The following is a 55,774-nucleotide window of genomic DNA, read 5'->3' on the forward strand; positions in this document are numbered from 1 at the left end:
GGCGTGAAGTGAAACCAGAGGATGACGGTGTGAAAGTAGCTTCGAAGCATACACCTGTTTTCCCGCAAATGGATCGCCAGCCACTTAGAGCAAAGCAAGGTGCAAATGTTACGCAAATGCACTATGCACGTAATGGCATTATTACGTCTGAGATGGAATATGTTGCGATTCGTGAAGGGGTAGAGCCGGAGTTTGTTCGTAAGGAAATCGCAGAAGGCCGCGCTATTTTACCAGCGAATATTAATCATCCAGAAGCTGAACCGATGATCATCGGGCGTAATTTTCATGTGAAGGTAAACGCGAATATCGGAAACTCAGCTGTATCTTCTTCGATTGCAGAAGAAGTAGAGAAGATGACATGGGCAACGCGCTGGGGTGCGGATACGATTATGGATTTATCTACAGGTAAAAATATTCATACGACGCGTGAGTGGATTATTCGTAACGCGCCTGTACCAGTTGGAACTGTACCGATCTATCAAGCGCTGGAAAAAGTAAACGGAATTGCAGAAGATTTAACGTGGGAAGTATATCGTGATACGTTAATTGAGCAGGCGGAGCAAGGCGTTGATTACTTTACGATTCACGCTGGTGTATTGCTTCGTTACATTCCAATCACGGCAAAGCGTACGACAGGTATCGTTTCGCGCGGTGGTTCGATTATGGCACAGTGGTGTTTATTCCATCATAAAGAAAACTTCCTATATACTCACTTTGAAGAGATTTGTGAAATTATGAAGCAGTATGATGTTTCGTTCTCTCTTGGAGATGGATTACGTCCAGGGTCTATTGCAGATGCAAATGACGAAGCACAGTTTTCTGAGCTTGAAACACTTGGTGAATTAACAAAAATTGCTTGGAAACATGATGTGCAAGTTATGATTGAAGGACCTGGACACGTACCGATGCACTTAATTAAAGAGAATATGGAGAAAGAGCTTGATATTTGTCAGGGCGCGCCGTTTTACACACTTGGGCCACTAACGACAGATATTGCACCAGGTTATGACCATATTACATCTGCAATTGGAGCTGCGATGATTGGCTGGTTTGGAACAGCGATGCTTTGTTATGTAACGCCGAAAGAACATTTAGGTTTGCCAAACAAAGATGATGTACGCACGGGTGTTATTACGTACAAAATTGCAGCGCATGCGGCTGATCTTGCGAAAGGACATAAAACGGCTCATCAGCGTGATGATGCACTTTCAAAAGCACGCTTCGAATTCCGTTGGCGCGATCAATTTAATTTATCTTTAGATCCTGAACGTGCGATGGAATATCATGATGAAACGTTGCCTGCAGAAGGGGCAAAGACAGCTCACTTCTGTTCAATGTGTGGACCGAAGTTTTGTAGTATGAGAATTTCACATGATATTCGTGAATATGCAAAAGAAAATGATTTAGAAACGACAGAAGCAATTGAAAAAGGAATGAAAGAGAAAGCAGAAGAATTTAAAGAAGCTGGTAGTCATTTATATCAATAACATGTTACACCTCTTTACTTGATTGATCACACTGTAGTACCTAACTTTATTATAGAAGAAGCCCCATTTGCTAAGACGGTAGCAAATGGGGCTTCTGTTGTTTATAAGGCGAAGAAGAGATGTACCCAGTAGAATAAGAGGAATAGTGTGACGACTGTTGTGAGCGGGATAACGATAAGGGATACACTTAAATAGTCTTTCCATTTTACTTTAATTTTGTTTTGTTTCAGAATATACATCCAAATGAGTGAAGCTAGCGTACCAATTGGTAGTAATAGTGAACCGATGTCACTACCAATGATGTTTGCAAGATAGATAGTTTTTAATGTGACTGGATCTAGTCCCATTTCTGTTAATGTGATTGTACCAATCATAAGGGCAGGATGGTTATTGAAGACGTTAGAGAGGATGGATACAAGTCCGCCCATTGCAAAGCTAGCATAGAGTAGATGCTGATTCACAACTGGCTCGAGCCATTGTACAAGTGCAGCTGTTAATCCTGCGTTGTGTAGTCCGTAAATAATGACGTACATAGAGAAGGCGAAAATTAAAATGTGCCACGGTGTCTTTTTCAAAATGTCGACAGGATTTGTTCGTAAGTAGTACCATCTCCAAATGAGAAGAACGAGTGAACCAAGTACTGCAACGATTTCAATTGGGATGGATAAGAAGGATGCAACGAATAGAAGACAGCGCATCAGGAAGACGAAACCTAATACTTTTAACATGAATCTTGTCCGTTTTTGTTTCGTATCGACAGAATTATTTCCTTTTAGTGGATGGAAGTTTTTCGTGAAGAAAATTTCTTCAATATCATATGAAGAAACAGGTAATTTTTTCGGAAGTTTTTTCTTCAAAACTGTATACATGAGCCATGACATAAATAATAAGCCTAATGTTGCAGGTACAAACATCATAGCGGTATGCATATAAAGAGTCATATGGACGATGTTTAATGCGATTAAATTTACGATATTACTTACACCAATTGGTGCACTAGATGCCGTAGCGATTAAAGCACCACTTAATAAATAAGGAATTTGTTGATGTGGTTTTAATTGAAGGTTTTTTAGAAGAAGAATTAAAATGGGAGTTGTAATTAAAATACTACCGTCGTTATTAAATAAAAGAGTCATAAGAAAACATAATAATTGAATATACCAGTATAGACGGCGTCCAGAACCTTTCGCTAGATTTGCCAGTTTCGCTGCGGACCAATGGAAGAAGCCGAAGCTTTCTAATATAACTGCCATAACAATAGTTGCTAATATTGTTATGGAAGCACCGCCAATTTTACTTATAATATCCATGATGTCTGGTTTTGATACAAGTCCAGTAATTATGATGATACCAGCTCCGATTGCTGCTGGCCATGCCTCATTTAAGCCGCGAGGTCGCCAAAAGATAACGATCATCGTTAAGAAAAATACAATAATAGTAATCCATATTTCAATGCTCATATTTTGCCTACCTTTCTATTTTCCCTTGAACAGATGTAGCTTGTCTCAAGTTTATATTGGTAGTATATTCAGCAAAAAATAAGAAGAACTAGACGTATAACGAGATGAACCGAATATGTGTTTTTCATGCTAAAGGACAAGTGTCACGAATAGTGAAATAACTATTATGAGAGGAGTCTATAAATTATTGGGCAGTAAGATAGTAAATGAAATTTATATGGGCGATTATTGAGATATATTGGCGCAAGTTAAAATATATCAGCGATTATTGAGATATATCGGCGCAAGTTAAAATATATCAGCGATTATTGAAATATATCGGCGCAACTCAAAATATATCAGCGATTTTTAAAATATATCGACTTATCGACAAAACACGACAAAAGGAGCCCATCCCAAAATGCCTTTTGGAACAGACTCCAATGCTATATTATTTTTCCTTCAAAAAAGTACGATCCTTCAAGAATAAGTTCCAGAAGAAAATAAATCCTGGTAATAAAATTGCAATCCCAATTGCGTATAGAATGAGCAGTGCATAGAACGTTTCTTTCGTTGTAAAGCTTGTAAATACAGTTACGTCAGGATAAATAATATACGGTAAATGCGCGACCCCGTAAGCATAGCTTGCAAATGCATATTGAGCGACGACAGCTAAAACGGCAATGCGAGGGTATCCTAGTGTATTGTACTTTTTGTTTGTCCACCAAAGGGACGAGTATCCGATAACGAATAAAACAATAGAAACTGTAAACCACGGGAATTGCTTTATTAATCCTTGCATAACCCAATGTGTTTCTGGATCCATTACAACGAGGGCAATAATTGCCGTAACGAGCGTTGCAGGACCAAGGATGATAGCATTTCTTCTATAAATTCTATACGTATCTTCTGAACTTTGTTCTCTCGAAAAATCAGCAAGAAAGAGAGAGGAGAGAAATAGTTCAGAAGTTAGTCCGAAGAGCATATAACAGTAGATAACTGGGCTAGAAAGAAGTTTTCCATATAGGAGTACTTCCTTTCCTTCAGACATTGTAATATAGGCTCCCTCTGTAACGGGTAAAACGGTAATTAATAGTGCTGGAATTAATAGACCAGTAATACCTGAAATAACCCGAAGAAGGTATTGGTATTTTGGCAAGGAGTAAGCAAATACCATAAATGTACTACGTACTGCAATGAGCACTAAAATTAACATAACTGGTACGAACATTACTGTCGCAAGAGTAAAGGCCGCTTTCGGAAAGAAGCCGAGAAATGCGACAACGACGAAAACGAGAAACGTATTTGTTACTTCCCAAGTTGGTGATAAGTACCGATTCGCAAGTTTAGCAGCGAGCGTCGGATGTTTTGCGTATACCATGCCCCAAAAACCAGCGCCAAAATCAATGGACCCTAGTATACTGTATACGAAAATAAGGGCCCATAAGATGATGATTGCAATACTTTCCTCATACATGAGAATCGCCTCCTTGGTGTTGTAAATCATTCTTTAATGGATGTCTTCTAAAGAATGTCCGTAGAACAATGACTGTTAAAATAGCGAGTCCAATATACAAAATGATGAACAAAACAAATAAAGGACCGACGAAATCAGCGCGTGTAGATGCATCGACGGTACGTTGCATACCATAAATTGTCCATGGTTGACGACCGCTACAACTGAAAATCCATCCGAATTCAATACCGAGCATCATAATTGGTCCGCATGCGGCAGCCCCCCAAAGTAGCCACTTCGGTAGTTCTGTTCCCTTTTTTCGGTACACGAAATACCAATATAAGAGTGCAATTGTTGCAACAGCAAAGGTAAACGCAGCAGTTCCTACCATTAAGTTGAATAGTGTATGTGTATAAAATGGTGGCCATGTTTCTTGTGGGAATTCGTTTAGTCCTTTTACGACAGTGCTAGGGTCTAGTCCTACTAATAAGCTAAGCATGTTTGGAATTTCAAGTGCATAGTTTAGTTCAAGTGTATTAGGATCCACAACTCCGCCAATGGATAGCGGTGCGTGTGATGTCGTTTCAAATAAAGCTTCAGCAGATGCAAGTTTTTCAGGTGAGTGTTTATGTAAGGCAATCGCTGATTCATGTCCTGAAAGCCACATCGTAGCGCCTGTAATAAATGTAACGACAAGCCCTAATAGCAGCCCTTTTTTATGATAAGCAATTTCACGTGTACTTAAATTTTTCTTCAATAATTTAAATCCAGCAATAGAAGCAATGACAGCCGCACCAGTTGCATAAGCCGTAATAACGACATGAAATGCACTTGTGCCAAAACTTGGATTAAAGAAAGCTTTCCACGGATTAACGTTAAAAACAGATCCATCTGGATTCATTGAAAAGCCTGCTGGTGTATTCATCCATGTATTTGCTGATGTAATAAGCACGGCGGATGCCGTGGCACCAAGCATGACGAAAAATAGCGAGATTAATCTCATAAATGGAGGAAGTTTATCGGCTGCATATACGTAAATTGACATGAATAAAGCCTCCAAAAAGAAGGCGAAAATCTCAATTTGGAAGGGAACAGAAATAACTTGCCCAACAATTTTGGCGAAACCAGGCCAAAGAAGTGAGATTTGCACACCAACAATTGTTCCAGTTGGAATTGCTACACCGAGAAGAATAGCAAACGCCTTTGTCCATCTTTTCGCCATAATGGCATAGTCGGAGTCTTTCTTCCAGTGATAGAGTATTTCGCTTATAAAAATCATCAATGAAAGTCCGACGCCAAGTGTTGCAAAAATAATGTGGAATGCTAATGAAGAACCAAAAAATGCTCTTGCTAATGTTACCGTATCCATATGTAAACTCCTCTTCTTTTTTGCCATTATTTTCTGATTGAATTGGAAGATTTATTCAAAAAAACTACCAAAAATATATATGTATTTAAAAAGTGAATATGATAATATAATGTTGTAATATTTTGAATAGAAAGAAATAAATAGTTTCTCATGTTTTGTTTGTTTTTTTTACAGGAATCTTTTATAATCTTTTATGCGAACATAAGTTCTGTTTTTCAAAAAGAAGAAGTTTATGTGAAATGGAGAGGGTGTTTTATGTATCCTGAAGTCATTAAAAAGATGGCATTTTCAAAAGAGCATAGAGATTTATTATTGAAGCTATATAATAAAGAGATTACACGTCGTGAATATGATCGGCTTGTACAATCGCTATATAAACCTTCTAAAGAGGTTTACGAGGGATAGAAATGGGGGAGACAATCTAGTGGATTGTCTTTTTTAAATTTATGTATGTTCTGATAAAATTAAGGTTAGCCTTACTAGGGAGGTGAAAAGATTGCGGAAACGTTTATATATAGGGATTGGAGTTATCTTCTTAATCGCTTTAGGTGGAATTGTATTTTGGTCAGCTTTACAAGGAAACCGTACAGAAAATTTTATTTTAAGACATATGGTGAATGACAATGGAACGCTTGCCACGTACCGTTTAGTAGATACTAAGGCAGGTACGGGTGAAGCAAAGGGACGTGAAGCTTTATCAGAATCAGCGGGATTATGGTTACAATATACACTTGATAAAGATGATCAGGCGTTATTTGATGAGCAAGTAAAGGTTATTCAAGATAATTTCGTATATAAGAATCATATCGTTTTATGGAAACTCTCTGAAAAGGGAGAGAGGCAGTCAGCTACAAATGCACTTATAGATGATCTTCGTATTATAGAACAATTATATCGTGCTTATGAAATGTATAAGGAAGAGCGTTATAAAAACCTTGCCGATCAATTAAGTGATGCTGTACTTCGTTATAATAAAAAAGATAATTATTATGTTGATTATTATGATGCAGATGCAGGGAAACAAAATAATTTTGTAACAACATCATACATAAATCCACGTGCATTCTCCTATATGAAGAAGTACGACAAAGTTTCTGCTCAGCAATATCAGGAAGTCGTTCAATTTTTAGCGGATTATCCAAGGCATGGCTGGGCATTCCCGAAAGAGTATAAAGAAGATGGTACATTTACGTACGATAAAGAAGTGAATCTTATTGACCAATCATACGTTGCATATCATCGAAGTTTAGGTGGTCTTTCATCAGCTGCTTATTTGGAATTTATAAAGAAGAAATTCCAGGAGGATGGAAAGCTATACGGTCGTTACAATTTAGAAACGGGAAAACAAACTGTGAATTATGAATCGCCAGCCGCATATGGATTAACGATTTTGTACGTACTACAAACAGGTGATAAAAAGTTTGCGAAAGAATTGTATGATCATATGGCCACATTCCGAAATGATAACGTATTTAGTAGATATTACGGTGGATATGTAACAGGTGAAAATAATAATACGCATATTTTTGATAATGTACTACCACTTTTAGCTGAAATGGAATTAAAAAAGAGTGAACAATAAAAGTTGCCACCATATGAGGGTGGCAACTTTTATTTGTTGATATAATTTTACGTCCTAATGTTGGAGAAGTAATCAATCACGAATTCACGGAATTGCTGAGCTGTTTTTGATAAGTAGCGTTTTTTTGACCAACTTAATCCGATGGTTCGCTGACAATTGGGTTCAATAATACGCAACTTGCTTGATGCTAAAGTAGAGTTTTTTAATAAAGTTAAACTTGGAACAAAAGCGATGCCGAGACCTTGCTTAATGAGGTCGCTAATCACGGTCGGTTCATCTACTTCAAAAGCAATATGCGGAGTGAAACCAGCTTCTTTGCAAAATTCATCCGTTAAGTGTCGAAATCCATAGCCAGTGTTCATACTAATAAACGATTCGTTTTTTACTTCATGCAGGTGGATATTTTCTCGACCTGATAAACGATGGCCTGAAGGGACGACTAAGAAAATTTCTTCTGTAATAAGTGGTTCCCAAACAATTTCTTCCCCTTCAATTGGCACAGAGGAGATACAAAAGTCAATTTCTATATTATCTAGTTGTCGTTTCATAGAAGGAGTGGATGCAAGAAATTGTTGGAACCGAACGTTAGGATGTTCTAGTAAAAAAGAGCCAAGTAGTTCTGGTAATATTCTTGGAATAGAAACGGCCAGTGTAATAGAGCTTTGTTGTAATTCGGCTAAATCTTTAATTTCTCGTTGCCCTTCGCTTAATTCATGAAAAATACGTTCTACTCGTTTTAAAAATACTTTTCCGAAAGAATTTAAAGTAATCTGTCGGCCTTGGCGATCAAATAAAGGGACTCCTAAATCCTTTTCGAGTCTAGCGATTGTTTTGCTGAGTGAAGGTTGCGCGATATGCAATTCTTCAGCTGCCTTTGTCATGTGTTCTAGTCGTGCAACTGTCTGAAAGTATTTTAACTGGAGCAGTTCCATTTCGAGTCTCCTTTCTATAGACCAAAAGGAATGAATTAATAATTAAAGATGTATTATACAGTATCTAAAGTGACGTGTATAGTAAATCTGTTAAACCATTCGAAGGGTGTTAAATTAGAAGAGGAGTATGTTTCATGAAGGGAATTAAACTTATATTTAAAGATTGGAAAGCGATGTGGCACCATAAACATGGACGTATCGCTTTAATTTTTTTATTAATCGTTCCGTTAATTTATTCAGGATTCTTTTTAGCTGGATATTGGGATCCGTACGGAAAATTAGATAAATTACCTGTTGCGATTGTGAATTTAGATAAGGGCGCTGCGATGGATGAAAAAACAATTCATGCAGGAGACGATTTTGTTAAAAATTTAAAAGAGAATAAGGAATTGGCTTTTCATTTCGTATCAGAAAAAAATGCGGATGAAGGGTTAAAAGAAGATAAATATTATATGGTTGTTACGATTCCGGAAGATTTCTCTAAAAAGGTAAGTACACTTATGAATGAGAAACCAGAGCCAGCAAAGTTGCAGTACAAAGTAAATCCAGGTAAAAACTTTGTAGCGGCTCAAATTGGAACGACAGCTGTTGAAAATATGAAAACAAAAATCTCAAACAGTATTACGAAATCATATACAGAAGGTGTTTTTTCAAAGTTTCAAGATTTGGCACAAGGGTTGAGTGATGCAAGTAATGGTGCTGAGAAGTTACATGAAGGAACGACCGATGCAAAAAATGGAGCGAATCAGCTTGCGAATGGTATTGATCGTTTAAGTTACGGGACATCGAAATTGAAAGAAGGAAGTGACAAGCTTGCGTCTAGCCAATCTGCCTTAACGGGGGGAGCAAATGAGCTGAGTCAAGGAGCGACATCACTTCATAGTGGTATGGAGTTATTAGCACAAGGTGAAAAAACGTTACAATCAGGAATTAGTGAATTAAGTGCTGGTACAAATGAATGGGTGAATGGAAATGAAAAACTTGCTGAAGGGCAAGCGAAAGCGGACAATGCGGCAAATAGTGTGAAACAACAATTAGAAGAGTACGTGAAAAATCATCCAGAAGTGCAGCAAGATCCCGCTTTTCAAAAAATTGTTGCTACGTCTAATGGACTAGCTAAAGCAACAAGTACTTTAAATAATAGCCAACAACAATTGACACAAGGTGCGAAGAAGCTAACTGATGGTCAACATAAGATTGAAGAAGGCATGAATACATTCGGATTTAAGTTAAATGAAGCTACTGCTGGAACGAAAAAGATAGCAGATGGTGCATCGAATTTGGCTGATGGATTTATGAAGTGGGGAAATGGATTTACATCCCTGCAAGAAGGTGTAAATCAGCTTGCGAGTGGTGGAACGGAGCTGAATAACGGTGCTAGTAAATTAACAAATGGACTTGTTAAACTTGATGATGGTGCGAAAGAACTTTCTACGAAATTAGGAGAGGGCGCAGAGAAGATAGCGGATGTTCGTAATGATGATGCACGCAATACGATGTTCTCAGAGCCAGTTCAGTTAGTGAAGTCAACAGTTTCTGACGTTCCTAACTACGGTTCAGGCATTGCACCATATTTCTTATCACTTGCATTTTATGTTGGCGGAATTATGGCATCGAATATTTTACCTCTTGGCCGCAGACAAAACATGAAGGTAAGCGGAACGGTACATTTTATTAATAAACTAGGATTGGTATATTTAATTGGACTCATTCAAGCGCTACTCGTAGATGTAGTTGTGCTAGGAGTTATGAAATTAGAAGTTGCAAGTGTGCCACTTTTTGTTTTATCAAGTATTGTTATTTCCTTTACGTTCATGACATTTATTCTTATGTTAGTAACAGTATTTGGTCTTGTTGGAAAGTTCTTAGCGGTAACGCTTCTTGTCCTGCAATTAGCGACGAGCGGAGGTACTTTCCCAGGAGAATTAAACATAGCTGTTCTTAGCAAAATTGGACAGTTTCTCCCAATGTCTCATTCTCTTAGAGGATTACAAGATGTTATTTCTTTAGGAGATTGGTCGCAATTACAAATGCAAATTTTAATATTGTTATGTTATCTCGTTGTTGCCGGTGGAATTGCTTGGATCACGAGTCATATACAGCATAGAGAAACGAATGTAGAACAAGTTTCTTAAAATGAAATAAGCTATCCGATTTTTTCGGATAGCTTATTTTTTATTTGCGTTCCATTACTGCAAAGTAATTATTTTCATTATCAGCAAAGTTGAATGCTCTACCAGTAGGTAAATCTACAACCTGTCCAACTGTGACATTTTTCTCAGAAAGATCTTTATATAGACGGTCTAAGTCATTTGAGAAGAACATAAGTGAAGGTGTATTTAGGTTTAGTTCAGGTTGCATCTTCGCGATTAACGCTTTATCGTGAAGGACGATGCTTGTTCCTGCTTCTTTCGCCGGTGCAATTTCAATCCAGCGGAATCCGTTTCCGTTATTTTCTTCCGCAATGATTTGGAACCCTACTTTTTCTGTCCAAAATTGTACTGTTTCGTCTTGGTTATTTACATATAGCATAATTTGTCCAACTTGATTAATCATAGGTGTCTCTCGCTTTCTTTTTATATGCGTATTATTATATCAAATATATGGCTTGAATAGTTTTTTATGATTTTTTCGTAATACAACCTTCGTCCATTTCATCTTTGTTGTAGGAGAAGGACCTGTAATCCAAGTATGAAATGGTATTGTGCTACAAATGACCATTGTTGAAATAGAGATAATAGCCGTTAACACAAATAGTAATAGGCTATATAATATAGTATTTTCTTGCAGCGTGAATAAGGAAAGAAGTTTTGTGCATAGTTGCAAGAAGAATAAATGAGCTAAATAAGCACCATACGTGTAATTTCCAATGAAACGTAACGTTTTATATAAGAAACCACGACGCTGTACTATCATAATAGATAACACATACAGTATGATAATTTCGCATACGATATATAAAAACATAGATGGTTTTAAATAGGTAGAAACAGTTAAATGAATAGAGTTTGCTCCGTAAAAACTAAACAACTCATAATTGATGAATAAAAATAAGATGAAAAATAATATTGTTATAAGCGGGATATGCTTCATGACGAATAGACGCCACGTTTTTAGTGCTACAGCGGCAATGCCGCCCATAACGAAATAGAATGAGTAGAATAGAAATGATCGATCTGTATAATTTAAAATTGTTGAACTTGTTAATTTTTCTCCATTAAAAATATAGTGAGAAGAGAACCACATTAATAGAAAATATAGGTAAGCAAAAAAGGTCATATATTTATATATGTCTTTTTTATTTTCTGTTCGTTTTTGAAACCAATAAAAAAGTGTGCATAGTAAAGGGAACAATAAGTGAATTTGGAACATCATAATAACGTACCAAAGATGGGGAGCGGCTGTTCCGAGTAATAAACTTTTTATTCCACTTTGTAACGTAATAAGATCATTTGTTGTTAATAAGTAAAGAATAGACCAAAAGAAATAAGGAATGAGTAAGTGTATCGCTTTTTCGGAAATATATTCTTTATATACTAATTGCTTTGTATAGTGACGAATTAAGTGAAATCCAACGATAAATATGAATGCTGGTGCTGAGAATTTTGCAAGATTAAATAGCATGCCCATAATGAGGGATTGCTCAAGTAAGACATTTCCTTGATTCATTGTATATAATAAAGAACTTTGCAAAACGACAGCGAGAAATGCAATGCTTTGCAAAACTTTAAATTCTGGTGCGCTTTGAGTCATTAGATCCATCTCCTTTTCCATACATGATTATAGTACGGAGAATGGATAAGAGGTGTGGAATATTTGTGAAGGTTTTAACAAATTTGTGGCGGAATGGATTAACAACAAAGAAAGAGGATGCTCAAAACGAGCATCCTCTTTCTATTTATTAAGCAAATTTGTTTTTGATCCAGTTCTTACCTTCTACAAGGCGAGCTGTCATTACGGCACAAGCGTTATCTGCTGTTACGTTTAACATCGTTGCAGGAGGATCAATGATTGTACTGATTGCTGCGATAATTGGCAGTGCTTCTGGCGGGAAACCGTATAGAGATACGATTAACATTTCACCGATCATACCGCCGCCTGGAATAGCGCCCATTACTGTTCCTACTAATAGAGAAACAACAAGTGCGATTGCTAATGTTTTCGGTCCTTCGAATTCCATGTTGAAAATACCGAATAAGAAAGCAATTTTTAATACGCCACCTAAAACAGAGCCGTCTTTATGAAGAGTAGAACCAAGAAGGACAACTGTTTCACGAACGTCTGAAGAAATACCCATTTTCTTCGTTGCTTCTAAGTTTGCTGGAATACTTGCGGCACTACTACAAGTTGCAAGTGATGTAACTGTAGGAGAGACCATGTTCTTCCAAAATACTTGTACACCTTGTTTGCGACCTGCAAGGTATGCATAGAACGTGAAGAATACAAAGAAATAAATTAGAGAAGCAGGATAGTATACCATTGCTGCTCGGAAGTAAGTTCCAAGAAGTTGTGGTCCGAATTCGCCAACTAATGCTGCGAAGTAAGCAGCAAGTCCGATTGGGGCGTAGTACATAATGAAAGATACAACCTTCATTGAAATCTCTGCACCAGCTTGTAGGAATGTAGCGAATGGCTTTCCTTTTTCGCCAACTGCTGAAGTTGCAATCCCCATTAAGATAGAGAAGAAAATAAGAGCTAACATATTTTCACGAGATAGTAACTTCGAGAAGTCAGATACTGTTAAAATACCGACGATTTGATCTGCAACACTAACAGCTTTGCCGGCTTTGTCAGGTTGTGTTAGTTCTAGTACAACACCTTGTGCTGGCGGGAATACTTTCACGACAATAATCATAAAAATAGCAGCTAAAATACTTGTAAATAAGAAAGTTCCAGCCATACTAGACATAATTTTACCGAAACGTTTTAATCCATCCATATTAGCAATAGACGATGCGATGCTAAAGAACACTAGAGGTACAACAATCGTAAACATTAAGTTTAAGAAAATGTCACCAAGCGGCTTTAAAGCAACTGCATCGGCACCCATGAAATAACCAATGAAACCACCAATTAGGATAGAAGATAATAAAATAAGTGGAAAGCGATATGCCTTCATAAATATATCCTCCTAGCAATTAAAAAAATCATACTGAATTATTATAGCGAGTTAGCGTCCTCTTTACTAGGAGAATACGGATAAATGGAATAGCGTGAAAACGAAGAAATTTTTGTTTTTAAGCTCGGCATACAGCAGGAAATCTAGACATATATATTTGTAACCTAGTGGTGGCAAGGGATGCACCATAACTTAGGTAGAGAAAAAGGGGAGGGAAGCGGGATGAATATTTTACTTTGCTGTGCAGCGGGAATGTCTTCCAGTTTGATTGTTACAAAAATGGAGAAAGCAGCAGAGGCAAGAGGGATAGAAGTAAAAATCTGGGCAGTATCAGGTTCTGAAGTGAATAGTCATATTGATAAAGCGGATGTTCTTTTACTTGGACCACAAGTACGTTATTTATTACCGAAAATGAAAGAATTATGTAAGGAGAAAGGGATACCTGTTGATGTCATTCAATCCGTCCATTACGGACTTTGTAATGGAGAAGCTATCTTGCAAGCAGCTTTGTCAATGAAATCATGAGGAGAGTGGGATAGATGATACGGTTTTTAGAGAAGTACGTGATGCCGGTAGCAGGGAAGGTTGCAGAGCAGAGGCATTTACAAGCGATTCGAGATGGAATTATTTTAACGATGCCGTTCTTAATTATTGGATCATTTTTCCTTATTATTAGTGCGCTACCGATACCGGGATATAACGAGTTTATGGCAGGTTTGTTTGGGCAGAATTGGCAGAGAGCTTTAGGGTATCCAGTTAGTGCAACTTTTAATATAATGGCTTTAATAGCTGTTTTTGGAATCGCTTACAGGCTTGGAGAGTATTATAAAGTGGATGCTTTAGCATCCGGGGCATTGTCGCTTGTGACGTTTTTACTTGTGACTCCATTTCAAGTTGCATATATTATACCAAGTACAAAAGAGAGTGTACTTGTAGAAGGCGCTATCCCAGCTGCATTAATGGGAAGCCAAGGGTTATTTGTAGCAATGATTATTGCACTTATATCTACTGAACTTTATCGGTTTATTGTACAAAAAAAGATAATTATAAAGATGCCAGAGACAGTTCCACCAGCTGTCACGCGTTCATTTGCAGCACTTGTTCCAGGATTTATTGTTGTCACAGTTATTTGGATTTTGCGCTTAATTATAGAAAATACTTCTTTTGGCAGTATCCATAATATTGTAGGACAAATTTTACAGGAACCGCTTAGTGTACTTGGTGCTAGTCTTTGGGGCGCAATAATAGCAGTTATTCTCGTTCATGTTCTTTGGTCGTGTGGAATTCATGGTGCTACTATTGTTGGTGGTGTAATGAGCCCCGTTTGGTTGTCGTTAATGGATCAAAACCGAGTTGCTTTTCAAGCTGGGCAAGATGTACCAAATACGATTACGGCACAGTTTTTTGACTTATGGATTTATATGGGCGGTTCTGGTGCAACGCTTGCTCTAGTTGTCGGAATGTTACTATTTGCACGAAGTCAACAATTAAAAAGTTTAGGGAGATTGTCAATTGCACCTGGTATATTTAATATTAATGAGATGGTAACTTTTGGTATGCCGATTGTGATGAACCCACTTTTACTAATTCCATTTATATTAGTTCCAGTCGTGCTAACGATTGTTTCTTACTTTGCAATGGAATGGGGATGGGTCGCACGTCCGAGTGGGGCCGCTGTACCTTGGACGACACCTATTCTTTTTAGTGGATATTTAGGATCGGGCGGGAAAATTTCAGGTGTTATTTTGCAACTTGTTAACTTTGCGTTAGCATTCTTCATTTATTTACCGTTCTTAAAAATATGGGATAAACAAAAACTGGCAGAAGAAAAGGGGGAGTAAAGAACTACAATGGATACGATAGAGACGAAAGCTTTTCATTTAATCTTGCATGGGGGAAACGCGAGAAGTTGTTCAATGGAAGCAATTGATTGTGCGAAGCGTGGGGAGTTTACAGAAGCTGAAGCTAAATTACAAGAAGCACTAGAGGAATTAAAGGAGGCGCACCGCGTACAAACGGAGCTTATCCAGAAAGAGGCTGGTGGCGAAAAGACCGAAGTTACTCTTTTAATGGTACACGCGCAAGACCATTTAATGAATGCAATTACGGTGAAAGAATTAGCGAGTGAGTTTGTAGAGTTATATAGGAAGATGTCGGTGGATGAATGAACCTTGCTTATGCAAGGTTTTTTTATTTCACTAAATAGTGGGTTAAAATAATGAATTATTTTTCATTGAAAAAGTTTTTTAGTGTTTTTTCATATTGAATACAACTAGACAACTAAACACTAATCTATTTTCATACAGTTATGTGTTAAAAGCGTGTTGTTTTATAACACACTGTGTGTTTTTTGGACGACACACTAATTGGAAGCGTTAACACACAAAGAAAATGCTCGAAAAAGCACTGATTTTAGTGGTTTTAAAAAGTTGGCACGCTAATTGCATTAATAAATAGCGTAAAGAAAAATAAATAAACATAAATTTTTTATACTACACAAGGGGGATTTTCAAATGAATATTTTATTATGTTGTTCAGCAGGGATGTCTACAAGTTTACTAGTTACAAAAATGGAAGCGGCTGCAAAAGCTCGCGGTCTAGAAGGCAAGATTTGGGCTGTATCTGGGGATGCAGTAAAAACGAATATCGATCAAGCAGATGTGTTATTACTAGGACCACAAGTTCGTTACATGCTCTCTTCAATGAAAACGCTTGCTGATGAGAAAAACGTTGGAATCGACGTTATCAATCCAATGCACTACGGCATGATGAATGGAGAAGCAGTTTTAGATCACGCATTAACACTTAAAAAATAATTAGGGGGGAAGCGAAATGCAAAAGTTTATTGCATTTATGGAGAAATATTTAGTTCCAGTCGCAGGTAGAATTGGATCGCAGCGCCACTTAGTTGCAATCCGTGACGGATTTATCGCAGTTATGCCTCTTATTTTAGTTGGATCATTTGCAGTACTTATAAATAACTTACCAATTGATGCTTTCCAAAACTTTATGAAGGGCACATTTGGTGACGCTTGGAAAGATGTCGGTGGCGGTATGTGGACTGGTTCCTTTGCTATACTCGCCCTCATAGTCGCAGTTGGGATAAGTTACAATTTAGCGAAATCTTACGGCGTCGATGCGTTGTCAGCAGCAATCATTACATTCGGTGCATTAATTATTATTTCTCCGACAACGCCAAAAGAAGGCGGTATTGATTTAGCGTGGACAGGGGCACAAGGTCTATTCGTTTCCATTATAGTGGCTCTTCTTGTAACAGAAGTGTTTAGATTCTTTGTTCAAAGGGATATTACAATTAAAATGCCAGATGGTGTTCCACCGGCAGTAATGAAATCATTCGCAGCGTTAGTTCCAGCATTCGTTATTTTGATTGTAACAGCAGGTATTCAATTAGCTGTGAAACTTGCGGGAACAAGCATTCATAAAATGGTATTTGAAACAATTCAATTACCATTACAAGGTTTAGCGGGTACATTACCAAGTGCAATTATTATTGCTCTACTTATTCACGTATTATGGTTCTTCGGATTACATGGTCCAAATATTATTGGGGGGATTATTGACCCAATCTATTTACCAGCATTAGAGAAAAATATGAAATTATTTAATGATGGTATGTCTGCATATGACGTACCGCATATCTTCACAAAACCATTCTTTGATGTATACGTATATATCGGGGGATCGGGTGCAACGTTAGCGTTCTTAGTGGCAGTAATGCTTGTAGCGAAAAGTGCGCAGCTTCGCGGTGTAGGCCGTGTATCTATCGGTCCTGGTTTCTTTAATATTAACGAACCAGTTATTTTCGGTACGCCAATTGTATTAAACCCAACGTTAATTATCCCGTTCGTACTTACACCAGTTGTATTAGTTATTACTTCTTATACAGCAATCACTTTAGGATGGGTACCAAAAACAGTTGCGTTAGTTCCATGGACAATGCCACCAATCTTTAGTGGTTATCTTGTATCGGGCGGAAGCATCGCTGGTGCAGCACTACAAGTGGTGAACTTTGCTATTGCGGTAGTAATTTACTATCCATTCGTATTAATGTGTGACCGTACTTATGTACAGGCTGCAAAAGCTGAAACAAAAGGAAGCGACAATTCAGTATCACTTTAAAAAATATTATTCTGGCGAGTTCCTATAGCTCGTCAGAATAATTACCTTTATATCATGTTCAAAAAGATGAAAAACATCTATATGAACACTAAACTATCATTAATAAATTCATACTTTAATAGACATGTTCAAACTGAATGGGTATTTAAATCGGTTGAACCTTATAGAGAGGGCGGTAATTATGATGACTACAGCAGAACAAATTCCATTCCAATTGATTTTAAATAGTGGTAACGCACGAAGCTTTGCGATGGAGGCACTTCAATTTGCCAAACAGGGGAAAATGGCAGAAGCAGATGAAGCGATGGTAAAGGCGAAAGAAGCGATTAATGAAGCGCATCATTTTCAAACAGAGCTCATACAATCAGAAGCAAGAGGAGAAAAAACAGAGGTTAGTGTTCTTTTAATTCACGCACAAGATCATTTAATGAATGCGATTACAGTGAAAGAATTAGCAGCAGAGTTTATCGATCTTTATAAAAAGCTTGAAGCGAAAGGGGAATAAAGCATGACTGGAATTAAAATTGCTACAATCGGCGGTGGATCTAGTTATACACCAGAGTTAATTGAAGGATTTATTAAGCGTTATGACGAGCTTCCTGTTCGTGAAATTTGGTTAGTAGATATTGAGGCAGGAAAAGAAAAGTTGGAAATAGTTGGTAACTTAGCGAAACGTATGGTGAAAAAATCAGGTTTACCAATCGAGGTACATTTAACACTTGATCGCCGTGAGGCATTAAAAGATGCAGACTTCGTAACAACACAACTTCGCGTTGGTTTATTAGAAGCACGTGCAAAAGATGAAGCAATCCCATTAAAATATGATGTAATCGGTCAGGAAACAAATGGTCCTGGTGGTCTATTTAAAGCGTTGAGAACGATTCCTGTTATTTTAGATATTTGTAAAGATATGGAGGAGCTCTGTCCAAATGCATGGTTAATTAACTTTGCAAATCCAGCTGGTATGGTAACAGAAGCTGTCCTTCGTTATACAAATATTCAAAGAGTAGTTGGTCTATGTAACGTTCCAATCGGAATCCGCATGGGTCTTGCAAGATTACTTGAAGTAGATGCGAGTCGTGTCCACGTTGATTTCGCAGGTTTAAATCATATGGTATACGGACTAGATGTATACTTAGATGGCGTAAGTGTAATGGATCGTGTGTTAGAGCTTGTGACAGATCCAGAAAAGCAAATTACGATGGAAAATATCGCAGCGCTTAACTGGGAACCAGACTTTATTCGCGGACTTCGTGCAATTCCATGTCCATACCATCGTTACTACTACAAAACACGTGAAATGTTAGAAGAAGAGAAAGAGGCTTCTGTTGAAAAAGGTACACGTGCAGAAGTAGTAAAACAATTAGAAAATGATTTATTTGAGTTATATAAAGACCCGAACTTAGATATTAAACCACCACAATTAGAAAAACGTGGCGGAGCTTATTATAGTGATGCAGCATGTAGCTTAATTACGTCTATTTACAATAATAAAGGTGATATCCAGCCTGTTAATACACGAAACAACGGAACAATTGCAAGCTTACCACATGATTCAGCTGTTGAGGTGAACTGTATTATTACGAAAGAAGGCCCAAAACCAATTGCAGTTGGAGATCTTCCAGTACCAGTTCGCGGTTTAGTACAACAAATTAAATCATTCGAGCGCACAACAATTGAAGCTGCTGTTACAGGGGATTATCATAAGGCGCTGCTTGCTATGACAATCAATCCACTTGTACCATCAGATAAAGTTGCAAAACAAATTTTAGATGAAATGTTGGAAGCACATAAAGAGTATCTTCCACAGTTCTTTAAAAAGGTAGAGAAGTAAAAGCGGCGCTATTTAGCCCGCTTTTTTTATTCTATTAGGAGGTATTATGATGATTAAGTTAATTGTAAATGCAGATGATTTCGGTCTTACAGAAGGTACAAATTACGGCATTATTGATGGTCATATAAATGGACTTGTAAATTCAACGACGATGATGATGAATATGCCAGGAACAGAGCATGCGGTACGCTTAGCGAAAGAGTATAACCTACTCGGAGTAGGCGTACATCTCGTATTAACAGCAGGGGAACCACTTCTTGGAGACGTACCATCACTTGTAGGTAGCGACGGATCGTTTCATAAACAAAGTGTTGTAAGGGAAGGGAATATAAATCCAGAAGAAGTTGAGAGAGAGTGGACTGCTCAAATTGAGAAATTCCTATCTTACGGATTAACACCAACTCATTTAGATAGTCATCATCATGTACACGGATTACCGATCTTACACGATGTTCTTGAGAGATTAGCAGCTAAATATAATGTTCCAATTCGTCGTTGTGGGGAAGATAGAGCGATGCATCCATTTTCTGATGTATTTTACAGTGACTTTTATGCGGATGGTGTGACGGAAGATTACTTTGTGAAGTTAAAAGAAAGAGTACAAGGTGAACAAACGGTAGAAATTATGGTTCATCCAGCTTATATTGATCCAGAGCTTGTGAAGCGTTCTTCTTACGTAATGGATCGTGTGAAGGAATTGCGTATTTTAACAGAGAGTGAGTTGCCTGAAGGGATAGAACTTGTGAAGTTTTAATAGAAAAACGACGGCTACATCATGCCGTCGTTTTTTATTTACAAAATGGATAGAATATATCCGCCAAAAGCTCCAAGTATAACGATAACCCAAGGCGGTGCTTTCCAAAAAGCTAGTAAGCAAAAAAGAAGCGAAGCGAAAACGAAATCTGAAGCATTTATAATTGTACTCGTCCAAATGGGATCGTAAAAAGCGGCAATTAAAATACCAACAACTGCGGCGTTAACACCAAGTAGTGCGCCTTGTATGAATGATATTTTTCTCACACTGTTCCAAAATGGTAAAACACCAATAACGAGTAAGAAAGCAGGGAGGAAAATCGCAATTGTTGCGATTGTTGCCCCAAGCGTCCCGTTTAACACTGCTCCTATATAAGAGGCGAATGTAAATAGTGGTCCTGGTACTGCTTGTGTTAATCCGTATCCAGCTAGGAACTGTTCTTTCGTCATCATTCCGTTTTGTACGAACTCACCTTCAAGAAGGGGCAGCACGACGTGTCCTCCTCCAAATACAAGTGCGCCAGAGCGATAGAAACTGTCAAATAAAGCGATGTAATAAGAGAACGGTCTTAATATTGGTAGCAGTAGTAATAGTCCAAAGAATAAGACGAGACAAGAAACTGCTATCTTTTTTGAAATAGGTACTTTTATATTTTGAGATTGGCTAATTGGTTGGTTGCGATATAAAAACCAACCGATAAAGCCACATATTATAATAAGGATGACTTGTGTCCAACTACTTGGCCATAATAAGGCGATTGCGGCAGTTACAATCGCAATTGTTGCACGGTTTCGATCTGGAGTTAACTTTCGCGCCATTCCCCATATGGCATGAGCGACAATAGCGACTGCTACAAGTTTTAGTCCATGAATCCAGCCAGCACTTCCAAGATCGAACTGATTAAGGAATGAGGCGAAGAAAATCAAAACAAGCACAGACGGTAAAGTGAATCCAATCCATGAAATAATAGCTCCTAATAGCCCGCCCCGTAATAATCCAACCCCCATACCGACTTGACTGCTGGCAGGACCGGGAAGGAATTGACATAGTGCTACTAAATCTCCATAGCTTCGTTCATCCATCCATTTTCTTTTTTGCACGTATTCGTGGTGGAAATAGCCGAGATGAGCGACAGGACCGCCGAATGAAGTAAGTCCTAATTTAAATGAGACGAGAAAAATCTCTAATAATGTATGAAAAGTGTATTTGTTAGTTTTCAATGGAACCTCCTATAATGTTTTTCTATGTGCATTATACAAGAGACTTTCAATCTACAGGAACAATTACAATGTAAAGATTTTGTGAATCTTTTCTTTGTAATTAAAATTGAAAAAGTCATAAATGATTATGTCTAAACCATAAAGTAGTAGAAGTAGTGATGGGAAATTTATATAAGGAGAATGCCTTATGACAACACATTTCTTTGCCAGGTTAACAGGTAAGAGGGAAGTGCCTCCTGTAAATACAGAAGCTTTTGGGGTAGCAGAGTTTATTTTTAATGATGATTTAACGAAATTGCATTACAGAGTAATACTAAAAAATATAGAAAAGGTTACATCGTGTCAAATTCATTTAGGGAAGTCTACTCAAATTGGTCCTGTTGTTTTATATTTGTATGGTCCACTGGAGCAAGGGATTAGCTTGAACGAGGGAAGTATTACTGGTGTAGTGAATGTAGAGGATTTTGAGGGACCTTTACAAGGGAAATCATTTGTACATTTACTTCAAGAAATTATTCAAGCAAATGTATATGTTAATGTCCATACGAAATCACAAAAAAGAGGAGAAATAAGAGGGCGAGTTAGAAAAGTAAAGAAATAGAGGAAAAGGCTGTCCATATGTTGGAACAGCCTTTTCTCATTATATAAGGTGCTAGTTTTAGCGATTATTGTCGGTAAATCGATATATTTTGAAAATCGCTGATATAATCTGGGTTGCGCCGATATATTTTGAAAATCGCTGATATAATCTGAGTTGCGCCGATATATTTCAATAATCGCTGATATAACTCACGTTACGGTCGATATTTTAAAAAATTGCCTCAATTAATTTTTAACAGGCTGATTTTTAATAAAGAAGTCCATAACATAAAATACTTCGTCATCAGGTATTTGTATTTCAAATGTGTTTTCAATTGGTTGCAACGCTTTTTTTACTTTCATATACATCCAGTACTCATCTTGTCTTCTTTTCTCTTTATCAGGGTGAGGAAGAAGGCTTTCTCCTTTTTGAAGACGGTCAACCATACAGCTCATATGCAGAATAACACCCATTAAGCTATCAGGAGTTAGCTGTAAGGAAATTAATTCCTGAATTGTATTTAATGCGTAACGAATTGTTTTGATTAGTAATGCTCCATCGTTACGCTGCATTTGTTGTTCAAGAATATCCGCCATTTTTGCATATGTTTCTTCATACGTAATTAATTCTTGAATGGGCTGAATCGCTGTGTAGTTTACGATGTCTTGGAAATGATATGTTAAGCATGGTACTTGCACATCGAAATTCGTGACGATACAAATGATGTTACGCTCTTTTTTTATGTTCTCAATCATTTTCGTTAAATCTTTTTCATGGACGATACTAATCGGAATAATTTCAATTAAGTCTTTATCAAATCGTAAATAGTTCTCTAACATTTTTTGAATAGCTAAAGCACTTCCTTCACCAGTTAAGCAAGCTGTTAAAATAACAGATTTCATTGGAGAGAGAGGTTTTTTCTTTTCTTCTTGTACGTTTAAGTAAAATGGTGTTAAATTTTTTACTGTTTCATACAGCGCATCTAATGAATAACCGAGCTGAGCTTTTCGAGCTGCTTCTAGTGCGTGTGGTGTGCTCGTCATCGAGAGAACACGTACAGGGATTTTGAACTCCGTTTCTAATATGTCACCGATATAAGCAAGTGACCCCATATCGACAAGTAAGAGAAGCCCATTTACATTTTGTAGTGTTTTCATATACACTTTCACACGTTCCAAGAAATCTTTCGGTGATTCGTGTAACGGCATATCAATACCGGTTACTTCCTCAATGCCGAGAAGTTCGTTTGCGACGTTTGCCATTTCAGTTGCGATGCCATTACCGTGTGCTAATATTAATACTTTTACTTCTGTTTGTGAGGCAGGAATTGGATCAACAACGAAGAACATTGTTAAAAAGCCAGCTTCATCAATAGGCATTGTTATTTGTAATTCTTCCTCCAGTAGTTGAATGCATTGCATAGCTACGGAAAAAGCTTCTTTATATTTCGTACGAATTTGATTTAATTGTGGGTGATGTATTTGTTTTCCGCTTTGTAAACGTTGTAGAGTTGTCTGTACATGTAAACTTAAAGCGAGAAATACTTTTTCATCAAACGTCTTAGATAAATGTTTTTCAGCAAGTTCCGCTATTTTTTCACATACGGAAACGATATTACGATCCACAATTTTAAAAACATTTTCATGGCTTGTTTTTTTTGATATTTGGTTAAAATATTGTACGAAAAAGCTTTGAACATCATTTTCTATTAGTAATTCTAATTCTTCCTCTTCAATACCACGTGCTTGAAGTTCTTCGTATTTATAATCAATATAATCGTAAATAGAAGAGCGTTTTTCATCTTCTGTTTTATGATTACTCCAACCTTCCTCACCTGTAAATACAAATGTTTCATTTGGTATTTGGTATAAGTGACGGCTCTTCCTTTCAATGAACAATCCTTCTTTCATATACCAAGGTAAATCTGTACTTGAAACATAGACAGAATCACGTTTCTTTGTGACCAAATCAGAATAGGCTTTCGCACAGGCAATTTGAACATCTGTTTTTAATTGACCAATGTTATTGGGACAATTGTAAAAGACGAAAGCACGCATTGCATTTGGGCTAACGTGAATGTCTTTTCGCAGACGAATTGCTTCATTTGTGAAAAATAGCTGTAGTAAAGCAAAGCGCTCTTTATGTGTACGCTCACGAAGTGGTGGCAGCGTAACAGTCATTGGTATACGTCTTGTAAATGTTTTTAATAAAAATGAATTTGGTTCTTCTGTTGTTGCAGTAATGATTAATACTTGTGCTTTACGTTCGTTCTCTGTTTCTCCAAGGCGGCGGTATACTCCGCGGTCAATAAAGGTGAAAAGCATTTCTTGTCCCTCTGGAGGCAGGCGATGTACTTCATCTAAGAAAAGAATTCCTTCATGTGCTTTTTCAATTAACCCTTTTTGATCACTTGCTCCTGTATAAGCTCCTTTTTTAATCCCAAATAATTGCCCGAGTAGTAGCTGTGGATTATTTGCGTAATCAGCACAGTTAAAGACGATAAATGGTGCATCTTTGGGAAGCTGTTCAACTTCAATTGCATATTCGTGCATTAAAGAAGCAAACATAGACTTTCCGACCCCTGTTTCTCCCAGTAGTAAAGTATGCATACCGTTTGGAGGATAGAGAATAGAAGCTTTCGCTTTTTCAATTGCAATTTTAAGGCTCGTATTTTCAATTGCAAATGTATCTAATGAAGTTATGTCTTTTGAATGCGTTTCCAACGAAGTGTTCGTTTCTATGTAAAAACGAACAGGTCGCGTATTTGTTTTTAATAAACGTTTATCTTTTACAAGTTTGTTTAAATCGCTACTTACATTGGCGCGATCTAGTTGCAGAAATGTAGCGAGTTCTGATGCGGTTACACCTTCTGTATAATTGCCTTTTTGTATTGCGTTAAAAATGAGATCTATTCGTTTCATTTCTATTCACCTCGAAACTTCATCACTATTTAAAATTTTACACAAAAATGGGAAGGGTGGGAAGAGAAAAATAAAACAGCTTTAGCACATAGGCACTAAAGCTGTTACAATCTTGTGTCTTTCCAAAAATTCACCTTGAGATGAGAAGAAGGATTATAGGGAAGAAGTTTGTATCCTTGTGACTGTAAATAATCAATTACTTTTGGCAGTATTTGTACGGTTACACTCGAATCATGCATTAAAATGACTTCGACTTGTTCATCACTTTGATTACGTACTCTTTCGAGTATGGCAGAAGGATTGTCATAGCTTTTCCAGTCGTATGTATCGATCGTCCAATCCCACATTTTATACTGGGCCGATACAAGTGCGTCACGGTAATTCTTTTTTAAGTAAGGCATACTACCATATGGAACGCGAACGAGATGTGTATTTAATTTCGTAACTTGCTGGACAATGCTTTGTGTTTGCTCCATTTCTGCAATTAAAGTGGAAGGGTCACCAGTGTAAAGGCGTTTTACATCATGTGACATGCTGTGGAGCCCGATATAATGTCCTTCTTTAATTAATCGTTGCATCGTTTTTGTGTAATGTGGCACTTTTCCGCCAATAACAAAGAAAGTTGCTTTTCCGTTCTTTTCTTTTAAGATGTTTAAAATTTGTGTAGTATATTTGTTTGGCCCGTCATCAAATGTTAAGTACGCAATTTTTTGTGTAGGAGAAGTTGTTTCAGTATTTGGATGATATTCAGCAGGAATAACAGTTGTTGCTTCAGTATTAGATGATACGTACATAGTAATCGTTAAAAATAAAATAATACATTGAAATACTCGCTTGATCATAACATTCACCCTCAGTTTGACAATCAAGATGTAAAAAAGAAAACTTGATACTTTTCTTATTATGTATATCTTTCTCCAATAGAGGAACTCTCAAACAATCTATATTTTGGAAATATAAAATGAGAATAAAAAATAGCATCCTCTTATAAGAAAGAGGATGCTATTTGAATATTTCATAATTGAAAAGGCTATACTACAATTAGTCTTCGCGTTTTTTCACTTTTTTATAAAAGGAAATGATTGGTTTGTAGCGTTCATGTACAAGCCCGATTATTTCAGCGATGATTTCTGTGAAGAAAATCAAAGCGAAAAGAAGAATAATGGATAACCATAACGTTGCACTAGTGAAAATAATGGCATTTACACTAAAGAAAATACCGAATGCGTATATAATTAGTACCGTTTTGCGATGAGAGAATCCCATTGCAAGTAAGCGGTGATGTAAATGCGATTTATCTGGTGCTGAAATAGGTTTTTTATTTACGATACGACGGATGATTGCAAATATCGTATCAAATATAGGTACACCTAAAATGATAATTGGAACGATAAAACTGAATAACGTTACACTTTTGTATAATCCAAGTAACGATATAACAGAAATACAGTATCCTAAAAATAGTGCTCCTGTATCTCCCATGAAAATTTTTGCTGGATGGAAGTTGTAGAATAAAAATCCAATTGTACTTGCTAATATAATTAATGCAAGTGGCAAGATAATAGCTGTTCCAGTACCCCATGGGCTAGTGAAGGCCATATATGCTAGCGTTGCAAGTACGATAGATGAAATCCCAGCAGATAATCCATCTAAGCCGTCAATTAAGTTGATTGCATTCGTAATACCTACAAGCCAAAATACTGTAATTGGATAAGCAAGCCATCCAAGTTCAGTATCCCCAAGGAATGGGATATATAATACTTGCACTAATAATCCACTTTTTACAATCATAATGGCAACTAACAGTTGTCCACCGAATTTTACTCTCGCAGATAACTCGTACATATCATCTAAAATTCCGATGATTACAATGATAATCGCACCTAGCGTTATCGATAACATTCTTTGCTCATATAAGCCGCCGACAACAAATCCTACTGCTACACCAATAAATATTGCCAACCCGCCAAGACGTGGCATAATCTTTTGGTGCACTTTACGTGCGTTTGGCTTATCTGTCGCTCCTATTTTAAAAGCTAATTTAATAACTAAAGGAGTAACGACGAGTACAGTGATGAAAGATGCCAAAATGGCATAAATCACTTGTGAGTCCATTAATACCCCACCCTTTATAGTCTAACGTAATTTTTTTTTGAAAATATATTTATCTGAAAATTATGATGTTTATTTACAGGCTCATAACATATGGTATCACAAAAAGATTAGAATTCAATCTTTTTTTCTTTTTACGGTTAATGGAAGCGGATAGAATATATGACAATTGTATATAGAATGTTGAATCATATAAGAAGGTTAATCGTACTGGGCTTTGGAATGTAACATTTCCTCTTTTTCTTCAATAGTGAATACTTTTATTTCAGTATTATAAGTGTTGCACGTAGAAATGAGTAAGTTTCGTGTTAAAATGTGGGAATTTATCACGCGTGAACTGGCAGCCGGATTCTCACTGATTAAGTTTTACTTTATAGTGCATTTAATTTTACAAAAACTTTTAAAAAAATAAGGGAAGTAATTCATATAATGAAGAAGGAAAAGGGTTTTCTCATTTTTAATATGAGAGGGGGAAGCACAGGAAGAGTTCTATATTTCATATCTTTTCTATTGTAAATTCCTGTGCGAAAAGGAAATGAAAATTACGATAGTAGGTACTGGATATGTTGGATTGATTACAGGAGTAGGATTGGCAAAATTAGGGCATTCAGTTACATGTTTTGATATAGATGATGAAAAAATTGAACGGATAAAACAAGGAGATTTACCTATTTATGAGGCCAGATTACATGAATTAATAAATTATGCATATGAGAATAATGCTTTAACTTTTACATCAAATAAAGAAGAGGCATTTGATGATGTAGAGTTTATATTTATTGCAGTTGGAACACCACCGTTATTAGATGGGACGGTAGATTTAACGTATATTCAGAGTGCTTGTAACGATATTGGATTATATGCGACGAACGATATTATTGTTGTTACGAAAAGTACAGTTCCAGCAGGCACAAATGATGTAATGAAGGGATGGATTGAGGAGAAGTTAAAAGGGAGGCATACAGTACATATCGTATCGAATCCGGAGTTTTTGCGTGAGGGTTCAGGTATTTATGATTTCTTTCATGGAGATCGTATTGTAATTGGAGCGGATAGTAAGGAAGTAGCAAGAAGAGTTGAGAGTTTGTATAGTCAATTATGCTTAGAAACGTATGTTACAGATATTAAAAGTGCGGAGATGATTAAATACGCGTCGAACGCCTTTTTAGCTACAAAGATTAGTTTCATTAATGAAATTTCAAATATATGTGAGAAGGTAGGCGCGAATGTATTGGATGTTGCCAAAGGGATGGGAATGGATAAGAGAATCGGTGCATCTTTTTTAAATGCGGGCATTGGCTACGGAGGGTCGTGTTTTCCGAAAGATACGAAAGCACTGGTACAAATTGCGGGAAATGTTGCTCATGATTTTCGTTTGTTAAAAGCAGTTATTGAAGTAAATAATAAGCAACAGCTGCTATTGATTGAAAAAGCGAAAAAAGTTATGAACATGAATAAAAAGCGGATTGCAGTTCTTGGCGCATCCTTTAAACCGAATACGGATGATATTAGAGAGGCATCATCTCTTATTATAATAGAAGCATTAATTAATATAGGTGCAGATATTGTTCTTTATGACCCAAAAGCAATTCAATATGTAAAGAATATATTTGGAGATGCTATACAATATAGTAGATGTATAGATGTATAGATGAATCGATTAGAGATGCGAGTGCGGTTTTTATCGTAACAGAATGGGGAGATATTCAAACTTATCCGTTAGAAAAGTACGTACAACTTATGAGGGAGCCTATTTTATTTGATGGGAGAAATTGTTATACTGATGAAGATGTTAAGAAACAAAAGATAGATTATTACTCGGTGGGAAGAAAAAGTATTTGTAATAGAAAAGTTTCTGTTATGCGTTAAAAAGGGATGTACTCATGCATATTTTTATATGTCATAATAGAAGCTGTAATTAGTGAAAGAAAAGAGGCAATCACATGACTGAACGTTTAAAAGTAATGACAATTTTTGGGACACGTCCAGAAGCAATTAAAATGGCACCTCTTGTATTAGAGTTGCAAAAACACCCAGAAAAAATTGAATCGATTGTGACTGTAACAGCACAACATCGCCAAATGTTAGATCAAGTATTAAGTATCTTTGGAATTACGCCAGATTTCGATTTAAATATTATGAAAGACCGCCAAACTTTAATTGATGTTACAACGCGTGGTTTAGAAGGTTTGGATAAAGTAATGAAAGAAGCGAAGCCGGATATTGTACTTGTACATGGTGATACAACAACAACATTTATTGCAAGTTTAGCTGCTTTTTATAATCAAATTCCAGTAGGTCATGTTGAGGCGGGCCTTCGTACGTGGGATAAGTATTCTCCATACCCAGAAGAGATGAATCGTCAATTAACAGGTGTAATGGCGGATCTTCATTTCTCACCGACAGCAAAATCAGCAACGAACTTACAGAAGGAAAATAAAGATGAGTCACGTATTTTCATCACAGGAAATACAGCGATTGACGCGCTACAAACGACTGTAAAAGAAACATATAGTCATCCTGTACTAGAGAAACTTGGAAATGATCGTCTTGTACTTATGACAGCTCACCGCCGTGAAAACTTAGGTGAACCGATGCGTAATATGTTCCGTGCAATTAAGCGTCTTGTTGACAAACATGAAGATGTACAAGTTGTGTACCCTGTTCATATGAACCCTGTTGTTCGTGAAATAGCAAATGAAATTTTAGGTGAACATAACCGTATTCATTTAATTGAGCCGCTAGATGTAATTGATTTCCACAATGTTGCAGCTCGTTCATACTTAATGTTAACGGATTCTGGTGGTGTACAAGAAGAAGCTCCATCACTTGGTGTACCAGTTCTTGTTCTTCGTGATACAACAGAGCGCCCCGAAGGTATTGAAGCAGGTACGCTGAAATTAGCAGGAACAGACGAAGAGACAATCTTTGGTCTTGCTGATGAGCTGTTATCAGATAAAGAAGCTCATGATAAGATGGCGAAAGCATCTAACCCTTACGGTGATGGTCGTGCATCAGAGCGTATTGTAGAAGCAATTTTACAGCACTTTAATAAGTAAATAAAAAAGGCCCAATCGCATAGATTGGGCCTTTTTGTTACGGCTGATTGCGCATAATCCACTCTGCATGAGCATTTGTAGAAGGTGGCGGATCAGTTGGTGTTTTATTTTGGTTTGTTGCTTTTTTTGTTTGTTCGTTAGAATTAGAATTTGAATCAGGACTTGAGTTGTTTTTTGTAGTTGTTTTTTTTGCTTTTTCTCCTAATTCTTTTTCAATTTCGTTACGCACCGTTTCTACACTGATTGGATCTGGAAGGAAGTAATAAATACCGCCTATCTTTTTGTCTTCGCCTTCAAGCTTTAACGTTTGCATTGTAGAAGGATCAAATCCAGAAAGTTTATTGTAAAGAGCAAGTCCGTCTGAAATAGGAATGTCGGTTTTTATATATTTTCCAACGACAGCTGTTAAATCTTTAATTTTAAATACAGTAGAGGTGGAGTTTAGCTTTTGGGCAACAGCGGCCAGTAATTGTCTTTGTCTAGCAGCTCGACCATAATCGCCATTTGGATCTTGCTTTCGCATACGGACATAAGCAAGTGCTTCTTCACCGTTTAAGTTTTGCTGTCCTTGCTTAAATTGAATTTTTTTGTAGTAATCCACGTCAGAGCGCTCCCAGAAATCGAAGGGTACGTCAACGGTAACACCGCCAACAGCATCAACGATACCTTTAAAGCCTTGGAAATCAATTTTAATATAATGGTCTACAGGAACTTTTAGAAAACCTTCTACAGTTTTGATTGCCATTTCCTCTCCACCGTAAGCATGGGCGGCATTAATTTTGTCTTCTTTTCCCTTTCCAACAATCGGAACGCGGCTATCACGAGGAATGCTCATAAGCGAAATCTTTTTAGTTTTCGGATTGACTGTTGCAAACATTAATGAGTCTGTACGACCATTTTGACCATCTGTCGCATAATCTTCTATACCCATAATGAGAATTGTAAAAGGTTCCTTTGTAATTTCTACATCTTCGTTTCTTAAATCCGATTTTTCACGAGTAAAACCACTATACATCCCCATAAGAGAAGAGTAAGAATTTAACACATAAACTCCTATACTGCCAAATAAAAATGCGAAAATAAGGAAGAAGAAAAGTTTCCTTCTTCGCTTCTTTTTTATTCTGCTATTTTGGAGATGATAATAACGTTCTTCCATATATAATCTCCTTAGTTCGTTAGTTCATTTGTAGGGAAGTAATTCACTACATTAATCTTTGAAGGTGATAAATGGGTTATGCTTAGATAACATCTTGTTCTAAGTACAACATATCTCCTTCTGTAATTGTACATTTCCCGTTTGTTAATTCAATCATCCAATCTGTAAATGCTTGTTTGCCGTCTTCTTCTACATACGTATCAAATGTGACATTTTCTAGATAATGTATATCTTTAATGGCATATTTTGAATTGCGTAATTCATTTTCCGCTTTGCCAAGTAATGTGTAATCAATCTCGGTTTGCATCACACGCATTAGTTTTCGCTGGACAACACCGACATGATTAATGCCTTCGCTTGTACACTTTCCATATGCACGAATTAATCCACCTGCGCCAAGTTTAATGCCACCAAAATAGCGTGTTACGACAACAACGGTATCTTTTAGTCCGCGTTTTTTTAGTACCTCTAACATTGGTACGCCAGCTGTACCGCTAGGCTCGCCGTCATCATTTGCTTTTTGAATATGATCTTGTTCGCCAATTAAATAAGCGGAACAATTATGTGTTGCATTCCAATGTTGTTTTTTTATTTTTTGTATAAATTCTTGAGCCTCTTCCTCAGTCGTTGCTCGGCTAATATAACAAATAAATCTTGATTTTTGAATGACGATTTCGTGTTCGCCGTAGTCTTTGATTGTAAAATATTGTAATAGCAATTGTGTACGCCCCTATCTATCAAAATGACTAGTACTTTCCATTTTAAAAGCGAGCCTTTTTATATTCAAACATTTTTTCTAAATATGCTGAAGTTTTTGGTGAGTATTTTATCTTTTTGTTGTAATTTGTCGAGATGGTAGGTATAATTTCAACCGGCATTTTCATGTATGGATGCACCATTTGTAGTTTTCGTGTAAAATTAGGAAATAAAACTTTTTATAAGGCAGGTACGAAAATGAAAATAGCTATTGTTACTGATAGTACGGCATATATACCGAAGCAAATTCGTGATGAACTCAATATATATATGATTCCATTAAACGTTGTGTTTGGAACAGAATCTTATCAAGAAGAAGCTGAAATTTCAGCAGATGATTTTTATGTGAAAGTACGTGAACAAGAGGAACTTCCAAAAACTTCTCAACCAGCAATCGGAAAGTTTGTTGAGCTATATGAAGAACTAGCTAAAGATTATGATGCAGTTATTAGTATTCACCTATCAAGTGGAATTAGTGGTACATATCAAACATCAACAACAGCTGGACAGATGGTAGAAGGTATTGATGTATACACGTATGACTCTGAAATTAGTTGTGAAGTACAAGGATTTTATGTGCGTGAAGGTGCAAAGTTAGCAAGTGAAGGAAAGAATCCAAAAGAGATTATCGCTCGTTTTGATGAAATGAAGAAAACGATGGACGCCTATTTTGTAGTTGATGATTTACATCATTTACAACGTGGTGGTCGATTAAATAGCGCGCAAGCTTTCATCGGTAGCCTGTTACAAGTGAAGCCAGTTTTATATTTTAGAGATAAAATCATTATTCCGTTTGAAAAGATTCGTACACGTAAAAAAGCATTAAAACGTATCATTGAAATTTTTGATGAGCAAGCAAGTAAAGGTGTACCTATGGAAGCAGTTATCATTCATGCGCAACGTGAAGAGGAAGCGAATGAATGGAAGAAAGAATTAGAAGCAAAATATCCTCACGTCACAATTCGTACAGGTTATTTTGGAGCTGTAATTGGTACGCACTTAGGTGAAGGTGCATTAGGTCTTGGATGGTATACGAAGTAATAAAGATATAAAAAGCTCTCTTTTTAAGAGGGTTTTTTTACGGGTATGTTACGTTTAGTTGACAAGTTAATATTTGGAAATGGTAAAATGTACGTAAAATAAAATAATGAGGAAAGTTTTATAACTTACTTTTTACAAGAAACTATATTATAATGGAAGAGAGGTGAAACATATGGAGCATAATTCTTGTTTATGTCCAAAGTTTGAGTCAGCTTTTACTCTGCTTAGTAAGAAGTGGACTGGCTTAATTATTAAATCTTTGCTTGAAGAGTCGAAACGTTTTAGAGAAATCGCAGATATTATCCCAAATATGAGCGATCGTATGTTGTCAGAGCGTTTAAAGGAATTGGAAAGCGAGGGCATTGTAGTTCGTAATGTCTATCCAGAAGTACCAGTTCGAATCGAGTATGGCTTAACTGACAAGGGAAAAGCGTTAGAAAGTGTTATGGATGAGGTCCAAAATTGGGCTGAGAAATGGATGAAGTAGTATTTCATTTGTATTCGTATATTTAATAAAACGTAAGGGATTCCTTACGTTTTTTCTTTGTTTATAGAAGTGAGAAAAGTATATAAATTTCTACACATACATACAAAAATATACGCATTTTGCGCTAGAGCTACATATAATATTACATTTGTTTTACAAAAACGTAACATTAGCAAAAAAAATCCCGAATTATGGTATAAATTTTATAGGTTATATACGGAAAAAGAAAAAAGAAAGCGGTGTAAAAAATAAAATGAAAAAGCTAAAAATGGCATCTTGTGCATTAGTTGCAGGATTAATGTTTTCTGGGCTAACACCAAATGTATTTGCAGAAGATAAAATTTCTGACGTGAAATCACAAATTAACACACAAAATGACACTTTACATAAACAACAACAAGAACGTGATGAATTACAAAAGCAAATGAATGACTTAAACAAAACAATTCAAGGTTTAGATAAATCTGTTCAAGAGAATGCTGCAAAGCTTGATGAAACAATGAAAAAAGTTGCTGATACTGAGCAATTAATTGAAAAGAAAAATAAAGATATTGCAGAATTACAAACAAAGATTGCAAAACGTGAAGAGTTATTAAGAAAGCGTTTAGTTGCACTTCAAGAACAACCAAATACAAACGTTGTAACAGAAGTTCTTGTAAACTCTAAAAACGTTGCAGATTTAGTTGATCGTTTAACTTCTGTTTCTAAAATTCTTGAGTCTGATGAAGATATCATGAAAACACAACAAGAAGACCAAGCTAGTGTGAAAAAAGATGTTGCAACGGTAAAAGAGAAACAAAAAGAATTAAAAGAAGCACAAGCTCAAATTGAAACTGCTAAGAAAGAACTTGACGCTGAAAAAGAGAAAAAAGCAACAGCGGTAAACGATTTAAGCGGTAAAATGGATACAGTTGTAACTTCAATGACAAGTACGGAAGGTCAATTGAAAGAGCTTGAGAAACAAGCGTTACAATTACAACGCATTGCAGAAGAAGAAGCACAAGCAAAAGCTGCACAAGAAGCTGCTGCTCAAAAACAAGCAGAGCAAGCTGCTAAAGCTGCGCAAGCTCAACCAGCACAAGCACCTGCAGAGCAAGCTGCACCAGCAAACAATGGTGGACAAGCTCAAAAAGAAGAGCCTAAAAAAGAAGAACCAAAAAAAGAAGAGCCTAAGAAAGAAGCACCTAAACAAGAAGAGAAAAAACCAGCTCCAACACCAGATCCAAATCCGACTCCGGGCGTAATTGGTAAGGCAAAGCAATACTTAGGTATGCCATATGTTTGGGGAAGTGCATCTCCATCAAACGGTGGTTTTGACTGTAGTGGATTCATTTCTTACATCTTTGGTGTAGGTCGTCAAGACGTTGCAGGTTACTGGAACTCAGTTTCTAAAGTAGGTAGCCCACAACCAGGAGACTTAGTATTCTTCCAAGGTACTTATAAAGCAGGTCCATCTCACATCGGTATTTACGTTGGTAATGGCCAAATGATCCATGCTAGCGATAAAGGAATTGCGTACGGTGATATTAACAGTTCGTATAACCAAAAACATTTCTTAGGATACGGTCGATTCTAGGATTTATAAAAGAATAAAAAACGTGTATAAAGTCGATAGCTTACTATTTTATAAGTAGGTTATCGGCTTTTTTGAGTTTTTACGAGATGATGAGAAAGGTTTATAGTAGTGCTGGAGGTGATTGTTGATGCTAGCGGGGAAACAGTTGCTATTAGAAGAACTTTCTTCAGATTTACAGAGGGAATTAAACGATTTGAAAAAGAAGGGAGAGATCGTATGTGTACAAGGTGTAAAAAAGAAGAATTCTAAATATATGTGCCAACGCTGCGGAAATGTAGATCGGCGGCTATTTGCGTCGTTTTTATGTAAAAGGTGCAGTAAAGTGTGCGCATATTGCCGGAAGTGTATAACGATGGGGAGAGTAAGTGAATGTGCTGTACTTGTTCGCGGGATTGCTGAAAGAAAGAGAGAAAAGAATTCAAATTTGTTACAGTGGAACGGGACGTTGTCTACTGGCCAGAATTTGGCGGCGCAAGGAGTTATAGAGGCTATTAAGCAAAAAGAATCATTTTTTATTTGGGCTGTATGCGGGGCTGGGAAAACAGAGATGTTGTTTTACGGAATTAACGAAGCGCTTCAAAAAGGAGAAAGAGTTTGTATCGCAACGCCGAGAACGGATGTTGTTCTGGAATTAGCACCGAGATTGCAAGAAGTATTTCCATATATAAAGGTAGCGGCTTTATATGGAGGGAGTGTGGATAAAGAAAAAGATGCAGTACTAGTCGTTGCGACTACGCATCAATTATTACGTTATTATAGGGCGTTTCATGTCATGGTTGTAGATGAGATAGATGCGTTTCCATATTGTGCAGATCAAATGTTACAGTACGCGGTAAAACAAGCGATGAAAGAAAAAGCGGCGCGTATTTATTTAACTGCGACTCCAGATGAAACGTGGAAGCGAAAACTTAAACAAGGTAAACAAAAAGGTGTTATTGTTTCTGGACGATATCATCGTCATCCTTTGCCAGTTCCTTTATTTTGTTGGTGCGGGAATTGGAAAAAAAACCTCATTCATAAAAGAATTCCTCGAGTTTTACTACAGTGGTTACAAACATACTTAAATAAAAAATTCTCTATTTTTTTATTCGTCCCCCATGTGCGATATATAGAAGAAATAAGCTTGTTGTTAAAACCATTAAACAATCGAATTGAAGGTGTACATGCAGAAGATCCAGGGAGAAAAGAAAAAGTAGCGGCTTTCAGAAAGGGAGAAATCCCATTATTAGTTACAACGACAATTTTAGAGCGAGGCGTAACGGTGAAAAATTTGCAAGTTGCAGTTTTAGGGGCGGAAGAAGAAATATTTTCAGAAAGTGCGCTCGTACAAATTGCGGGCCGAGCAGGGCGGAGCTTTGAAGCACCGTATGGAGAGGTCATTTATTTTCACTATGGCAAGACAGAGGCGATGGTGCGCGCGAAAAAACATATTCAAGGTATGAATAAAAATGCGAAAGAACAAGGATTGATCGATTAATGCATTGTTTGCTTTGTGATGAGTGTTTTGTAGAAAAGATTAGTTGGTACACTTTTTTTGTAAAGTGTCATAGAAAATATATATGTGATAGATGTGAGCAGAAACTTTCCTATATTATAGGAGAAATTTGCATGGAGTGCGGGCGACCTTTAGAATTTGTTCCTGCCTCATTTCAAGAAGACGGTATTTGTATAGATTGTATAAGGTGGACGAAAGAGGAGAAGTATCGTTCTTTTAAAAACCGTTCTTTATATATGTATGATGATGAGATGAAAGAAATAGTAGCACAGTTTAAGTTTCGGGGGGATGCAGAGTTAGTGCACATTTTTTATCGTCCTTTTCGAAGTTTATTTCAAAAGTATTTTGCCAATGTTTCAACCGTTATCGCTGTTCCGCTTAGTAAGGAAAGGGAAATTGAACGTGGTTTTAATCAAGCTGAGTTATTAGCAACTTGTTTGCCTGTCAAAATTTTTTATCCATCATTAAGAAGAAGGGAAACAGAAAAGCAAAGTAAGAAGACACGTAAAGAAAGGGTGTCAGGAAGCAATCCTTTTTATTTTCAGGGAGAAGAGATGTTTTCTGGGCAACATATTTTACTCGTTGATGACGTGTATACGATAGGGATTACAGTTAGGCAAATCGGAAGTTTGTTATATGAAAGAGGGGCAAGAGAAGTATCTAGTTTGACACTTTGTAGAAGTTAATATGGCAGTGTCGAAAGGGATAATAAAAAGGCGATAAGTCTTCTTTGACTTCATATGTTGTCATTCGTTATAGTCAAAATATGGGGCGAATGCCCTGATTTTTAGAGTGAAGGGAATGGAATGAACATGCAAGGAAGAGTGAAATGGTTCAATGCAGAAAAGGGATTTGGGTTTATTGAGCGTGAAGATGGTGACGATGTATTTGTCCATTTTTCTGCTATTCAACAAGATGGATATAAGTCATTAGAAGAAGGGCAACAAGTAGAGTTTGACATTGTAGATGGAGCACGTGGACCACAAGCAGCTAATGTTGTGAAACTGTAGGGTATATTGTTTTTGGAAGAGAAAGCTGCGTTTGTGGCAACGTTATATATATGTAGTAGAACCTCTTGTTTTTCGCAAGGGGTTTTTGTTATAGGATAAGTTGTCAAAAAGTTGTTTCTTTTCTGTAACGAATTGTCCACAGTTATATTCGTTATTCACGATGTTAATAGGATAAAATAAAGATAGAAACGATGCATCTTTTCATTTCAACAAAAAACGATAAAAAAATCGCAATTCCACTAATTTTTTTAAAAAAGTTAGAAGGAGTTTTTAAGCCAATGTCGAAATTATAATACATAGGCTTGAAAGGAGGAATTCATCTATGAAATTCAACATTCGTGGTGAAAATATTGAAGTAACTCCAGCATTAAAGGAATATGTAGAGAAAAAACTAAGTAAGTTAGAGCGTTATTTTGATACATTCCCAGAGATTAAAGTTAATTTAAAAGTATACTCTGACAAGCAACGTGTCGAGGTAACAATACCATTTACTGATTTATTACTTCGTGCAGAAGAAACTAATAGCGATATGTACGCTGCTATCGATTTAGTAGTTGATAAAATTGAGCGACAAATTCGTAAACATAAAACAAAAGTAAATCGTAAGTTACGTGAGAAAGGTTCTATGAAAACGAACTTTATCCTTCCAGAAGCAGTAGCTGTTTTGGATGAGGTAGAAGAAGATGAATTAGAACTTGTACGTACAAAACGATTCGATTTAAAACCGATGGACGTTGAAGAGGCAATCCTACAAATGGATATGCTAGGACATAATTTCTTCGTCTTCACAAATGCTGATACAAACGAAACTAATGTTGTATATGGCCGTAAAGATGGGAAATACGGTTTAATCGAAACTAAATAATAATTCGAAAGCGCAGCCGAAATGGCTGCGCTTTTTTTGTATTTTTCGCAGCAAGGTTAAAAAAGTTTTATAAGTAGCCGATTTCATTAAGAAGTGATTTTTAGGCGGTATTTCCTCAAAACAGCAGGAGAAAATTCGAAACTTAGAGAGGTGAGTTACTCTTTATTATTTGGAACAAGCATAGGAATGTAGCTACCTTTACAAGTAATTCTTTGCTAGGGATATAGTATTGTTTTTAAAAAATTAACGAAATGTTCGCAAGTGTAAAAGTAATATTAAATATTCTGAAATCCATTGAAGGTGTGTTGAGGTGTTGTTACCATAATATTGTATTATATTGATTTATTCCTTCAGTGGAAAAATACAATCAATATAATGCTACAAATTATCGGAGGTGCTTTTAGTGGGCATTAAGAAAAAAGTCGTTTTATGTTTGGATCTGTTTTATCGTTAGGTATTTTAGCTAGTACTTTCGCTTTAACCGAACCGGCTAAGGCTAGTACAAGGGATGACCATGTGAATTTTACCTTTAGACTTTGGAGTCCATATGATTATACTAATGCACGTCCTAAAGAGACGCCTACCTCTATGTATATGCGTGTGAAGAGCAGTGAGAAGGGCGGAGGTTCTTTCAATGTTTGGACAGAAGCAGATAAAAATAAAAATGCAGAAGATAGAAAATGGGTAAATGTTTCAGGTAAGCATGAAGGAACAGTGATACCAGGTAGAACATATCTTTTTCAAAATTATGCATATGAAAACCATGGGGAAAATGTGCCTGTGAGATTTGGTGGTTATTCTAGAGAAAATAATGCTTATCCTACTGCTTGGAGTCCTGATAGTGTAAGACCTAGTGGACCTTACATTGAATATTGATTTAGAAATTATAAATTGAAATTATTTATTTTATAGTGCTAGAAAAAGTCGTATAGTTTCAAATCCGGATTATACGACTTTTCCTGCTATTTCATTTTTTAAATAGGAGGAGCTGTAATGAGGTTTATTTCAAAATATATTTTAGTTTGTTTTTTTATATTGAGTATTAGTTTCTTAGTTTCTTGTCAAAAGAAAGTAGATGAACCTATTGTACATATTGAAGATACTTTAACGGAAAAAGATAATTTGAAAAGTATTGAATTAAAAGGAATTAACAAAAATACTATTTTTGAACAAGTGTTTTTGGAAAGTGAAAATGGTGATGATTTCTTTCAAGGACAAATAGAAAAAAATGATAGTTTAATAGAGGATAAGCTTTCAAATAAAAAATTGAAATTAGGAGTTATACCAGAAAATTATTATGTTTTTTTGACGGGTGTTACGAATAAGAAAAAACCAACGTATCTCTTGGGACGGATTGAACAAACTGATGGAGAAGTAATTCAGTGGAAACAAGAAGTTAAGAGTGTAAAAAGAAAAGGCACAAATGATGTTTATCAGTATGAAGTTGAGTTTCCTAAATTTGAAGGAGAGAGAGCAAATGTTTCTTTTCGTTACATTTGGTTAAATAAAGAAAAGAAATGTTATGGTGTTGCGGATCAATTGTTCATATTAAAAAAGATTTAAATTTAATGGTTTATGGAGGAGCTATAGATGAGTTACTTTTTAGGAAGGATTTTAAAAGGTAGGATGTTTTGGTTGTCTTTATTTATTATGTTAGTAATTGTTATTGCTCAATATATTGCTATGTTTGTGACAACTAAAGGATTTAACGATGCTGGGATTATAAAGGTATCCCCATATTTATCTAATATTTTATATTTTAATAGATTATCGTTTTATAGTGAGTTTTATTTACTTATATTTCCTATGCTTTCCGCAATGGCTGTAGCAGGGATTTATAGAATTGATAAAAATTATGGATTTATTTATCCTGTTATTTCTAAGATGGGAACATGTTATTATTTTAAGCTGCTTTATTTTATTAATTTTATTGTATCTTTTTTTATTATAAGTGTCCCTTTACTATTTAATTTTTATTTATATGTGATGACTTATCCAACAGTTGCTCCGCATCCAATATTAAATTATATGGCTTCTACTGTTTCGCCAACAGCTCAATTTCATATAGTTTATTATAAGTACCCTACTTTATATTTTCTAATGTATGTATTTTTAAATGGTTTATACGGTGCGGTTTTTTCGAGTTTAGCTTTATCAGTTTCGTTTTTTATAAAACGAGTTTATTTTATTTATTTAGTTCCATTTATTTTACATATTTTTTGGCTTGGTATTGGAAAAGGGATTCTCAATCTTAAAGATTATTTAATTAAAGATTTTGGCTTTTTTGAATTACAAATTTTTCTTAGTGTACTGTTATGTATTTGGTTTTGTTCTGTAGTTCTTTATTTACGGGGGAGTAGGAAGCATGTTCTTTTATAATGTTATGAAAGAAACTATAAGGATGAAATATGTTTGGTTAAGTATTCTTTTTGTACTTAATGTTAGTATCATTGGTTGCTTGTTCAATTATTTTGAACCCGGAATTGTAAAAGAGAAAATGAACGAATTGGAAGCTTTGTATAAGGTTATGTCGTTGTATAATTTGTCGACTATATTTATTCCTTTAACAATTGTTTTTTCTGTATATTCTATGTCGAACTTTTTTAGTATTTATGTTGTTTACAGAGTGAATAATGCATTGAAATTAGTTTCTATATATTATTTAAAATTATTCGTTTTTGTTTACTTTTTTGCTGGGAGTATGATTTTACAGTTGTTTTTGATGTCAACTATGATGGCTGTAACTAGTGTTGATGTAAATTATCCATTATTATTTTGCATTCAATTATTTGCGAGTGTTTTTATATGTATGATAAGTGCTTTATTGCAATTATTTTTACCTAGTTTACTTGTAATAATATGTATGATTACTGCTGTTTTATTAGATAGATTTATATTACATGGATTTTTATTTACAAATGCTTTTTATATAAATGTCTTTGAAGATGCTACTGGTTTATTTATACGCTTATTTGGCTGTTTTTTTATCTTTTTTATAAGTGTATGGATTTTATCTAAAAAAAGTTATATTTCTATGAATGATGAGACAGAGGTGGTCTAGTTTACATTATGATCTTATATTATTTGTTAAAAAGAGATTTATATGTAAGGTTTCGAGATTCCATCAAGATAATGGTTTTTTTATTCTTAATTTACGCTATTATTGCAATTGCCTTTTTATACAATCAGCCTCTTAGTAATGGTAAAGAATCTGTATTAGTAGATGTTACCTTTTATCGATTTTTTCATGGAGTAGATTTTGTGGATTTATCTTATTTTTATAAGGAGGGGCGATTTTCTATCCCTTTTTATTGGATATTCTTTCAAATCACTCCTTTGTTGTTTGTAGGGAATTTTGCTTTTTCAGATATTCAACAGAATGGTGTTTATTTATTTCCTCGTGTTAAGAAGAAGCATTTTCTGTGGTTAACGAAAATATTATCTTTGTTTTTTTATATAATTATTATTTGGATTGGTATGTATTTTATTTGGTTTAGCGCTTACTATTTGCTTTCTTTAGGCGAGTATAATTTTTTAAATTTATATAGTCAATTTCCTTATAAGATATTAGGTACTATGCTAATTCAAATAATTATAAGCTTTTTATTAGCTTTGATTTTTGAGTTTTTAACTTTTTATATACCGATAACTATTGTTTTTGTACTAATGTTGTTGTACCTATTTTTGTCTATTTTCTTTCATAGTATTTATTTTTTAGGCTCTTTTGTTATGCCAAATCGTTGGTATTTTGTTGATCACAGTTCAATTCAATTGACTTTAGGTAATAATCAATCTATTCAATATAATGATTTACTTTTAATAGGAGTAGTAATTGTTGTTGTAATGATTTTATTAGGTAGTTTTTGTTTTAAAAAACTAGATGTGATAGGTGAATAATTTATGGACAATTATATTAAATGTGAATGTATGACGAAAAGATTAAAAGGAAATATTGTGTTAGATAATATTAGTTTGTCAGTAAAAAAAGGCGAATTTTTAGTTTTGAAGGGGCATAATGGCTCTGGTAAAACGATGATTTTACGCGCTATATCAGGGTTAATGCGCTTGAATTCTGGAGTTGTTTATATAGATAATGAAATAATTGGAAAACAAAAGCAATTTCCTGATTCTATGGGAATATTGATTGAATATCCAAGTTTTATTCCAGGGTATACTGGTTTTCAGAATTTGAAATTTTTATCATCGATTAACAATAAAATCTCCGATGAGGAGATTTATAATATTATTCAAAGGGTTGGACTTGATAAAACAGATAAGAGAAAGTATAAAAGATACTCTTTAGGTATGAAACAACGTTTAGGGATAGCGCAAGCTTTAATGGAACAACCAAAATTACTGTTATTAGACGAGCCAACTAATGCTTTAGATAGTGATGGGATAAAAGATGTTTTAGATATTTTGAAAGTAGAAAAAGCCAAGGGAACGACTATTGTTGTAGCCAGTCATGATGTGCATGTTCTAGATAATGAAATGGTAGATCGTATTGTACATGTTAATAATGGAAAGTTGGTAGATTAAGAGTGACGAGAAAACATATCTTAATAAGTATTGGATTGTGTCTGTTGCTATGTATATTTGCTAATTTATTAAGATTTAAAACATTAAATCTTAATAATGAATCTTATAAAGTGGTAAAAGATGAGTTTTTATCTAATAGAACTTTTGAAGATGGGCAAGGAGTTACGTTTCATGCACTCAATCCTCTTGATCCTACAAAAGTTTATGATCCCTATGAAGACCGTGAAGTAGTGACGTATGTTTTACCTTTAGATATTACAAATACAACAAATCGAGATATTAACTTGCTTAGTAATAAGTCTATTTCCGATACAATGTTTTATTCTAAAATAGGTGAGTTTTATAATTTAATCCCTTATTCAATGGAATTACCTAAAAAATATCAGTTTGATCCTGTAATACCTGCTGGTAAAACAGTACGAGGGTATATAGGGACAAATTATTTTATAGGAGATGACCCTTATAAAAATTATAAAAACTTTTCAAATGAATCAACTAAAGTGAAATTCATTTCTTGTATAAAGGATAAGAAAGGGAAATATCATGAATTAGAAATACCGATAAATTAATAAAATTTATGATTGATACAGCTATATTTTAATGGTGTTTGTAGATCTTGCAACATAACAATATCTTTTAAAGTCGGAGTTTTTTTGTAGGTGTAAGTATCTATGGATGCTGCACCTGCAAAGTTTCCGGCTTTTTGTAATTGTCGATTTAGATTTTATTAAGGAATTTCTGGTAGTCATATTCTTTAAAAGGAAACTTGAAAGAATATGACTTAGATTTAATACGAAATTTGTAACGTGAAATTGAAATAGCGAGACAGAGAAAAGGAACGTAACAAATGAAATAAAAACTTTTTCTGAATATAAGGCCCGACATCTTGCCGATTGTTGTCATAGTTATGAGACAAGTGTTACAATTATCATTAGGTATATACATTTTAGTTTTTTTAATTAGGAGAAAAATTGGCATAACATACATTTGATTTTTATAACGACTGATTGTAATAGAGAAAAAGAAAACAATCGGAAGTTTTATTTTAATAAAAAGAGGAGCGTATTTCCTATGATCGGTATTTTAAAAAAGGTGTTTGATGTAAATCAACGCCAAATTAAACGTATGCAAAAGACAGTTGAGCAAATTGATGCATTAGAGTCATCTATTAAGCCACTAACTGATGAACAATTAAAAGGAAAGACGCTTGAATTTAAAGAACGTCTAACAAAAGGTGAAACAGTAGATGATCTACTACCTGAAGCTTTTGCAGTTGTTCGCGAAGCGGCAACTCGTGTTCTTGGAATGCGTCCATATGGCGTACAGTTAATGGGTGGTATTGCCTTACATGAAGGGAATATTTCTGAGATGAAAACGGGTGAAGGTAAAACGTTAACATCTACATTACCTGTATATTTAAATGCTTTAACAGGAAAAGGTGTTCATGTTGTTACAGTCAATGAATATTTAGCACAACGTGATGCGAGCGAAATGGGACAACTTCATGAGTTCCTTGGCTTAACGGTAGGAATTAACTTAAATAGTATGTCACGCGAAGAGAAACAAGAGGCTTATGCTGCTGATATTACGTATAGCACAAATAATGAGCTTGGATTCGATTACTTACGTGATAACATGGTTTTATATAAAGAGCAGTGCGTTCAACGTCCACTTCACTTTGCTATTATCGATGAAGTCGATTCTATTTTAGTCGATGAAGCACGTACGCCGCTTATTATTTCAGGACAAGCTCAAAAATCAACAGAGCTATACATGTTTGCAAATGCATTTGTTCGTACGTTAGAAAATGAAAAAGATTATTCATTTGATGTGAAAACGAAAAATGTAATGCTAACAGAAGATGGTATTACGAAAGCAGAGAAAGCTTTCCATATTGAAAACTTATTCGATTTAAAACATGTAGCACTTCTTCACCATATTAATCAGGGACTTCGTGCACACGTTGTTATGCACCGTGATACAGATTATGTTGTACAAGAAGGCGAAATCGTAATTGTAGACCAATTCACTGGTCGTCTTATGAAAGGTCGTCGTTATAGCGAAGGATTACACCAAGCGATTGAAGCAAAAGAAGGTGTAGAAATTCAAAATGAAAGCATGACGCTTGCAACAATTACATTCCAGAACTACTTCCGTATGTATGAAAAATTATCTGGTATGACTGGTACAGCGAAAACAGAGGAAGAGGAATTCCGTAACATTTACAATATGAACGTTATTGTAATTCCGACCAACAAACCGATTATTCGTGATGATCGTGCCGATTTAATCTTTAAATCAATGGAAGGTAAGTTCAATGCTGTTGTTGAGGATATTGTAAATCGTCATAAAAAAGGACAACCTGTTCTTGTAGGTACAGTTGCAATTGAAACTTCAGAGCTTATTTCAAAAATGTTAACGCGTAAAGGTGTACGTCATAACATCTTAAATGCGAAAAACCATGCTCGTGAAGCAGATATCATTGCAGAGGCTGGTATGAAAGGTGCTGTAACAATCGCGACGAACATGGCAGGTCGTGGTACAGATATTAAGCTTGGAGACGATGTGAAAAACGTTGGTTTAGCAGTTATCGGTACAGAGCGTCACGAAAGTCGTCGTATTGATAATCAGTTACGTGGTCGTGCTGGTCGTCAAGGGGACCCTGGTGTTACGCAGTTCTACTTATCGATGGAAGATGAATTAATGCGCCGATTTGGTTCAGATAATATGAAAGCAATGATGGACCGCCTTGGTATGGATGATTCTCAGCCGATTGAAAGTAAAATGGTTTCTCGTGCGGTAGAATCTGCACAAAAACGTGTTGAAGGAAATAACTATGATGCACGTAAGCAGTTACTGCAATATGATGATGTACTTCGTCAACAACGTGAAGTTATTTACAAACAGCGTCAAGAGGTAATGGAGTCTGACAACTTACGCGGCATTATTGAAGGTATGATGAAATCTACAGTAGAACGTGCTGTTGCCCTTCATACACAAGAGGAAATTGAAGAAGATTGGAACATTAAAGGTCTTGTTGACTACTTAAATACAAACCTTCTTCAAGACGGAGATGTAAAAGAAGAAGAATTACGTCGCCTTGCTCCTGAGGAAATGAGCGAACCGATTATCGCGAAATTAATAGAGCGATACAATGAAAAGGAAAAGCTTATGCCAGAAGAGCAAATGCGTGAGTTTGAGAAGGTTGTTGTATTCCGCGTTGTAGATACGAAATGGACAGAGCATATTGATGCGATGGATCACCTTCGTGAAGGTATTCATTTACGTGCTTACGGTCAAATCGATCCACTTCGTGAGTACCAAATGGAAGGGTTCGCGATGTTCGAGTCAATGGTTGCCTCTATTGAAGAGGAAATTTCTCGTTACATTATGAAAGCTGAAATTGAACAAAACTTAGAACGTCAAGAAGTTGTTCAAGGTGAAGCTGTTCATCCTTCTAGCGATGGCGAAGAAGCAAAGAAAAAGCCAGTTGTAAAAGGTGACCAAGTGGGCCGCAACGATTTATGTAAATGTGGTAGCGGTAAAAAATATAAAAACTGCTGTGGTATCGTTCAGTAATATAGGACGGTAGCTTTGGCTGTTTTGCAAACTTTTATATCAAAAATGTATAATTAAGAAGGATTAAACTCTCTCCGTAATAAGTGGAGAGAGTTTCCCTTGTTTTCATACGAAAGTAACAGCAATTACATAGAGGTGAAGGAAATGGAATTAGTAGAAATTAGACAGGAATTAGAGAAAATGGCTAAGCGATTAGCGGCTTTTAGGGGGTCTCTTTGACCTCCCTACTAAGGAGAAACAAATTGCAGAATTAGAAGAAAAAATGATGGGCGCAGGATTTTGGGATGACCAACAAGGCGCACAAGCTGTAATTAATGAAGCGAATGCGTTAAAAGATATGGTTGGAAAGTTCCGTCAGTTAGATGAGACGTTCGAAAATTTAGAAATCACGCATGAGCTTTTAAAAGAAGAGTATGATGAAGATTTACATGAGGAATTAGAATCAGAAGTAAAAGGCTTAATTCAAGAAATGAATGAGTATGAGCTTCAGTTACTATTAAGTGATCCTTATGATAAAAATAATGCGATTTTAGAATTACATCCAGGTGCAGGTGGAACTGAGTCACAAGACTGGGGTTCTATGTTATTACGTATGTACACACGCTGGGCTGAAAAACGCGGATTCAAAGTAGAAACGGTTGATTATTTACCAGGTGATGAAGCTGGTATTAAGAGTGTAACTTTATTAATTAAAGGTCATAACGCTTACGGTTACTTAAAAGCAGAGAAAGGTGTACATCGTCTTGTACGTATTTCACCATTCGATTCTTCAGGGCGCCGTCATACATCGTTCGTATCTTGTGAAGTTGTACCAGAGTTCAATGATGAAGTTGAAATCGAAGTACGTACAGAAGACTTAAAAATTGATACGTACCGAGCAAGTGGAGCTGGTGGGCAGCACGTAAATACGACAGATTCAGCAGTTCGTATTACACATACACCGACAAATACGGTTGTAACATGTCAGTCGGAGCGTTCTCAAATTAAAAACCGTGAGCATGCGATGAAAATGTTAAAAGCGAAATTATATCAAAAGAAACTAGAAGAGCAACAAGCAGAATTAGATGAAATTCGCGGAGAGCAAAAAGAAATCGGATGGGGTAGCCAAATCCGTTCTTACGTATTCCACCCGTATTCTCTTGTAAAAGACCATCGTACAAATACGGAGGTTGGTAACGTACAAGCTGTTATGGATGGAGAGATTGATCCATTTATTGATGCTTACTTACGTTCTCGTATCTAATAAGCGAAAAAAAGCCAACGAAATTGTTGGCGCATGCTGAGGACAATAGAGGATATAAAGAATATAAAGAATTTGATTCTATTTTTATAGATGAAGTAAAGAGGAAGAGAAGTTGGAAACGACAACTTCTCTTTTTGATGGGATTATATGTAGATTACAATGCTGTATATTGTTTTGTAAAAAGTAGAGAATAGTAAAATAGAGCGGTAATAGGGTAAAGATTTATATAGAACTTTTCTAATTTTCCTTTTAAAAAGGATACTTTATAGAAGTTTTTTAAGTTGTTCACAGAATTGAAACAACTTATGAAAGCTTTATTTTATCAAGGTTCTCACTGTATTTTTGAGGAATATGAAATACACCTTAGTTTTTCTATATAAAGATAATGCTTATAATGAAAATGAGTGTGTTAGGAATAAAAAGAATATCAACAATGGGGAGCGATAGAAGTGAAAAAGAAATTGTTGGCTATTGCGCTAGGGACATCGGTTGTTTTTGCTTTAGGAGCATGCGGAAATAAAGAAGAGAGTAAGTCTTCGAAACAGTCTGCAAGCACAGACAGCGCAGAACAAATTTTCCAAAGAAGTTGTGCGGGATGTCACGCAACAGATTTATCAGGGGCAACTGGACCTGATTTAAGAAAAGTAGGCGGTAAGTACGACGCTGCAGATATCGAAGAGATTATTAAAAAAGGCCGTGGTTCAATGTCACCAGGACTTATTCAAGGTGAAGATGCGAAAAAAGTATCTGAATGGTTAGCTGAACATAAATAAAAAGGTGAAATGGGCGAGTTGATAATATAGTCAGCTCGTTTTCCTTTTTTCTGGTATGTAACATAACTGTAACAAAAATGTATCCAAATTGGAAACCGTTTGATGTTACAATGGGGTTTGTAGAATTTTGCTGAAATATATTACATAGAGTGGTATTGCTTATGAGAAAGCATAAGTAAACTACCTTCAACAAGGATGACTAAATGAAAATGAAGGATGTCTTTTATTTTCAGATGTACAGAAAAGTATTTCGAAAAAAATCATTAAGTATTGGGTGATAAATAATGATAAAAATGACGAATGTTTATAAGGAGTACCCGAATGGTATGAAAGCCATTGCTGGTCTTACAGTTAACATTAAACAAGGTGAATTCGTATACGTAGTTGGACCGAGTGGAGCCGGGAAATCTACATTTATTAAAATGATGTATCGTGAAGAGAAACCATCTACAGGATCTATTAATGTAAATGGACTTACTATCGAAACATTGGCAGAAAGAGACGTTCCGTATTTTCGTCGTCAATTAGGCGTAATTTTCCAAGATTTTAAATTGCTACCTAAATTAACGGTATATGAGAATGTTTCGTTTGCTTTAGAAGTAATTGAAGAAGAACCGGATGCAATTCGTGAGCGTGTAACAGAAGTTCTAGGTCTTGTAGGCCTTGAAGATCGTGCAGACGCACTTCCAAGTGAGCTTTCAGGTGGGGAGCAACAACGTGTGGCTATTGCAAGAGCAATTGTAAATAGACCAAAGGTTGTAATTGCCGATGAGCCAACAGGTAACTTAGATATTGAAACAGCTCTTGATATTATGAATATTTTTACTCGCATTAATGAGCGCGGCACAACGATCGTTATGGCGACGCATAATGCAGATATCGTAAATACAATCCGTCATCGTGTAATCGCGATTGAAGGCGGAAAAATTGTTCGAGATGAGATTGAGGGAGGATACGGATATGAAGGCTAAGACCCTTAGTCGACATTTGCGAGAAGGTGTAAAGAATCTATCACGTAACGGATGGATGACATTTGCTTCTGTTAGTGCAGTAACAGTTACATTATTACTTGTAGGTGTCTTTTTAACAGCGATTATGAATATGAACCATTTTGCGACGAAAGTAGAGCAAGATGTAGAGATTCGTGTACACATTGATCCAGCTGCAAAAGAAGCGGATCAAAAGAAATTAGAAGAAGATATGAGTAAGATTGCAAAAGTAGATTCTATTAAATATTCTTCTAAAGAAGAAGAGTTAAAACGTTTAATTAAAAGCTTAGGTGATAGTGGAAAAACGTTTGAGTTATTTGAACAAGATAACCCACTTAAAAACGTATTCGTTGTAAAAGCAAAAGAACCAACCGATACAGCGACAATCGCGAAGAAGGTTGAAAAAATGCAGTTTGTTAGTAATGTTCAGTACGGAAAAGGACAAGTTGAACGATTATTTGATACTGTAAAAACTGGTCGTAACATTGGGATTGCGTTAATTGCTGGTCTTTTATTCACAGCGATGTTCTTAATCTCTAATACAATTAAAATTACAATTTATGCTCGTAGTACAGAAATTGAAATTATGAAACTTGTTGGTGCAACAAACTGGTTTATTCGTTGGCCATTCTTGCTAGAGGGATTATTCTTAGGAGTATTAGGATCAATTATTCCAATTGGCCTAATTCTAATTACGTATAATTCGTTGCAAGGTGTGTTTAATGAAAAACTTGGCGGAACAATTTTCGAGCTTCTACCATACAGTCCGTTCGTATTCCAATTAGCTGGTTTACTAGTGTTAATCGGTGCTTTAATCGGTATGTGGGGAAGTGTAATGTCAATTCGTCGCTTCTTAAAAGTATAAAAAGTTGCAAACATAATTCGTACAAGCTTATCATATAGTAGAAATAGGTAAAGGCATCACACACTGTGTGATGCCTTTTGCTACACCACCTGTGTGTTTTGGAAAGGGGAATTCCGCATTGAAACGTAGAGTTGCAATTATTGGAATGGTTGTTGCATTTTTAATTGGTGCTGGCGGAATGTTTGCAGGCATGTCTGTATTTGGGGTTAACCCATCAGAAGTAACGCAAACAATTTCGAGTGGGAATGCTAGCACTGCGCAAGGGAATTTGGCAAAAATTAATGAGGCGTATGCACTAATTGATTCACGTTATGTGGAAGACGTGAAAGATGAAAAGTTAGTTGAAGGTGCAATACAAGGTATGTTGTCTACGCTGAAGGACCCTTATTCCACGTATATGGATAAAGAAACAGCCAAACAGTTTAGTGAATCGCTTGATCCCGAATTAGAGGGGATTGGGGCTGAGGTGAACAAGACGGACGGTAAGCTTATTATCGTATCGCCAATTAAAGGTTCACCAGCAGAAAAGATAGGAATTAAACCGAATGACCAAATTTTATCTGTAGATGGAAACAGTGTGAAAGACTTATCACGTGAAGAAGCAGTATTAAAAATTCGTGGTAAAAAGGGAACGACTGTCGCAATTGAAATTAAACGTGCGGGAGTAACTGATCCGATCGTATTTAAAATTAAGCGTGAAAAGATTCCAATCTTTACAGTATTTAGTTCTGTGAAGCAAGAGAGTGGAAAAGATATCGGTTATATGCAAATCACTTCTTTTGCTGAAAATACAGCGAAAGAATTTAAGGATCAGTTAAAAGAGTTAGAGAAGAAAAATATAAAAGGCTTAGTTATTGACGTACGTGGTAATCCTGGTGGCTATTTAAATAGTGTAGAAGATATACTAGGGGAAATTATGACGAATAAAAAGCCGATGCTACAAGTAGAGCAGCGAAATGGTGAGAAGAAGAAATTCTCTACGGAACTGAAAGAGAGAAAACCATATCCAATTTCAGTATTAATTGATAATGGAAGTGCTTCTGCTTCAGAGATTTTAGCGGGTGCGCTAAAAGAAGGAGAAGGATACGATTTAATTGGTGAAAAGACATTTGGTAAAGGTACTGTCCAGCAAGCTGTTCCATTTAAAGACGGCAGCAACATTAAATTAACGATGTTTAAATGGTTAACACCGGATGGGAACTGGATTCATAAAAAAGGAATCGCGCCAACAGTAGAAGTGAAGCAACCAAATTATTATCATGCGACACCAATTCAAATTGAAAAAACACTTTCATACAATTCAAATGATGTACAAGTAAAACATGCTCAAGAAATGCTTAAGAGCTTAGGGTATGTACCAGGTCGTGAAGATGGATACTTTAGTAAAGAGACAGAATCGGCTCTGAAAGCATTCCAAAATGCAAATGAGATGGAAGCGACAGGACAGCTTGATAAAAAGACAGCTGAAGCGATTCAAACTAAAATTATCGAAAAAATTCGTTCTGGAGAAAATGATCTACAATTACAGTCAGCATTAAAATTAATGGCAAAATAAGAAGAAATACAGGCAGTTTGCTGCCTGTATTTTTTTGTGTTAAACAAACGTTTGTTTAGTTATGATAATATAAAAAGAAAGAATGATATAAATGGTGGTGAATGAGTTCATGGAGGCGTGGATTTTTGAAATAATGCGGGCAGTTGGACGTTTTTTCTTACACCCTGCTGTCTATATATTTGTAATAAGTAGTATCTTCGTTGGATACTTACGTATGTTAAGAGAACGAAAAGATTTTTCTTTTAAAGTTTATGATATTTGGTTTGAACTGCGAACCTCTCTATTTGCAGGGATTGGATACGGATTAGTAGTATCTATTGTTACGATTGGGCTTGGACTTGTTGTTTCTAAAGCGAGCTTATGGGCCATTTTAATTTGGACGTTACTATTTGGATTAACGGCTATGTATCGATATTTATCGGCGGCTTATACATTTAGCATTGCGATTGTATGTGTTCTATTATCTTCTAAGCTACCAGTTTCCTTTTTACAGCTTCGAGAAGGTGAAGAGAGTACCATTGTATCCCTTGTTATTTTACTAGGCGTTATGCTTATTGTAGAAGGCTTATTGATTTCTAAAAACGCAGTAGGATATTCGACGCCGAGGATTAGGAAGGGGAAGCGTGGATTAAAGATTGGTTTACACGAATCAAAGCGTTTATGGATCGTTCCTATTTTTATTCTTGTACCGGGTGATGCGGTAACGCAGTTTATTTCATGGTGGCCTGTCGTTTCAATCGGTTCAAATACATATTCTCTATTCCTCGTTCCATTTTTAATTGGATTTATGAGAAAGATTAAAAGTTATGAGCCGACGGAAGCTTTATTATTTACAGGAAGACGTGTTTATGGATTAGCAGGACTTGTGCTCGTTTTAGGAATCGCAAGTTATTGGTGGCACGTACTTGCAATTATCGCGATGGGAGTCGCAATGCTTGGGCGTTTCACAATCTCGATGCAAGAGAAAATTGCCGATGAAACAAGACCAGCATATTTTGCTGCACGCAATGATGGGCTCGTTGTACTAGATACAATTCCAAATACAATTGGAGCAGAGCTAAAATTACTGCCTGGAGAAATTATTACGAAAGTAAATGGAGTCATTCCAAAAAGCGCCGAGGAATTTTATGATGCGCTTCAAACGAAGACGACAGGAGCATTTTGTAAATTAGAAGTATTAGATACAAATGGTGAGCTTCGTCTTGCACAAACTGCATTATATGCTGGTGGACATCACGAATTAGGTATTGTATTCGTTGAACAGGAGCATGAGTGGGATTCGGAAGCGATGTAATAGAAGGAATGGTATCACCTTGTGGTGGTACCTTTTTTGTTTTTGGGGGAGGGTAGTTAGTAAATGAAATTTATATCGGCGATTTTCCGAATATATCAGCGCAACTTGAAATATATCGGCGATTTTGCAAATATATCAGCGCAACTCGAAATATATCGGCGATTATTCGAATATATCGACTTTCCAGCAAAAAACGACAACTATCGCAAAGCTTATTTTCAGTTTCATAGACGGATAACTTGAATAATTATTTGATAATGGTTATCATTTAGGGAGTCTTTTTAATTTTGGAAAATGGAGGTAAGATATGCTGCGTAAATTTTTCTCGTACTATAAACCGTATAAAGGTTTATTTATACTCGACTTTTCTTGTGCGGTTGTCGCAGGATTATTAGAACTCGGCTTCCCGCTTATCGTAAATCAATTTATTGATAAGTTATTGCCAGGGCAAAACTGGACGCTTATTTTATGGGCTTGTTTCGGTTTACTCGCAGTTTATATGTTAAATGCAGGCTTACAATATGTCGTTACATATTGGGGACATATGCTTGGTGTTAACATTGAAACAGATATGAGGCAGAAATTATTTGATCATATTCAAAAGCTATCATTCAGATTTTTTGATAATAATAAAACTGGTCATTTAATTTCACGCCTTACAAACGATTTAATGGAAATTGGGGAAATTGCTCACCATGGACCAGAAGATCTATTTATCGCCGTAATGACTTTAGTTGGGGCATTCTCATTTATGATGATGATCAACTGGAAGTTAGCGTTATTAACGTTCTTCGTCATTCCATTCCTATTATGGTTAGCACTTTACTTTAATAAAAAAATGACAGGTACATTTAGACGTTTATTCTCAGACGTTGCTGATTTTAATGCATGCATTGAGAACAATGTTGGGGGAATTCGTGTTGTACAAGCATTCGGAAATGAAAAGTTTGAGAAAGAGCAATTTGCTGTCAACAACGCTCGTTTCCGTACAACGAAATTAATGGCGTATAAAATTATGGCGTTAAATTCATCGATTAGTTATATGCTCATGCGGCTCGTAACGCTCTTCGTCTTAATATGCGGTACATGGTTTGTTCTGCAAGGAGAATTAACGTACGGTGGATTTATCGGATTCGTTCTATTAACGAATATTTTCTTCCGCCCAATTGAAAAAATTAACGCGGTAATCGAAAGCTATCCGAAGGGAATCGCCGGTTTTAAAAGATATGTAGAGCTTCTTGAAACAGAGCCTGACATTGTAGACTCTAAAGATGCAATGGAAGTTAAACATGTACATGGTGATATTCAATATAACAACATTACGTTCGGATATGAAAATAAAGAACCAATTTTAAATGACATTAGTTTGAAAATACATGCAGGTGAAACGGTTGCGTTCGTTGGACCATCAGGAGCTGGGAAAACGACGTTATGTAGCCTATTACCACGTTTTTATGAGCAATCATCTGGATCAATTCAAATTGATGGGATTGATACGAAAGATATGACATTATCTTCACTTCGTAAGCAAATTGGAATTGTGCAGCAAGACGTGTTCTTATTTTCAGGAACAATTCGTGAAAATATCGCTTACGGAAATTTAAAGGCATCAGAGCCTGAAATTTGGCAGGCAGTAAAACGTGCGCAGTTAGAAGATTTAATTTACTCACAGCCGGAAGGTTTGGATACTGTTATCGGTGAGCGCGGCGTGAAACTTTCAGGTGGACAAAAGCAGCGTCTAGCTATTGCTCGTATGTTCTTGAAAAACCCGCCAATTTTAATATTGGATGAAGCAACTTCTGCACTAGATACAGAGACAGAACTTGCGATTCAAAAATCGCTTGCTGAATTAGCTGTCGGTCGCACAACGCTAGTTATCGCTCACAGACTTGCAACGATTAAAAATGCAGATCGCATCGTCGTTGTAAATAAAGATGGCATTGCAGAACAAGGTTCACATAATGAATTAATTGAGCAAGGCGGAGGATACAGTAGGTTATACGAAGCTCAGTTTAGTTCGTAAATATAATTTGTACTGAATTAGTGCACCATAAGTAGGTAAAAATCTCATATGGGAGGCTATAAAGTATGATTGTAACAACAACGTCTACAATTCAAGGAAAAGAAATTATTGAGTATATCGATATCGTCAATGGAGAAGCGATTATGGGTGCGAATATCGTTCGTGACCTTTTCGCTTCTGTTCGTGACGTTGTCGGTGGTCGTGCTGGCGCTTATGAAAGTAAATTAAAAGAAGCACGCGACATCGCAATGGAAGAGATGAAAACTTTCGCAAGACAAAAAAATGCAAATGCAATTGTTGGTATCGACGTGGATTACGAAGTAGTTCGCGAAGGTATGTTAATGGTTGCGGTGAGCGGGACTGCTGTCCGCATATAAAGTAAAAAGCCGTGCTGATGTGAGCTGCACCCCAATTGTTAGACACAGTCTAACAATTGGAGGTGCAGTTTTTTGTATGACAAAATTTACGAAGGATTTAAAGTTAACGCTCGTTCAAGGATTTAATCCGAAAATAATTTCTCAAGC

General features: G+C 36.0%; 50 protein-coding genes and 2 pseudogenes (1 of these 52 running past the window's edge). 38 read left to right on the forward strand and 14 right to left on the reverse strand.

The window, feature by feature from the left end; genetic code table 11:
- Positions 1 to 1,487: the 3' portion of a phosphomethylpyrimidine synthase ThiC gene (gene thiC, locus D1166_RS19505; RefSeq protein ID WP_000814479.1), read on the forward strand. The gene continues 274 nt to the left of window position 1, outside the view; only the last 1,487 of its 1,761 coding nucleotides appear in the window; the start codon falls outside the window, past its left edge; its stop codon occupies positions 1,485 to 1,487.
- A 101-nt stretch (positions 1,488 to 1,588) separates the two neighbouring features.
- On the opposite strand, the gene D1166_RS19510 is transcribed toward thiC, so the two are convergent.
- From D1166_RS19510 to cydA, 3 genes are all read right to left on the reverse strand, one after another.
- Positions 1,589 to 2,947, reverse strand: a complete 1,359-nt coding sequence (locus D1166_RS19510) for an arsenic transporter (protein WP_000021120.1) — start codon at positions 2,945 to 2,947, stop codon at positions 1,589 to 1,591.
- A gap of 430 nt (positions 2,948 to 3,377) precedes the next feature.
- Positions 3,378 to 4,403, reverse strand: coding sequence for a cytochrome d ubiquinol oxidase subunit II (locus tag D1166_RS19515; RefSeq protein ID WP_000272788.1), 1,026 nt, complete (start codon positions 4,401 to 4,403; stop codon positions 3,378 to 3,380).
- Entirely contained in the window at positions 4,396 to 5,751 is a 1,356-nt protein-coding gene (gene cydA / locus D1166_RS19520; protein WP_118043393.1) for a cytochrome ubiquinol oxidase subunit I, read from the reverse strand. The genes D1166_RS19515 and cydA overlap by 8 nt, the downstream gene beginning before the upstream one ends.
- Positions 5,752 to 6,006: 255 nt before the next feature.
- Here cydA and D1166_RS31335 point away from each other — a divergent pair, with 255 nt between their 5' ends.
- Both D1166_RS31335 and D1166_RS19525 read left to right on the forward strand, forming a co-directional pair.
- Positions 6,007 to 6,156, forward strand: a complete 150-nt coding sequence (locus tag D1166_RS31335; RefSeq protein ID WP_000283181.1) for a hypothetical protein — start codon at positions 6,007 to 6,009, stop codon at positions 6,154 to 6,156.
- A gap of 91 nt (positions 6,157 to 6,247) precedes the next feature.
- Positions 6,248 to 7,333 carry a hypothetical protein gene (locus D1166_RS19525; RefSeq protein ID WP_001231668.1) on the forward strand — a complete coding sequence of 362 codons (1,086 nt, stop codon included), beginning with the start codon at positions 6,248 to 6,250 and terminating at the stop codon, positions 7,331 to 7,333.
- Positions 7,334 to 7,380: 47 nt separating this feature from the next.
- Here D1166_RS19525 and D1166_RS19530 read toward each other — a convergent pair whose 3' ends face one another.
- On the reverse strand, positions 7,381 to 8,265 hold the full coding sequence (locus tag D1166_RS19530) for a LysR family transcriptional regulator (protein ID WP_118043394.1): 885 nt from the start codon (positions 8,263 to 8,265) through the stop codon (positions 7,381 to 7,383).
- Positions 8,266 to 8,399: 134 nt separating this feature from the next.
- Between D1166_RS19530 and D1166_RS19535 the strand changes: the two genes are divergently transcribed.
- A complete protein-coding gene (locus D1166_RS19535; RefSeq protein WP_118043395.1) occupies positions 8,400 to 10,400 on the forward strand; it encodes a YhgE/Pip domain-containing protein in 2,001 nt (666 codons plus the stop codon).
- 40 nt (positions 10,401 to 10,440) lie between these two features.
- Here the strand turns inward: D1166_RS19535 and D1166_RS19540 are convergent, their stop codons facing one another.
- The 3 genes from D1166_RS19540 to D1166_RS19550 all read right to left on the reverse strand — a co-directional run bounded on the left by D1166_RS19540 (position 10,441) and on the right by D1166_RS19550 (position 13,384).
- Complete coding sequence (locus tag D1166_RS19540; protein WP_000610162.1) at positions 10,441 to 10,821, reverse strand: VOC family protein; 381 nt, start codon at positions 10,819 to 10,821, stop codon at positions 10,441 to 10,443.
- Between the two features lie 39 nt (positions 10,822 to 10,860).
- A complete protein-coding gene (locus D1166_RS19545; protein WP_098595745.1) occupies positions 10,861 to 12,018 on the reverse strand; it encodes an acyltransferase in 1,158 nt (385 codons plus the stop codon).
- 148 nt (positions 12,019 to 12,166) lie between these two features.
- Positions 12,167 to 13,384: a dicarboxylate/amino acid:cation symporter gene (locus tag D1166_RS19550; protein ID WP_000649376.1), complete on the reverse strand. Its 1,218-nt coding sequence runs from the start codon at positions 13,382 to 13,384 to the stop codon at positions 12,167 to 12,169.
- A 222-nt stretch (positions 13,385 to 13,606) separates the two neighbouring features.
- On the opposite strand from D1166_RS19550, the gene D1166_RS19555 reads away from it, so the two are divergent.
- The 8 genes from D1166_RS19555 (at position 13,607) to chbG (ending at position 20,112) form a co-directional block, all read left to right on the forward strand.
- Positions 13,607 to 13,909, forward strand: coding sequence for a PTS sugar transporter subunit IIB (locus D1166_RS19555; protein ID WP_098595760.1), 303 nt, complete (start codon positions 13,607 to 13,609; stop codon positions 13,907 to 13,909).
- A gap of 14 nt (positions 13,910 to 13,923) precedes the next feature.
- Entirely contained in the window at positions 13,924 to 15,225 is a 1,302-nt protein-coding gene (gene celB, locus D1166_RS19560) for a PTS cellobiose transporter subunit IIC (protein ID WP_118043396.1), read from the forward strand.
- A gap of 9 nt (positions 15,226 to 15,234) precedes the next feature.
- On the forward strand, positions 15,235 to 15,552 hold the full coding sequence (locus tag D1166_RS19565) for a PTS sugar transporter subunit IIA (RefSeq protein WP_000379645.1): 318 nt from the start codon (positions 15,235 to 15,237) through the stop codon (positions 15,550 to 15,552).
- 345 nt (positions 15,553 to 15,897) lie between these two features.
- Positions 15,898 to 16,200 carry a PTS sugar transporter subunit IIB gene (locus D1166_RS19570; RefSeq protein ID WP_001023567.1) on the forward strand — a complete coding sequence of 101 codons (303 nt, stop codon included), beginning with the start codon at positions 15,898 to 15,900 and terminating at the stop codon, positions 16,198 to 16,200.
- 16 nt (positions 16,201 to 16,216) lie between these two features.
- Positions 16,217 to 17,524 (forward strand): PTS cellobiose transporter subunit IIC, encoded by a 1,308-nt coding sequence (gene celB, locus D1166_RS19575; RefSeq protein WP_001168848.1) that lies wholly within the window; start codon positions 16,217 to 16,219, stop codon positions 17,522 to 17,524.
- Between the two features lie 181 nt (positions 17,525 to 17,705).
- Complete coding sequence (locus tag D1166_RS19580) at positions 17,706 to 18,029, forward strand: PTS lactose/cellobiose transporter subunit IIA (RefSeq protein WP_000989055.1); 324 nt, start codon at positions 17,706 to 17,708, stop codon at positions 18,027 to 18,029.
- 3 nt (positions 18,030 to 18,032) lie between these two features.
- Entirely contained in the window at positions 18,033 to 19,358 is a 1,326-nt protein-coding gene (celF, locus tag D1166_RS19585; RefSeq protein WP_000145762.1) for a 6-phospho-beta-glucosidase, read from the forward strand.
- A gap of 49 nt (positions 19,359 to 19,407) precedes the next feature.
- The gene (gene chbG / locus D1166_RS19590) at positions 19,408 to 20,112 is read left to right on the forward strand and encodes a chitin disaccharide deacetylase (protein WP_098595743.1); all 705 of its coding nucleotides are present in this window, start codon (positions 19,408 to 19,410) and stop codon (positions 20,110 to 20,112) included.
- Between the two features lie 38 nt (positions 20,113 to 20,150).
- Here chbG and D1166_RS19595 read toward each other — a convergent pair whose 3' ends face one another.
- Positions 20,151 to 21,332, reverse strand: a complete 1,182-nt coding sequence (locus D1166_RS19595; RefSeq protein WP_098595742.1) for a chromate transporter — start codon at positions 21,330 to 21,332, stop codon at positions 20,151 to 20,153.
- Between the two features lie 187 nt (positions 21,333 to 21,519).
- On the opposite strand from D1166_RS19595, the gene exsM reads away from it, so the two are divergent.
- Entirely contained in the window at positions 21,520 to 21,933 is a 414-nt protein-coding gene (exsM, locus tag D1166_RS19600; RefSeq protein WP_098595741.1) for an exosporium regulatory protein ExsM, read from the forward strand.
- Positions 21,934 to 22,157: 224 nt separating this feature from the next.
- On the opposite strand, the gene D1166_RS19605 is transcribed toward exsM, so the two are convergent.
- The 3 genes from D1166_RS19605 to D1166_RS19615 form a co-directional block, all read right to left on the reverse strand.
- On the reverse strand, positions 22,158 to 24,833 hold the full coding sequence (locus D1166_RS19605; RefSeq protein ID WP_000820967.1) for a sigma-54-dependent transcriptional regulator: 2,676 nt from the start codon (positions 24,831 to 24,833) through the stop codon (positions 22,158 to 22,160).
- A 104-nt stretch (positions 24,834 to 24,937) separates the two neighbouring features.
- Complete coding sequence (locus D1166_RS19610) at positions 24,938 to 25,675, reverse strand: polysaccharide deacetylase family protein (protein WP_000597152.1); 738 nt, start codon at positions 25,673 to 25,675, stop codon at positions 24,938 to 24,940.
- Between the two features lie 199 nt (positions 25,676 to 25,874).
- The gene (locus D1166_RS19615; protein WP_000378319.1) at positions 25,875 to 26,948 is read right to left on the reverse strand and encodes a glycosyltransferase family 4 protein; all 1,074 of its coding nucleotides are present in this window, start codon (positions 26,946 to 26,948) and stop codon (positions 25,875 to 25,877) included.
- Positions 26,949 to 27,480: 532 nt separating this feature from the next.
- On the opposite strand from D1166_RS19615, the pseudogene D1166_RS19620 reads away from it, so the two are divergent.
- Positions 27,481 to 28,814 (forward strand): annotated as a pseudogene (locus tag D1166_RS19620) (UDP-glucose dehydrogenase family protein).
- 74 nt (positions 28,815 to 28,888) lie between these two features.
- Positions 28,889 to 30,004: a non-hydrolyzing UDP-N-acetylglucosamine 2-epimerase gene (gene wecB, locus D1166_RS19625; RefSeq protein ID WP_000140145.1), complete on the forward strand. Its 1,116-nt coding sequence runs from the start codon at positions 28,889 to 28,891 to the stop codon at positions 30,002 to 30,004.
- A gap of 37 nt (positions 30,005 to 30,041) precedes the next feature.
- Here the strand turns inward: wecB and D1166_RS19630 are convergent, their stop codons facing one another.
- Both D1166_RS19630 and D1166_RS19635 read right to left on the reverse strand, forming a co-directional pair.
- The gene (locus D1166_RS19630; RefSeq protein WP_044584986.1) at positions 30,042 to 31,160 is read right to left on the reverse strand and encodes an LCP family protein; all 1,119 of its coding nucleotides are present in this window, start codon (positions 31,158 to 31,160) and stop codon (positions 30,042 to 30,044) included.
- 82 nt (positions 31,161 to 31,242) lie between these two features.
- Entirely contained in the window at positions 31,243 to 31,878 is a 636-nt protein-coding gene (locus D1166_RS19635) for a YigZ family protein (RefSeq protein ID WP_098595738.1), read from the reverse strand.
- A 236-nt stretch (positions 31,879 to 32,114) separates the two neighbouring features.
- Here D1166_RS19635 and D1166_RS19640 point away from each other — a divergent pair, with 236 nt between their 5' ends.
- From D1166_RS19640 to D1166_RS19705, 14 genes are all read left to right on the forward strand, one after another.
- Positions 32,115 to 32,957 carry a DegV family protein gene (locus tag D1166_RS19640; RefSeq protein ID WP_000684725.1) on the forward strand — a complete coding sequence of 281 codons (843 nt, stop codon included), beginning with the start codon at positions 32,115 to 32,117 and terminating at the stop codon, positions 32,955 to 32,957.
- A gap of 172 nt (positions 32,958 to 33,129) precedes the next feature.
- Complete coding sequence (locus D1166_RS19645; protein ID WP_000400857.1) at positions 33,130 to 33,444, forward strand: winged helix-turn-helix transcriptional regulator; 315 nt, start codon at positions 33,130 to 33,132, stop codon at positions 33,442 to 33,444.
- Positions 33,445 to 33,592: 148 nt separating this feature from the next.
- Positions 33,593 to 35,020 (forward strand): C40 family peptidase, encoded by a 1,428-nt coding sequence (locus tag D1166_RS19650; protein ID WP_118043397.1) that lies wholly within the window; start codon positions 33,593 to 33,595, stop codon positions 35,018 to 35,020.
- Positions 35,021 to 35,147: 127 nt separating this feature from the next.
- A complete protein-coding gene (comFA, locus tag D1166_RS19655; RefSeq protein WP_118043398.1) occupies positions 35,148 to 36,497 on the forward strand; it encodes an ATP-dependent helicase ComFA in 1,350 nt (449 codons plus the stop codon).
- Positions 36,497 to 37,201 (forward strand): ComF family protein, encoded by a 705-nt coding sequence (locus D1166_RS19660; RefSeq protein WP_118043399.1) that lies wholly within the window; start codon positions 36,497 to 36,499, stop codon positions 37,199 to 37,201. The genes comFA and D1166_RS19660 overlap by 1 nt, the downstream gene beginning before the upstream one ends.
- A gap of 126 nt (positions 37,202 to 37,327) precedes the next feature.
- On the forward strand, positions 37,328 to 37,525 hold the full coding sequence (cspC, locus tag D1166_RS19665; RefSeq protein ID WP_001990088.1) for a cold shock protein CspC: 198 nt from the start codon (positions 37,328 to 37,330) through the stop codon (positions 37,523 to 37,525).
- A 322-nt stretch (positions 37,526 to 37,847) separates the two neighbouring features.
- Positions 37,848 to 38,390 (forward strand): ribosome hibernation-promoting factor, HPF/YfiA family, encoded by a 543-nt coding sequence (hpf, locus tag D1166_RS19670; protein WP_000671186.1) that lies wholly within the window; start codon positions 37,848 to 37,850, stop codon positions 38,388 to 38,390.
- A gap of 429 nt (positions 38,391 to 38,819) precedes the next feature.
- Positions 38,820 to 39,266, forward strand: coding sequence for a hypothetical protein (locus tag D1166_RS19675; RefSeq protein WP_098389745.1), 447 nt, complete (start codon positions 38,820 to 38,822; stop codon positions 39,264 to 39,266).
- A 117-nt stretch (positions 39,267 to 39,383) separates the two neighbouring features.
- A complete protein-coding gene (locus tag D1166_RS19680) occupies positions 39,384 to 39,953 on the forward strand; it encodes a hypothetical protein (protein ID WP_001211058.1) in 570 nt (189 codons plus the stop codon).
- A 27-nt stretch (positions 39,954 to 39,980) separates the two neighbouring features.
- A complete protein-coding gene (locus D1166_RS19685; protein ID WP_118043400.1) occupies positions 39,981 to 40,769 on the forward strand; it encodes a hypothetical protein in 789 nt (262 codons plus the stop codon).
- A complete protein-coding gene (locus D1166_RS19690; RefSeq protein WP_000466510.1) occupies positions 40,756 to 41,451 on the forward strand; it encodes a hypothetical protein in 696 nt (231 codons plus the stop codon). The genes D1166_RS19685 and D1166_RS19690 overlap by 14 nt, the downstream gene beginning before the upstream one ends.
- A 71-nt stretch (positions 41,452 to 41,522) precedes the next feature.
- Entirely contained in the window at positions 41,523 to 42,287 is a 765-nt protein-coding gene (locus tag D1166_RS19695) for a hypothetical protein (RefSeq protein WP_098595758.1), read from the forward strand.
- Between the two features lie 3 nt (positions 42,288 to 42,290).
- A complete protein-coding gene (locus D1166_RS19700; protein ID WP_000371027.1) occupies positions 42,291 to 42,929 on the forward strand; it encodes an ATP-binding cassette domain-containing protein in 639 nt (212 codons plus the stop codon).
- A 41-nt stretch (positions 42,930 to 42,970) separates the two neighbouring features.
- Positions 42,971 to 43,498, forward strand: a complete 528-nt coding sequence (locus D1166_RS19705) for a hypothetical protein (RefSeq protein ID WP_118043401.1) — start codon at positions 42,971 to 42,973, stop codon at positions 43,496 to 43,498.
- On the opposite strand, the pseudogene D1166_RS32385 reads toward D1166_RS19705, so the two are convergent.
- Positions 43,495 to 43,644, reverse strand: a pseudogene (locus tag D1166_RS32385) (tyrosine-type recombinase/integrase); the annotation flags it as partial. The gene D1166_RS19705 and the pseudogene D1166_RS32385 overlap by 4 nt on opposite strands.
- 356 nt (positions 43,645 to 44,000) lie before the next feature.
- Here D1166_RS32385 and secA point away from each other — a divergent pair.
- From secA to D1166_RS19755, 9 genes are all read left to right on the forward strand, one after another.
- Positions 44,001 to 46,508, forward strand: coding sequence for a preprotein translocase subunit SecA (gene secA, locus D1166_RS19710; RefSeq protein WP_000579387.1), 2,508 nt, complete (start codon positions 44,001 to 44,003; stop codon positions 46,506 to 46,508).
- 144 nt (positions 46,509 to 46,652) lie between these two features.
- Positions 46,653 to 47,751, forward strand: a protein-coding gene (prfB, locus tag D1166_RS19715) for a peptide chain release factor 2 (protein ID WP_096001716.1) whose coding sequence is annotated in 2 segments (ribosomal slippage) — positions 46,653 to 46,724 and positions 46,726 to 47,751 — 1,098 coding nt in all. Because the reading frame shifts where the segments join, the coding sequence is not laid out codon by codon here.
- 449 nt (positions 47,752 to 48,200) lie between these two features.
- Positions 48,201 to 48,524: a cytochrome c551 gene (cccB, locus tag D1166_RS19720; RefSeq protein ID WP_000727971.1), complete on the forward strand. Its 324-nt coding sequence runs from the start codon at positions 48,201 to 48,203 to the stop codon at positions 48,522 to 48,524.
- Positions 48,525 to 48,808: 284 nt separating this feature from the next.
- A complete protein-coding gene (ftsE, locus tag D1166_RS19730; RefSeq protein WP_000594321.1) occupies positions 48,809 to 49,495 on the forward strand; it encodes a cell division ATP-binding protein FtsE in 687 nt (228 codons plus the stop codon).
- Positions 49,485 to 50,378, forward strand: a complete 894-nt coding sequence (ftsX, locus tag D1166_RS19735; protein WP_000645027.1) for a permease-like cell division protein FtsX — start codon at positions 49,485 to 49,487, stop codon at positions 50,376 to 50,378. The genes ftsE and ftsX overlap by 11 nt, the downstream gene beginning before the upstream one ends.
- 118 nt (positions 50,379 to 50,496) lie before the next feature.
- A complete protein-coding gene (locus D1166_RS19740) occupies positions 50,497 to 51,933 on the forward strand; it encodes a S41 family peptidase (RefSeq protein WP_000830313.1) in 1,437 nt (478 codons plus the stop codon).
- Positions 51,934 to 52,042: 109 nt separating this feature from the next.
- Positions 52,043 to 53,227 carry a PDZ domain-containing protein gene (locus tag D1166_RS19745; RefSeq protein WP_000388615.1) on the forward strand — a complete coding sequence of 395 codons (1,185 nt, stop codon included), beginning with the start codon at positions 52,043 to 52,045 and terminating at the stop codon, positions 53,225 to 53,227.
- Positions 53,228 to 53,534: 307 nt separating this feature from the next.
- Positions 53,535 to 55,250 carry an ABC transporter ATP-binding protein gene (locus D1166_RS19750; RefSeq protein ID WP_000944624.1) on the forward strand — a complete coding sequence of 572 codons (1,716 nt, stop codon included), beginning with the start codon at positions 53,535 to 53,537 and terminating at the stop codon, positions 55,248 to 55,250.
- 65 nt (positions 55,251 to 55,315) lie between these two features.
- On the forward strand, positions 55,316 to 55,627 hold the full coding sequence (locus D1166_RS19755) for a heavy metal-binding domain-containing protein (protein WP_000637523.1): 312 nt from the start codon (positions 55,316 to 55,318) through the stop codon (positions 55,625 to 55,627).
- Positions 55,628 to 55,774 lie beyond the last annotated feature (147 nt).

This window comes from Bacillus sp. ISO11, from assembly GCF_003458115.1.
Classification (GTDB): Bacteria; Bacillota; Bacilli; order Bacillales; family Bacillaceae_G; genus Bacillus_A; species Bacillus_A cereus.

What these genes read in the sequence shown, in the direction of transcription:
- D1166_RS19510 (WP_000021120.1), bottom strand. Translation starts at nt 2,947, where the DNA reads ATGAGCATTGAAATATGGATTACTATTATTGTATTTTTCTTAACGATG.
- D1166_RS19515 (WP_000272788.1), bottom strand. Translation starts at nt 4,403, where the DNA reads ATGTATGAGGAAAGTATTGCAATCATCATCTTATGGGCCCTTATTTTC.
- cydA (WP_118043393.1), bottom strand. Translation starts at nt 5,751, where the DNA reads ATGGATACGGTAACATTAGCAAGAGCATTTTTTGGTTCTTCATTAGCA.
- D1166_RS31335 (WP_000283181.1), top strand. Translation starts at nt 6,007, where the DNA reads ATGTATCCTGAAGTCATTAAAAAGATGGCATTTTCAAAAGAGCATAGA.
- D1166_RS19530 (WP_118043394.1), bottom strand. Translation starts at nt 8,265, where the DNA reads ATGGAACTGCTCCAGTTAAAATACTTTCAGACAGTTGCACGACTAGAA.
- D1166_RS19535 (WP_118043395.1), top strand. Translation starts at nt 8,400, where the DNA reads ATGAAGGGAATTAAACTTATATTTAAAGATTGGAAAGCGATGTGGCAC.
- D1166_RS19540 (WP_000610162.1), bottom strand. Translation starts at nt 10,821, where the DNA reads ATGATTAATCAAGTTGGACAAATTATGCTATATGTAAATAACCAAGAC.
- D1166_RS19545 (WP_098595745.1), bottom strand. Translation starts at nt 12,018, where the DNA reads ATGACTCAAAGCGCACCAGAATTTAAAGTTTTGCAAAGCATTGCATTT.
- D1166_RS19550 (WP_000649376.1), bottom strand. Translation starts at nt 13,384, where the DNA reads ATGAAGGCATATCGCTTTCCACTTATTTTATTATCTTCTATCCTAATT.
- D1166_RS19555 (WP_098595760.1), top strand. Translation starts at nt 13,607, where the DNA reads ATGAATATTTTACTTTGCTGTGCAGCGGGAATGTCTTCCAGTTTGATT.
- celB (WP_118043396.1), top strand. Translation starts at nt 13,924, where the DNA reads ATGATACGGTTTTTAGAGAAGTACGTGATGCCGGTAGCAGGGAAGGTT.
- D1166_RS19565 (WP_000379645.1), top strand. Translation starts at nt 15,235, where the DNA reads ATGGATACGATAGAGACGAAAGCTTTTCATTTAATCTTGCATGGGGGA.
- D1166_RS19570 (WP_001023567.1), top strand. Translation starts at nt 15,898, where the DNA reads ATGAATATTTTATTATGTTGTTCAGCAGGGATGTCTACAAGTTTACTA.
- celB (WP_001168848.1), top strand. Translation starts at nt 16,217, where the DNA reads ATGCAAAAGTTTATTGCATTTATGGAGAAATATTTAGTTCCAGTCGCA.
- D1166_RS19580 (WP_000989055.1), top strand. Translation starts at nt 17,706, where the DNA reads ATGATGACTACAGCAGAACAAATTCCATTCCAATTGATTTTAAATAGT.
- celF (WP_000145762.1), top strand. Translation starts at nt 18,033, where the DNA reads ATGACTGGAATTAAAATTGCTACAATCGGCGGTGGATCTAGTTATACA.
- chbG (WP_098595743.1), top strand. Translation starts at nt 19,408, where the DNA reads ATGATTAAGTTAATTGTAAATGCAGATGATTTCGGTCTTACAGAAGGT.
- exsM (WP_098595741.1), top strand. Translation starts at nt 21,520, where the DNA reads ATGACAACACATTTCTTTGCCAGGTTAACAGGTAAGAGGGAAGTGCCT.
- D1166_RS19605 (WP_000820967.1), bottom strand. Translation starts at nt 24,833, where the DNA reads ATGAAACGAATAGATCTCATTTTTAACGCAATACAAAAAGGCAATTAT.
- D1166_RS19610 (WP_000597152.1), bottom strand. Translation starts at nt 25,675, where the DNA reads ATGATCAAGCGAGTATTTCAATGTATTATTTTATTTTTAACGATTACT.
- D1166_RS19615 (WP_000378319.1), bottom strand. Translation starts at nt 26,948, where the DNA reads ATGGACTCACAAGTGATTTATGCCATTTTGGCATCTTTCATCACTGTA.
- wecB (WP_000140145.1), top strand. Translation starts at nt 28,889, where the DNA reads ATGACTGAACGTTTAAAAGTAATGACAATTTTTGGGACACGTCCAGAA.
- D1166_RS19630 (WP_044584986.1), bottom strand. Translation starts at nt 31,160, where the DNA reads ATGGAAGAACGTTATTATCATCTCCAAAATAGCAGAATAAAAAAGAAG.
- D1166_RS19640 (WP_000684725.1), top strand. Translation starts at nt 32,115, where the DNA reads ATGAAAATAGCTATTGTTACTGATAGTACGGCATATATACCGAAGCAA.
- D1166_RS19645 (WP_000400857.1), top strand. Translation starts at nt 33,130, where the DNA reads ATGGAGCATAATTCTTGTTTATGTCCAAAGTTTGAGTCAGCTTTTACT.
- comFA (WP_118043398.1), top strand. Translation starts at nt 35,148, where the DNA reads ATGCTAGCGGGGAAACAGTTGCTATTAGAAGAACTTTCTTCAGATTTA.
- D1166_RS19660 (WP_118043399.1), top strand. Translation starts at nt 36,497, where the DNA reads ATGCATTGTTTGCTTTGTGATGAGTGTTTTGTAGAAAAGATTAGTTGG.
- cspC (WP_001990088.1), top strand. Translation starts at nt 37,328, where the DNA reads ATGCAAGGAAGAGTGAAATGGTTCAATGCAGAAAAGGGATTTGGGTTT.
- hpf (WP_000671186.1), top strand. Translation starts at nt 37,848, where the DNA reads ATGAAATTCAACATTCGTGGTGAAAATATTGAAGTAACTCCAGCATTA.
- D1166_RS19675 (WP_098389745.1), top strand. Translation starts at nt 38,820, where the DNA reads ATGTTTGGATCTGTTTTATCGTTAGGTATTTTAGCTAGTACTTTCGCT.
- D1166_RS19680 (WP_001211058.1), top strand. Translation starts at nt 39,384, where the DNA reads ATGAGGTTTATTTCAAAATATATTTTAGTTTGTTTTTTTATATTGAGT.
- D1166_RS19685 (WP_118043400.1), top strand. Translation starts at nt 39,981, where the DNA reads ATGAGTTACTTTTTAGGAAGGATTTTAAAAGGTAGGATGTTTTGGTTG.
- D1166_RS19690 (WP_000466510.1), top strand. Translation starts at nt 40,756, where the DNA reads ATGTTCTTTTATAATGTTATGAAAGAAACTATAAGGATGAAATATGTT.
- D1166_RS19695 (WP_098595758.1), top strand. Translation starts at nt 41,523, where the DNA reads ATGGTTTTTTTATTCTTAATTTACGCTATTATTGCAATTGCCTTTTTA.
- D1166_RS19700 (WP_000371027.1), top strand. Translation starts at nt 42,291, where the DNA reads ATGGACAATTATATTAAATGTGAATGTATGACGAAAAGATTAAAAGGA.
- secA (WP_000579387.1), top strand. Translation starts at nt 44,001, where the DNA reads ATGATCGGTATTTTAAAAAAGGTGTTTGATGTAAATCAACGCCAAATT.
- ftsE (WP_000594321.1), top strand. Translation starts at nt 48,809, where the DNA reads ATGATAAAAATGACGAATGTTTATAAGGAGTACCCGAATGGTATGAAA.
- ftsX (WP_000645027.1), top strand. Translation starts at nt 49,485, where the DNA reads ATGAAGGCTAAGACCCTTAGTCGACATTTGCGAGAAGGTGTAAAGAAT.
- D1166_RS19745 (WP_000388615.1), top strand. Translation starts at nt 52,043, where the DNA reads ATGGAGGCGTGGATTTTTGAAATAATGCGGGCAGTTGGACGTTTTTTC.
- D1166_RS19750 (WP_000944624.1), top strand. Translation starts at nt 53,535, where the DNA reads ATGCTGCGTAAATTTTTCTCGTACTATAAACCGTATAAAGGTTTATTT.
- D1166_RS19755 (WP_000637523.1), top strand. Translation starts at nt 55,316, where the DNA reads ATGATTGTAACAACAACGTCTACAATTCAAGGAAAAGAAATTATTGAG.